Source organism: Sinomicrobium halophytocola (genome assembly GCF_052983395.1).
The window spans coordinates 230687-288357 of record NZ_JBRKIT010000040.1; the positions used below are offsets into that span (position 1 = coordinate 230687).

Below are 57671 nucleotides of genomic sequence, written 5' to 3' on the forward strand. Positions count from 1 at the left end.
GGCAATAGCACATTTTCTTACACTAACATGCTATTGTCGCGATTTTTTTGTGGCATAAAAAAGAAAAAGGGTTTTTTCAGAGACTGTCTAAACATATTTTTGCCGGCAAATGATCCGAAACCAGGTTTTTAGCAGTATATGTTATATGAAGAATAGCTCCCGCTTATATTTTATAGATGCCATGAGGGCCTGGGCTATTTTAATGATGCTGCAGGGACATTTTATAGGCAGCCTGCTGGATTACTCTTACAGAGACCCTTCTGATCTTGCTTTTATGATCTGGCAATATAACCGGAAAATAACCGCCCCCACTTTCTTTACCGTAGCCGGGTTTATTTTTATGTACCTGCTGGTCCGGCAAAAAGAACGGACCGGATGGGACAATCCCAGGGTAAGGAAAGGAATAAAGAGGGGACTGGCACTCATCGGGCTGGGCTATATTCTTCGCCTGAACTTTGAAGGTCTTTTTTTAAAAAGCACGATAAACGAGTCTTTCTACCAGGTATCCGTATTGCATTGTATCGGGGTATCCCTTCTGCTGCTAATCCTTATTTATCTTGTAAGTTACCGGAGGATGAAATACCTGATGCCTCTCATGTTATTGAGCATCACCGCCATATTATTTGCGCTATTTCCCCTGTATTACGGCCTGGATTTTACCGTACTCCCAAAAATGCTGGCTAATTTCTTCACCAGGTCAAACGGCTCCGTATTTACTATTTTTCCCTGGTTCGGTTATGCTTCTTTCGGGGCTTTTATGGCTGTCATGTTTGTTAATTACAAACAAAAAAAGAATTTATATCCTATAGCCATAGGGAGTTGTCTGGGAATAGGATTTCTCTTCATATTTTTGTTCTCCACCCCTTATCTATCCAACAACCTGTTTTCCTGGTTGGGCAATGTGCTTGTTTTATTTGCCATTTTTATGCTGTGCAGGAATATCCTTACTTCCGGAACCGTGATCGGTATAGGACAAAATACCCTTTCTATCTATGTTATACATTATATTGTGCTGTACGGAAGTATTTTCGGATTGAGTTTTCAGTTATTCCGACATTCCCTCTCCCCTTATATTGTGATACCGGGAGCTTTATTGTTTATGATCATGGTCAGTTATTTGTCGTTTCAGTACAATACGGTAAAACAGGCAATAAAGAAAAAAATACACCGATATAACACCAGCACCGGCTGATCTGTCCGTTCAGGACTTCGGGTAAGAAGCACGGAATCAAACAGGTACTAAAAAAGATCCAGGTAATTTGTATTAATTTTGCAAAGAAAAGTCCAAAAGCACTGTTTTAGGAGTATATATTTATTAAAAAGTAATCTATGGAGAAGACTTCCCGTTTATATTTTATAGACGCCATGCGCGCCTGGGCCATTTTAATGATGTTACAAGGCCACTTTATAGACGGTTTGCTCGCACCCGAATTCCGTGACACTTCCAACGTTGTCTTTTCCGTGTGGAAATACAACCGGGGAATTACGGCTCCTGTATTCTTCACCGTAGCCGGATTTATTTTTATGTATCTCCTCATTCGCAATAAAAGTGTCGGGTGGGATAATCCGAGGGTGAAAAAGGGAATAAAAAGAGGGTTGATGCTTATAGGCCTGGGTTATATTCTTCGACTGGATTTTCCCGGTTTTCTTTCGAAAGGAGAGGTTTACGATAACTTTTATAAAATAGATGTACTGCACTGTATAGGGCTCTCCATTCTACTCCTGATAGGTATTTACCTGCTGTCCTATAATCGAAAAAAGTATGTAATGCCCCTTTTACTGGGCGGAAGTATTTTATTTCTTTTCTTTACTTACCCGTGGTATTCTTCGTGGGATTACAGTTTTTTGCCGAAGTTCCTCGCCAATTTTATTACGAAAGCCAACGGTTCGGTATTTACCATTTTCCCGTGGTTCGGTTACGCCTCTTTCGGGGCTTTTATGGCTGCTTTATTCAGTATTTACAAAGAGAAAAAGAATTTATACCCTGTAGCCATCATGTTATCCCTGACCATAGGCACCATTCTTATTGTCCTGTTCCCTTTCTCTTCACTGAATTTTGAACTTTTTTCCAGGCTGGGCAATGTCCTGGTATTCTTCGCCGTTTTTATGCTTATCCGGAACATACTTACTTCGAGTACTGTGATCAGCATCGGACAAAATACGCTTTCCATATATGTTATACATTATACGATATTATATGCCAGTTTTTTCGGCCTCGGGCTCTATCAACCATTTCATCATTCCCTGACTCCATACGTTGCCATACCCGGCGCCATACTGTTTATGATAACGGTTACCTGGCTGTCTTTCCTTTACAACAGGATAAAACCTGCAATCAAAGAAAAAACATCCGTTTTGAAGAAGGAGATTGTTTTGGTGTTTAACCAAAGCTACCGGGAAACTACATCTTTTGTGATAAAAATAAAAGGAAAGATCCTTTCCGCACTCAACATGATCAAAAGTTAAATTTCTCCGGGGGTTTATCAAGTAAGGTTTTTTATGTTTTTTTGATGTCTTCCCTCAGAAATAAACCGGGAACGGGCTAAAAATGTTATCTTGGGCTAAAATAATCCTGATCAAAACCAATATCATTTGAAATGAATGCTACCCAAGAGAAATTAGACCATGTCCTCCAAAAAGGATACAATCTGGATTTTAGTCCGGTATTTGAAAAAGCTTTCGAAAACTATAAAAAAATTGCCTTACAGGCTGGCGTGGTCCTGCTCATTGTAAGTGTTATTCTTGTCATCCTCATCACGGCTGTTGTTTCCAGCCTTTTCGGGATCGGCAGCCTGTCGGAAACCCTGCTCCAGGTTAACCTGAATTCTTCTTTTCTGGCTATCCTGGTCTATACCATATCGATTGCTGCTATCAGCGCCGTTCTATCACCCGTAAGTGCCGGCATTATACGGATGGCGCACCTGGCAGAGACCGGAAAGGATTTTTCCATATCCACCGCCTTCGATTATTACAAAGGTGTATATCTTAAAGAACTGTTCCTGGCATCATTTCTGCTTACAGTGGCCGGGGCTGTTATTTCCTTGATCCCTTTTATCGGGACCATAGTTTCCTACATTATCTCCTTTTTTACATTTCTGGCCATTCCACTTATCATTTTTGCCGATCTGAAAGCCATTGATGCTATTCAAAAAAGTATTCAGTTGGTCTCAAAACAACCGCTTGTTATCCTTGGACTTCTTATTGTTACCGGTCTGGCTATTATGATAGGATTGGTTGCCCTTTGCATAGGTATCTTGTTTACCTTTCCGTTTATGTACTCCATGTATTATACTATTTATGCCCATATCATTCCGTTAGATAACCACGATGAAATTGACGAGATCGGCATCCCGATGGATTGACCTGTATTAAAAGCTCTAAAAAAGTAAGGCCCCAAAAGAATTTGAGGCCTTACTTTTTTTGTTTATCATTTACAAATTATACATGTAATGCCCTGTTATCGGTAGCGGCAAGAGCTGCTTCTTTAACTGCTTCCGCATAGGTGGGGTGCGCATGGCTCATACGGGAAATATCTTCTGCACTCGCCCTGTATTCCATAGCGGTTACCCCTTCGGCTATAAGGTCTGCCGTACGGGCGCCTATCATGTGGATACCCAGTACTTCATCCGTAGCAGCATCCGCGAGTATCTTTACAAATCCGTCCGTATCCATACTGGCCCTGGATCTTCCGAGGGCACGCATAGGGAACTGACCTACTTTATAGTCTACCCCGGCTTCTTTAAGTTGCTCTTCGGTCTTACCCACAGCGGCAACTTCCGGCCAGGTATAAACCACTCCGGGGATCAGGTTATAATCGATGTGGGGCTTTTGCCCTGCCAGGGTTTCCGCTACAAAAACACCTTCTTCTTCTGCTTTATGGGCAAGCATCGCTCCTTTGATCACATCTCCAATGGCATAGATATTGGAAGCGCTGGTTTGCAGGTGATCGTTAACTTCTACCTGTCCCCTTTCATTCAGTTTTACTCCGGCAGCTTCGGCATTCAGGCCATCGGTATAAGGACGGCGTCCTACGGAAACCAGGCAGTAATCCCCTTCCAGAGCTACTTCCTTGCCTTTTTTGTCATCTGCTTTGACCGTTACTTTCTTTCCCTTCCTGGTCACTTCTTTTACTTTGTGACCGGTATAGAATTTAAAGCCTTGTTTTTTCAGGACTTTCGTGAGTTCTTTGGAAAGGGCACCATCCATTCCCGGAATGATCCTGTCCATAAACTCCACTACGGAAACCTCAGCTCCCAGTCTTTTATATACCTGTCCGAGTTCCAGGCCAATGACGCCACCGCCTATAACTACCATGTGCTTGGGCACTTCTTTCAGCTTCAATGCTTCCGTTGAAGTGATCACTCTTTCTTTATCTACCTCTATGAAAGGGAGAGTAGAAGGTTTGGAACCGGTGGCTATAATGGTATTCTTGGCTTCTATCTTTTCTTCGCTGCCATCTGCTTTTTTAATATTTATATGCGTATTGTCTGCAAAACTTCCAACGCCTTCGTAAACATCAATTTTATTTTTGTCCATCAGGAACTTTACTCCGGCACAGGTCTGGTCTACTACGGACTGTTTACGGTTTATCATCTTTTCCAGGTTTACTTTTACTTCTCCCGGAATTTCGATACCGTGCTCTTCAAAATGTTTTACGGCATCATCGTAGTGATGTGTAGAGTCCAGGAGCGCTTTGGAAGGGATACACCCTACGTTAAGACATGTTCCCCCAAGAGTGGAATATTTTTCAATGATCGCGGTTTTCATCCCGAGCTGTGCACAGCGGATAGCTGCAACATACCCGCCCGGACCTGAGCCTATAACGGCTACATCGTATGAACTCATAATATGTTTTTTGAAAATGTATTTTTAAACTTAATAAACACAAAAATACAAATGTTTTGCAAAGCATCGCCCCTGTAATTCGGGTATTCTCGTATTTGTCACAAGATATTCCGGTGAAATGAGATATTACCCCGGATACAGATCATACGGGGACATTATACCGGAAAAATCTCCCCTTATAGAACATTGTCCCCATATGTCATTTACACCTTTACCGTCTTCCAGTTTCCTTTTTTAAACCACAGTAACGCTATTATAGCGATCAGGGTTTCGGCAAGGGTTATGCCTACATATACTCCTACGGGGCCCCAATGAAATACCATGGCTGCCATATAGGCAAAAGGTAACTGGAAAAGCCAGAAGCAGAAGAAATTAATAATTGTGGGGGTTTTGGTATCTCCGGCACCGTTAAATGCCTGGGTAACCACCATGCCATAGGCATAAAAAATATACCCTGCTGCCACCACCTGTAAACTAAGACTGCCATACTTTATTACCTCTGTATCAGCACTGAACCAGCCTATGATATACTTGGCAAATATCAGGTATATCAAAGACACCGTGAGCATAAAAATAGCATTGTATTTTCCGGTTTTCCAGACGGATTGTTCCGCCCGTTCCGGTTGTCCCGCACCCAGGTTCTGACCTACCAGCGTTGCCGCAGCATTGCTCATTCCCCAGGATGGCATCATGGTAAACATCATTACCCGGATAGAAATCGTATACCCGGCCAGTACTTCACTACCGAACTCGGACATGATACGCATGAGTATCACCCAACTGGAAGTCCCTATAAGAAATTGTCCTATACCTCCCAAAGATACTTTTACCAGGTTCCACATTACCTGTCCTCTCAGTACCAGGTCGGATAGCTGTAATTTTATCCTGCTCCATCCGTAGAACAATATCCACAACTGGAACAGAACTGCTACTCCCCTTCCAATGGTAGTGGCTATTGCCGCCCCTTCTACACCGTAAGCAGGCACAGGCCCCCATCCGAATATAAACAACGGGTCGAGGATAATGTTGATCCCGTTGGACAATGCCAGGGCCCACATGGCAATGGAGGCATCTCCGGCGCCACGAAAAATGGCATTGATAAGGAAAAGCAGGAATATGGTTATGTTACCTCCTATCAATATCCGTGTATAACCGAAACCTTCTTCTATAAGGTCGGGTTCTCCTCCCATCATGCTAAGTATCTCTTTGGGATAGGAAACGCCTATAACTCCCACAATAATAGAAATTATCACCCCGATAACAATAGCCTGTACCGCGGTTTCCTTAGCTCCTCTGATGTTCTTTTCTCCTACCCTGCGGGCTATTACCGCCGTAGCGGCCATACTCAGACCTATCGCCACCGCATATAAAAGGGTGATTACCGATTCCGTAAGCCCTACGGTAGCCACAGCATTCACACTTACACGGGAAAGGTATATAATGTCTACCAGTGCAAAAACCGATTCCATCATCATTTCGAGGATCATGGGAATGGCCAGCATAAAAATGGCTTTGCGGATGCTTCCGCTTGTAAAATCTATCTCCTTACCCGTAAGGGCCGTTTTCAGGTCTTTAAAAAACCTCTCGAAAGTATATTTGGAATGTGAACGCATTATCTCCGAAATTATATAGTCTAACAAACAAAAATTAAAGCAAAAAATATGGTAAGCGAAGAAGTATGCTTACCACGACAAAATATCCGCCTGTATCCAGGCCGGTTTTGTCATCTTATTAATATAATTTCGAAGTGCTCATAATGCTGCAATATTAAATACTTTTTTTTAAATAGTTGTAAGTTTTTTTTGTTTTAACAAATTACAAGTTTAAGACAGGGAATATTTTTATGAACTTTGCGGGTGAATTAGTTGGGGAATCTTGGAGTCTTGGAGTTTGAGAGAGAGCACCCCCTGTATCCCCCTCAAGGGGGAAGAGTAGCCCCCATAAAAAACAGGGAGACCTTTGGGGCATACAGAGGGTGGAGTCCTGAATTCCTTAACTAAGAACTAAAAAGCTAACAGCCATGAACGTAAACCTTAAAAGAAGAGTAGCGGTAAGTGCAGTATTTTTTCTCAGTGGTATTTGCTTTGCCAGCTGGGCCAGCCGTATACCGGATATTAAGAACAAACTACATCTTACGGAAGGTGAATTGGGCGGACTCCTGCTCGGGCTTCCTGCGGGATCCCTGGTTGCTCTTCCGTTGGCGGGATGGCTGGTGCATCGCTTTGGCAGTCGTAAGGTAGCCGTTATTTCTGCCATATTATACGGATGTGTATTGCCCTTACTCGGACTTGCGGAAACCACAATTGCCTTGCTTGGCGCCGTTGCACTTTTCGGATTGGTGGGTAACCTTATAAATATTTCGGTGAACACCCAGGCGGTAGGTGTTGAATTCCATTACGGAAAGACAATTATGGCTTCTTTTCACGGTCTATGGAGTCTTGCCGGGTTTGTTGGCGGGGCTATTGGTGCGGGGATGATAGATCTGAAAATAACCCCCTTCTCCCATTTTGCCGCCATATCTTGCGTGAGCCTGCTCATTATCTTCTTTGCTTACCGCAATATGCTTACAGAAGATGTAAACACCGGAGACAGTAAAGGACTGGTATTAAAGAGACCGGACAAACTGTTATTACGCATCGGGGCCATAGCTTTTTGCGGGATGATGTGTGAAGGTTGTATGTTTGACTGGAGTGGTGTTTATTTTGATAAAGTTGTTAATGTTGATTCCGGGCTCGTTACCCTGGGATATATTGCCTTTATGAGTACTATGGCTACGGGGCGTTTTGTAGCGGATCACTTTACCCAACGTTTCGGGGCGGTAATGCTACTCCAATTTAGTGGTATACTGATTTTTTTTGGACTTTTGCTCTCCGTATGCTTTCCTTCAGTGATTTTTGCTACGATCGGATTTTTACTGGTTGGTGCAGGCACTTCTTCCGTTATACCTCTCTCCTTCTCTATGGCTGGTAGGTCTAAAAATTTCCCTCCCGGTATATCCCTGGCCCTGGTTTCGACCATTGCCTATTTTGGTTTTTTATTCGGCCCTCCTGTTATCGGATTTATTGCCGAACACCTCAATCTCCGGGCTTCGTTTTTGCTTATCGCTTTTGTAGGGGCCATGATTGCCGTGCTTTCGTATAGCGGAAGGGGAATACTGCGAAAACCGGAAACGTTAAATTAAGAAACTGTCTAAAGGAGGGGGAGTTTTGGAGGTGGCTTCCCTGCCGCACCACACACATTTTGTACCTTGGTTCTTCCTGATGCGAAACCTCAAAAAATTGCTATATTTTGAAAGATTTTTACCTGTTTTTAAAACATAATGCCAGGGAAGTAAGCTTTGGTTGGGTGCTGACTTTTTTATCCAGTTTCGGGCAAACCTTTCTGATATCGCTTTACGTTCCGGAAATCTTGAAAGCTTTTAGTATTTCCGAAGGTACTTTCCGAGGAATCTATGCGATTTGTACTATAATTCCCTCTGTTCTTATGCTCACTATAGGTCATTCTATAGACTATAAACCCGTAAAAAGGGTTACTGCCATTACGATTGTCGGTGCTGCGGTTTCCTGTTTTTATACTTGGCATTTCGCACTATCATATCGCCTTGTTATTCATGGCTATGATGGGGTTGCAGCTTACGGGACAGGGATGGATGACTCACATCAGTATGACGGTGATGTCCCCTTACTACGACACAGATCGTGGAAAGGCCCTGAGTATTTCCGCCCTGGGTTATTCTATCGGTGAAGCCTTCTTCCCTATCGTGATCTCCACCCTTATCCTTTGGTATGATTATGAAGTAGCGGCTATGGCGTCCGGAGGATTTTTACTGTTGTACCTGGTAAGGCTTTATTTCGTAAAACTATCGCATTTTAATCCTACGGAAAAGGAAAATGTTAAACCTACCTCCATAACCATTGCAAAAGATTACCTAAAAATACTTTCGGAAAAGAAACTATACATTATGATGCCTGCAAGTACTATAGTGGCCTTTACCTCTACTTCCTTCTTTTTTTATCAATATGTATTTGTAGCGGACAAAGGTTGGTCGGTCTCTCTTTATGTTATGCTTCTTTTTTTACAGCCTATGCCATTACGCGCTTTGCCATGACCCTGATGGGCGGACTATGGGTAGACCGGTTTACGGCAAGAAAAATGTTCCGGGTATACTTGCTTCCCATAACTATTGGCCTACTGCCCCTTGCTTTTACGAACAGTATTATTGGTGCTTTGATATTCCTGATCCTTGCGGGATGCTCCGTCGGGGCATCCGGGGCAATCACCACTGCTGTTATCGCAGAACTTTACGGAGTGGAAAGACTAGGGGCTATAAGAAGCCTGTACACCATGTTTGTGGTATTGAGCACGGTACTAGGACCATTTCATTTCTGGTGGGACTGCTCCTGGATACCGATGTAGACTTCAGTTGGATTATTATAGGATTGTTTTTTATGACCGTGGCTTCTCTTCTCAACGCGCAACGTATTAAAAATATCCCGGAACAGTAAGGAAGAATTGTAACCATAGGCACAGTAATATTATTCGAAGGAGCAAGAAGTATCTACATAGGAACAAGAATATTATCCGCAGGAACAAAAAGTATACACACAGGGACAAGAATATCATCCGTAGGAGCAAGAAGTATCTACATAGGAACAAGAATATTATCCGCAGGAGCAAAAAGTATACACACAGGGACAAGAATATCATCCGCAGGAGCAAGAAGTATTCAAACCGATACAGGAATATTAACTTTCCTACAGTAAGCATAACATAAAGTTATAAATATAATTATAACAGTTTTTCCCCTTCCTGTATTTTCTGTTATACGGAAAAGAAAGCCCGAATAATAAAAACCGTACTTTTATAGTATTTAATCCGTAAAAAAGAATTAATTTAAAGCCTGTTTACTTTGTAAGAAAACCCATTTTCATGCTACTGAACAACAAGATCCCCCTGAAGTTTCTCTTCAGGAAAACGCGTTCCGAAATCCTTTTTGTTACCTTTTTATCCGTAATTATCGGTATTGCCGACGAACTTCTCCATGTGGGGGGCATTGCTATTCCCCTGGCCATTCCTACTATCCTGGGTACGGCGATTTCGCTGATCCTGGCTTTCCGTACGGGACAATCATATAACCGCTGGTGGGAGGCACGCATTATCTGGGGCGCCATTGTCAACGATTCGCGTACACTGACCAGGCAACTTCTCGGTTTTGTCCGTATTGAAGGGGAGGATGCCGGGGAGGCTTCTACTTTGGTTCGGAAGATGGTGTACCGGCAAATGGCATGGTGTTATGCCCTTGGAAGATCGCTCCGCAAACAGGAGCCTTTAAAGGATGCCAAGCCATTCTTATCTAAAGAAGAACTGGAGCGGGTGGGCAAACAGGATAATATACCTAATGCCATGCTGCAATTGCATATGGCAGACCTTAAACAAGCCTTCCGGAAAGGATGGATCAATTCCTATCAACAGGTGCAAATTGACGAAACCCTGAAAAGGCTTTGTGATTCTATGGGAAAAGCGGAACGTATCAAGAATACAGTATTCCCCGCTACTTATAGTCTGATCGTTCACCTTATTCTATACCTGTTTATTCTTCTTTTGCCCTTTGCTCTGGTAGATGATCTCGGTTTTATACAAATTCCTTTGGTCATCACAGTGGCCATAGCCTTTTTCCTTATCGAAAAAACAGCCATTTACCTGCAAGACCCTTTTGAAGACCTACCTACGGATACCCCGGTGACTTCCATTGCCCGGACCATAGAAATAAACCTCCGGCAAATGCTGAACGAAACGGATGTCCCGGATACCATTAAACCGGTGAAAAACTTTTATCTGATGTGAGCAGGGTAAAAAACCGGGGCATATATAGGGCGTTCCGGAAAAATACATTGTAAATACGGGATAATAGGTACATAAGTACTCATTTTAAAAACCAGGCATTGGCAAACATTTAAAAATTATGCCCGGCATCTGAAAGATACCGGGCACTTATTTCTTAATTTTAGAGACTGTCTAAATCCGGACAGTTTTAGAGATTAAGACCACCCAGCAGGCTACCAATTCCTAAAGAATTAAGGATAAGCGCAGGTGTCAATGCGATACCGGCCCATGCTCCTGAAATGAGCATTGCAGCACCTAAGCCCAGGTGTGCTCCTCCTTGCTGGAAGTCGTGATAAGCCTGATCGAATGTGATACCCCCATCTGTTTCCTGTAATTCAGCAACGTTCAACTCCTGAACGCCATAGCTTTCTAAAGTTTTCATAATTAAAAGATTTTAGTTAATGAATGATTATAATTCAAAGCAGTTTTAATTATTACAAAACTGTTCAAATCCTGAATACAATGTGGGGCAGTGTGGGGTAAACGGTTGTTTTTAGATGTGATTTGCAGTAGTTCAAATCCAAAATCCAGGGTAGCTAACTGTAAAGTTAATATTATTCCCTGCACAAACCTTGCAGTTTAATGTTTTTTAGTCGTGGAGTTTTTGGTTTAGAGTTGGTTAGCCACGGATGCACGGATGTTTTTAGGGAATTTCTGGCGGAAGCTGTTGTGTTTCGATGAGCTCTCATCCCGGCTTATTCCCGAAAAAATTTGCTTTTTTAATATTGTTATGGGTATTTATTCCACGTTTGAGAATTAAATAACCGAATAATTCTCTTATCAACTCAGAAACTCAGAACTAACCAACCTCAAAACTACAAACTCTTATCGAAGCCCGGGAGATTAGCTGGTTTATGACTGTCCTGATATCTTTTTACCATTACTGTCCTTATAATATTTTCTATACCTCCAATAACTTATTGCCCCCAATAATCCAATAACTACTATGGAATAGTACACGAAATCCGGGGTTATCATTTTGTCCCCGCTGGCATAACTGTGGAGTCCCACGAGATAAAAGTTTACACCGAAATAGGTCATCATAATACTGGCGTATGCGATGATACTGGCATAATTGAATGCAAATCTTCCCCTAAGTCCGGGAACGAGGCGCATGTGTACTACAAAGGCATAGATCATAATACTGATAAGTGCCCAGGTTTCTTTAGGGTCCCAACCCCAGTAACGGCCCCAACTTTCGTTCGCCCATTGCCCCCCGAGGAAGTTACCTATGGTGAGCATAATAAGACCTACGGTAAGCGCCATTTCGTTTATTATAGTGATCTCTTTTATATGGAGATCCATCTTCTTCCTGTTCTTGTCATTGGTAAGCATAATCAGCAGCAGTGTCACCACGCCAAGTATCATTCCCAGGGTAAAAGGTCCGTAACTTCCCACGATAATGGAAACGTGGATCATCAACCAATAACTGTTGAGTACGGGTTGCAGGTTGGCAATGGCCGGGTCAAGCCAGTTCATATGTGCCCCGAAAAGGATAATAGAAGTAACAAAGGCCGTGGAAGCCATCGTAAGATCGGATTTACGACCGAATATCAGTCCGAAAAGCATGGTGGCCCAGGCCACGTATATCATGCTTTCATAAGCATCACTCCAGGGAGCATGCCCGGAAATATACGAACGGGCTATGAGTCCGAGTGTGTGCAATACAAAAAGTATGATGATCCCTACCTTACCTGCGAAGACAAGGGTCTTTAAAAACTTGTTCTCGTAAAATATACACAGCACGATAAAAAAGAACATGACCAGTCCGACCGTCATATACCATATGAGCAACTTCTGGAAAATATTCACTTTATTGTAAAGTACCTCCACCTCTACCTTACGGTCCGAAGGCAATACTTCCGACCCGAAGTTTTCCTGGTTCTTCTCAAAAGCCCCGAGTATTTTTTCGGCTTCGGTATAATCGTCGGTTTTTATGGCCTGCCTGAGAGATATGAGGTAGAGACTTACGGACTTATCTATAAAATTGGCATAGAGGGAATCCTCAACAGGATATTGCCGGGTCCTGAAATCTACTGCAGATATCCACTTGTTGTTCTCTTCGTCCGGAAGCGGAAATATTTTAAGTATCTCTCCTCCCAAAGCCCTGTTCAGCAATGCCAGGCGCTGGTCCGCTTCTTTGAATTCTTTCTGAAACTGGTTAGGGACATTCGTACCATATGCTTCCTGAAGATATGGTGCCAGTTTGTAATTTCCTTTATCATCAAAGAAATCTATGGCCTTTACATACTTTATACCTTCTTCCACACCGATAAGCCTGTGCAGGCTATCGTTGCCCTTTTTCATGTAGATGATCTCCGCATTGTACCAGGCAGCAGGATTTTGCAGCATGGATAGAAAAACCTGGTCGGCATCCAGCCCATTGTATGAATCGCTTTTGCTGATCTTCCGTAATAATTCGGAAGCAAAAGTATTTACGGGTTTCATACGACCACCATCATCCTGGATAACCAGCTTACCGAACTTATCGGCATGCTCCTGGTTTACGGACGTTGCAGCTATTATGGAGTCTATCTGTGTCTTGGCAGGCAGAACATTGGTATGTGTATGATCTTCATCGTTCATATGGGTATCTATAGTCTCTGCCTGTTCCTGTTGTGCAAAAGCGGTGCAACTGAGAAGAAGAACTACTATTGTGGCCAGTTTCGCCTTTTCGGTTTTCACCTTTTTTAACATTTGTCCGAGACTTTTAAATCTTGTCTTACCATAGAACAGGATACCGATAAGCCCTGTGTAGAGCAGGAAGTAGCCTATATAGGTAATCCAGGTACCGTAAAAATCGTGATTGACAGACAATACGGTCCCTTTTTCATCCGGGTCGAACCTGGCCTGGAAAAAGCGATATCCCTCGTGATCCAGAATATGGTTCATATAAATATCATAATCAAAAGACCGCTCATCATTTACGGTAACTTTGCTCATAAAAGAGGCATAGCCGTTTTCGGTACCGGGATATTTTTCCGCAATAAAATCGTTGAGCTTGATACTGAAAGGCAACTCTATTTCTATGGAACCGAAAGAAAGGTGAAAATCCAGCCCTCCTATGCTTGTAGTTAACGGTTCTTTTGTCATTCCCTTACCTCCGAGTATTTTTACGCGTTTGGTCTCACCATTGGTAGCTATATCCAGAATAAGGGCATCCTGCGAAGCATTGGCTTTATCTTTGGCTTCAACAATATCATATTTTCCTTTTACTACCGGCTCGGGAAATACGAACTGCATTCCCGCTACATTATACAAAGACCGCAGTTGTAATTTCTGTACGCTGTCTTTAACCACACTATCCTGAAACTGGTCAGCCATTCGCATAAAAGTCCCTTCAAACGGGGTAGATATGGTATACACACTGTCTTGTGTATTGATATTGATAGCTCCCTGGGTGGGTTTGTTGAGGGCAAAAAGTACGTTGTGAATACTCGCCACTTCGCCGTTTTTTATGTAGTGATCGTGACGCGAGCCTCCTCCGGCTTCTACTACCTGGAGGTATTCCTCCCCGTTTTCGTCCGGAACAAGTCCTTCTTCGGCACCACTGATATACCCGGCATAGGAAACGGTAAAAGGCTGCCCGTTAAAATCAGATCTCCAGGGAAGCCTGGAAAGTATTCCTTCCGGAGACACAAGAAGAGCTTCCTGCATGGACTTCCGCATGGGCTGTCCGTTAATATCCCCGTCTATATAGGCTGTGAAATAGGTTTTATCGGAGAGGAAGGTGTTGGAGGTTTCCCCTTCCCGTATAGGCATTACGCCTTCGTAACTGATATACCGGGTAACAAAGGCCCCGATAATGATAAGCATAAAGGATATATGTAACAAGAGTACGGCCCATTTTTCCCGCTTATACAACCTGTAACGCGCAATATTTCCGGAAAAATTGATCACAAACAATACCATTATGGCTTCGAACCACCAGGCATTATATATCCATATCCGTGCCGTAGTAGTACTGTACCAGCTTTCGATAAACGTACCGAAGGCCAGTGCTGTAGCAAATACTACAAATAAAATTGCCATTAAACGGGTGGAGAAGAGCGTTTTCTTGAGGAAGTCTGTCATTACAACTTATTTACGTGTAGTTTTACACTATGGTATTCCGCTTGCAAAAATAGGTTGTTTTTATGAATTTTTACAGGTATGAAACGGGAAAGAAATATAAGGGAATGTTAATATGTTCTTAAATACTGCCGGACTTTAACCCGACACCTGGCATTGTGTAGGACAAAGCCGGTTGTAAAATAATCAGGGTGAACGCATCTTAAAATATAAATAGTTTTTTAGTTGGGCATGTCCGACTTGATAAGTAATAAGAAGCGGGAGATAATTGGTAAAACCGGCATAGAACTGTTTCCCGAATTTAAAAGAAAATATCTGGAATATTATTACCCAAGATTCATAACCCTTCCATTTCCGGTATCTTCGTAACTTTGTCACATGACCAAAGTAATTATCATCGGCTCCGGGAATGTTGCTACACATTTAATAAAAGCTTTCCATAACAGCAACGAATCAAATGTAATCCAAATATTTAACCGGAATGGTATTTCCATAGACGGTATTCCCGTCACAAACAATTACGATGAAATCTCTTCTGCCGACCTGTATATCATAGCCGTCTCCGACGATTCTATAAGCAAAGTTTCCCATAAACTCCCCTTTAAGGAGCGATTGGTAGTTCATACTTCCGGAAGTGTTGCCCTGGATGAATTGAGCCCGGAAAACCGCAGAGGTGTTTTTTATCCTCTGCAAAGTTTTTCCAAGGACAAGGAGGTCGATTTCTCCGGAATTCCTCTTTGTATCGAAGCGGGAAATGATGAGGATAGGAAATTACTGGAATATGTAGCCCGTAGTATTTCCCAAAAGGTGTACCGGGTAAATTCCGAACAACGACGATCGCTTCACCTGGCTGCTGTTTTTGTGAACAATTTTGTAAACCACCTCTATACTATCGGAGATGACATATGTGAGAAAAACAATCTTTCTTTCAACCTGCTAAAGCCACTCATAGCAGAAACAGCTAAGAAAATAGAAAATATGCCCCCTGACGAAGCCCAGACCGGACCGGCAAAACGGCATGACGAGACCACTATACAAAAGCACCTGAACCAGTTGAACCAACACCCTACATATAAAAAGATATACGAATTACTTACGAAATCCATACAGGAGCAGTAAAAAATGTTTTCAGTTGGTGAGTTGAGCATGCCTTCCCTGAATTGCCTGCTCTGGTAAAGTCGAAGGAAGGGTTCGGTATCAGAAATGAATATACGATTTGCTTCTTTTGATTGTATTTTGTGAATTTTTCCTAGGTAACTCACTATTTTTCAGTTTTCTAAGAAAGCTCCTCATCCCCCAACTTCCAACTCATCAACTCTTATCCAACCTGAACTTTCTATCTACGAGGTGTTTGTCCATCCTCTTGAACAGGCACTCTCTCATTTCAGGAAGAAACTTCGTAACTTTGCCTTTTTTAATCTCAAAAGCAAAACACATTTCCCTGCATGAAGAATTATAAAGAATACCTGGAAGACATCACCACCTTTGTCTTTGATGTAGACGGTGTACTCACAGACGGCACTATTGTAATTACCTCCGACGGACAGATGCTCCGCAATATGAACCTGAAAGACGGCTATGCCATAAAAACGGCCATAGACAAGGGCTATAACATTTGCATTATTTCGGGCGGAACCAACGAAGGTGTCCGGGAACGTATGCGGGGCCTGGGGGTTACGGATATTTACCTGGGCGCACATCACAAGACAGGTGCCCTGAACGAATATTTTAACATCTACGACATAAAGCCCAAAAATGTGCTTTACATGGGCGATGACCTGCCCGACCTGCCCCCTATGCAAATAGTGGGCCTGCCCACCTGTCCGCAGGATGCGGTTCCGGAGATCAAGGAAATAGCCAGATATGTATCTCATAAAAACGGCGGTAAGGGATGTGTACGGGATGTTATTGAACAGGTATTGAAAGTACAGGGAAAGTGGAGCAACAGTTTTGAAGCCAGGTATGATTAATAATCCGTTAAAGTCCTAAAAAATCTTTATTTCGGGGAAAACCGGAAACATTAGATTTCCGGTTCCCTTGAAATCCGGGTTGACAAATACGGAAGCTATCTTTTCTTTTTCTCCATGTTTTATCCATTACAAACTGAAAAACAATATGGTTTAAACCGGATTTAAATTATTAAATTGCCCCTAAAACAAATCGACTGACCATGAAAACCAGAATTTTGTCCGTAGATGTATTACGCGGACTCACCATTTTCTTTATGATCGTGGTAAACACACCCGGATCATGGGATTATGTTTACGCGCCACTGCGCCACGCTTCCTGGAACGGGTGTACTCCCACCGACCTCGTATTTCCCAGCTTTTTATTTGTAGTAGGGCTCTCTATGAGTATCTCCATGAAAAAACTGGATCCTTCGTTAAAAAAAACGGTACTGCTCAAGCTTTTAAAAAGGGCTGCCCTCATTTTCCTTATAGGTGTACTGCTCAACTGGTTTCCTTTTTACAGGACCAATATAGCAGACCTACGTATTTTCGGAGTGCTGCAACGCATTGCCCTGGCTTTTCTCGTAGCGGGAATATGCATTACCCTTCTGCAAAGGACCGGTTATCTGATCTTTTCCATTGCGGTACTTCTGCTCGGGCATTGGGCCATCCTCTATTTTATGGGTGGAGATGCCCCCTATTCCCTGGAAGGAAATTTCGGTAACGTACTAGACACTGCCCTGCTCGGGGAAAGACATTTGTACAAAGGCTACGGCATTCCGTTTGATCCGGAAGGTCTGTTGGGCACACTTTCTTCGGCCGGACAGGTGCTCCTGGGGTATGTAATTGGTAAAAGCGTACTGAAATCCGGTACTCCGGGACTGTCCCAGGTCAAAAAACTGGCCCTGCTCGCTTTGTGTTTTATCCTCGTCGGTCAATTATGGGACTTTATCTACCCGATAAACAAACCACTGTGGACAGGCTCGTATGTATTTTTTACCACTGGGATCATTACAGTGTTATGGGCTTTGTTTATATGGGTTATCGACATCAAGAAAGTCAGCGACTGGACATTGGTGTTCCGGGTTTTCGGGCAAAACCCGTTGGTAAGTTATATGCTATCTGTACTGGTTGTAAAAATATTCATTTATGTGATACAGATCGGGGATACATCGTTAATGGGATGGTCTTATCAAAACATTTTCCGTCCTGTTTTTGACAATTACCTAGGTAGCCTTATGTTTGCATTGACTTTCACTTTCTTTATATGGCTCTTCGCTTACGGGCTGTACCGGAAAGGAAAAATCATAAAAATTTAACCGATTGCCCACGGATTAAAAACTCCGGGGATCTGTGGCAGGCTGAAAAGTCATGCTCAAAAAACATCCGTGTATTCGTGGCGAAAGTTTAAAGAAAGTAACGTAATCACAATTTCATTGCGGGGCCTCACCTTACATTCCATTAAAAAACTGTAATATGCTTCGGAAAATATTAGAAAATCATCATATCATCCTTGCTTCGGGTTCTCCCAGACGGCACCAGTTCTTCCGCGACCTCGGGATTGACTTTGAGATACGGTTGAAAAATGTGGAGGAAATATACCCGGAAAGACTCCGCAGAGGCGAAATCCCGGATTACCTGGCCCAACTTAAAGCATTGCCTTTAAAAGAGGATCTGAAGGAAAAAGACATCCTGATTACTTCCGACACTATCGTATGGCACCGGGAAAAAGCCCTCGGTAAACCGAAAGACAGGGAGGAGGCCCGGGAAATGCTGAAAGCCCTGTCAGATGACAGTCACGACGTTATCACTTCCGTATGCTTTACCACAACCACATTACAAAAAACAGTAAATGCGGTTACCAAAGTATATTTTGATGTGCTTACTGATGAAGAGATCGCATATTATATAGATCATTTTAAGCCTTTTGACAAAGCCGGGGCCTATGGCATACAGGAATGGATAGGCCTTACCGGGATAAAAAAAATAGAAGGTTCTTATTTTAATGTGGTAGGATTGCCCGCACACCTGGTATACAGTACGTTGAAAACCATGGTAGCGGATAACACTTAAAAAAAGGACGGGACAGTTTGAAAAATAATTTCCTGATGTATCTTTACTCTTTCCTGTAAAACAGCTACAAAAGCGATGATTGCATTTTTTGACCCATATAAAAACCAATTGTTATATACAGCCATAACTATTACCTTTCTTTTCCTTCTCAGGTACCTGTTGTCTAAGATCATTCGGAAAGTAGGGGTAATAAGCCACTATAATGATGCCCGTACCTCCCTTATTGTGAGGTATGCCAATATAACCATATTCTTTATTGGTATCGCTTCCATGAGCATTATATGGAATGTGGATTTCGAAGACCTGGGACTGATACTTTCTTCGATATTCGCAGTAATAGGTGTTGCCTTATTTGCCCAATGGTCTATACTGAGTAACATTACAGCGGGGATTATCCTGTTCTTTACATTTCCTTTTAAAATAGGGGATAAAATAGAGATCCTGGACAAGGATTTTCCTGTACGTGCCACTATTGAAGATATAAAGGCTTTTCACCTGATGCTCCGTACGGAAGAGGGTGAACTGGTCACCTACCCCAACAACCTGTTATTGCAAAAAGGGGTCAAGGTATATGGCAGTTCTCCGGAAGATGACGGTAGCCGAAGCCTGTAAATAGTTAAAGAAAGCCTAAACCCCCTGCAATAATTTCTATTATTTCTATATTTGAAAAGCTGTTACCGGGACCGGCAATCACCGGTGTACCATTTATCGCAATACAACTGCGGAAACCTAAAACTAACTGAAATGCGTAAAACTACCCTTCTGTTATCATTTATTTTTGCTTTCTCAGCCACATACGCCCAGCAACCTAAAACCTATTCTTCTTCCGATATATATCATGCCATACAGAAACTGAATTTCCTGGGTTCGGCACTTTACCTGGCCGCTCATCCGGACGATGAAAACACCAGGATGATCTCGTACCTGTCCAATGAAGTACATGCCAGAACGGCTTACCTGTCCCTCACCAGGGGTGACGGAGGACAGAACCTCATCGGTACGGAACTCCGGGAATTGCTGGGAGTGATACGAACCGAAGAATTACTGGCGGCAAGACGAATAGACGGCGGAGAGCAAATGTTTTCCCGGGCCAATGACTTTGGTTTTTCAAAACATCCGGATGAGACATTGAGCATCTGGAACAAAGACAGCGTCCTGGCCGATGTGGTACTGGCCATACGGAAATTCCGTCCTGACGTCATTATCAACCGTTTTGACCACCGTAGCCCTGGTACCACACACGGGCACCATACTACATCAGCAATGCTAAGTGTGGAAGCCTTTGAGCTGACAGGGGACAAAAAGATCTACCCGGAACAACTGGAACAACTGGAAACATGGCAACCCCGACGGCTTTTTTTCAACACCTCATGGTGGTTTTACGGCAGCGAAGAAAAATTCCGCAATGCTAATAAAGGCAATCTCATAGAAATGGACCTCGGGGGATATTATCCCGTTATAGGAAAAAGCAACGGAGAAATAGCCGCCCAAAGCCGAAGCCAGCACAGAAGCCAGGGCTTTGGTAGTACTGCTTCGAGAGGGAGTGAAACGGAATACCTGGAATTGCTCAAAGGAGACAAACCGGAAAATAATAATCTTTTTTCAGGTATTAATACCACATGGTCCAGAATTGACGGTACGGAAGAGATTGCAAAACTGCTTAAATCGGTAGAGCATCATTTCAACTTTAAAAATCCGGCCGAACACGTTCCGCAATTGGTTAAGGCCTATAACCTGATCCAAAAACTGGACGATACCTATTGGAAAGCTGTTAAGACCAAAGAAATAAAAGAAATCATCCAGGCTTGTGCCGGATTGTACCTGGAAGTAACCGCTACAGATCCACAGGCAACCCCGGGAAGCAAAATTAAGCTCAGCATAGAAGCCATTAACCGGGGGAACACGAATGTTGAATTGCAGAGTGTGAAAATTCTTCCTTCCGGTGCCGTAAAAAAGATCGCCACAAAACTCGGAACTAACGAAAAGAACGGTTTTGAACTGGAAACCACGATACCGGATGCAAAAAAATACACGACGCCATACTGGCTGATGTGCAAGGGGACACTGGGCATGTACCATGCGAAACCTGAATTTATAGGCCTGCCCGAAACCCCGGTCATACTCACTGCCGATTTTCACATGGCCATGGACGGAACGGTGATAGACTTTCAGAAAGATATTGTATATAAACATACCGATCCTGCCAAAGGAGAATTATACCACCCTTTTGAAATACTCCCCCCGGTAACGGCGACAATCACCAATAAGGTAAATATTTTTGCCAACGGGCCCAAAGGGATTCCGGTAAAGGTCCGTGCTATCCGTGAAGGAGTTAATGGTACTATTTCCTTGGAAGCCCCGAAAGGCTGGAAGGTGGTACCGGAAAGCCATCCTTTACAAACCACGGCAAAGGGAGAAGAAAAAACTGTCATATTCCAGGTGACCCCTTCAGAAAAAGAAAGTGAAGGGCTTATAAAGCCGGTGGTTAGGATAAACGGGGAAACTTACGACAGGGAACTGGTAGAGATAAATTATGACCATATTCCTACCCAGTCCGTCTTACTGCCTTCGGAAGCCAAAGTAGTCCGGCTCAATATCGAAAGAGCAGGAAAATCGGTAGGATATATAGCCGGTGCCGGTGATAAAATACCCGAAAGTCTGCGACAAATAGGTTATCGTGTAACGCTTCTGGACGTAAACAGCCTCTCTGCTTCTGCCCTTGCCGATTACGATGCCATAGTTATAGGTATTCGTGCCTACAACGTATCGGAAGCCCTGTATACCAGGCAACCCGTTTTATTGAATTATGTAAAAGAAGGTGGTACGCTTATTGTACAGTACAACACTGTAGGGCGCGGCACCCCGTTGAACGTAATGCCTCCATACTCCCTGCATTTATCCAGGGACAGGGTTACGGACGAAAACGCTTCCGTAAAATTTTTGGCCGAAGATCACCCCGTACTGAATTTCCCGAATAAAATAACCGCTGCGGATTTCGAGGGTTGGGTCCAGGAAAGGGGACTTTATTTTCCGAATCAATGGGATACTAAATATACCGCCCTGCTAGCCATGCATGATAAAGGAGAAAATGCAAAAGAAGGCAGTCTTCTTGTAGCTCCTTACGGAAAAGGTTATTATATTTACACGGGACTGAGTTTTTTCAGGGAACTTCCTGCCGGTGTTCCAGGAGCTTTCAAGCTGTTTGCCAATATGCTTTCAGTAGGTAAACTGGACAGCAGCAATTAACAGGATGTGCCGAACAGAAAACTTTCGTGAACAAAGAAAAAATAAACATCACCTTCGTTAATGGAGCAATTGCAAAAAAATAATACTCCCGAAAAATGGCGTTGGAAAACCAGCTACACCCTGGTACTTATAGCCAATGCCATTTACATTATCCTCTTTTATTTTATAATGTTGGAAAACTGTTAGTACATGGAAAGTATAGACTGGATAGTTTTATATACAACCCTACTTTTCATTGTAGTTTACGGTACATGGAAAACGAAGAGAAACACTACTGTCAAAGATTACATCCTGGGAAACAAAGAAGCCAAATGGTGGACCGTAGGCCTTTCGGTCATGGCTACCCAGGCCAGTGCCATTACTTTCCTGTCCACCCCCGGGCAGGCTTTTCACGACGGTATGGGCTTCGTTCAGTTCTATTTTGGTCTTCCCCTGGCCATTATAGTGATCTGCATTGTTTTTATTCCGGTCTATGACAGACTCAAAGTCTATACCGCCTACGAATTCCTTGAACAACGTTTTGACCTGAAAACCCGGAGCCTTACCGCCATACTTTTCCTTGTACAACGGGGGCTCGCTGCAGGGATCACCATCTATGCTCCTTCTATCATCCTTTCGGCCGTATTGGGCTGGGACCTGAAAACCCTTAATATTATCATCGGTTCGCTCGTTATTGTCTATACGGTGATCGGAGGTACAAAGGCCGTAAACGTTACACAGAAACAACAGATGTTTGTTATCATGTCCGGTATGTTCGTGGCTTTTTTCCTTATCCTCCGTTACCTGCCAGACGACCTCACCTTCAGCAAGGCATTGAAAGTAGCGGGTGCTAACGAAAAACTGAATATTCTCAACTTTTCCCTGGATACCCAGAGCAGGTATACCTTCTGGAGCGGAATTACGGGAGGTTTCTTTTTGATGCTGTCTTACTTCGGTACGGACCAGAGCCAGGTTCAACGATACCTCTCAGGAAAAACCGTCAGGGAAAGCCAGATGGGACTTATCTTTAACGGCCTGCTTAAAGTCCCCATGCAATTCTTTATTCTGCTTGTAGGTGTAATGGTATTCGTCTTTTACCAATACCACGCCTCTCCCCTGAATTTTAATCCGGCTGCAACGGAGGCCGTTATGAATTCTTCTTATGCCGATGAATACAGACAACTAGAAAAAGAGCACCTGGACCTGGAAACCGAGAAAAAAATGGCACAGGAGTATTACTCCGGAGTACTGAATGTCAAGGACTACCAGATGACACTGAGTGCCAAACGAAAAATTAAGCATATTAACCAACAGGAAAGAGCTAACAGGAGCAAAGCCAGGGAGCTTATCGAAAAGGCCGACCCGGCTATAGAAACCAATGATAAAGACTACGTATTCATTCATTTTATACTCAACAATCTTCCCACCGGCTTTATAGGACTGCTGCTGGCTGTTATACTTTCTGCCGCCATGTCCTCCACTGCTTCGGAACTAAATGCCCTGGGGACCATTACTACGATAGACCTCTACAAGAGAAGCCATAAAAACGAAAAAGAGGACAGTCATTACCTTTCGGCTACCAAATGGTTTACTTTACTTTGGGGAATCATTGCCATTACGTTTGCCAACTTCGGTTCACTTCTGGACAACCTCATCCAACTGGTAAATATCATAGGATCGGTATTTTACGGCAATGTACTGGGCATATTCCTTCTGGCCTTCTTTTTCAGGTTTGTTCGAGGCAACGCGGTCTTCTGGGCAGCAGTGATCACCCAGATCGTTATTTTCTTTATTTATTACACTTTTGTATACTCGGATGAACGGATAGGCTATTTATGGCTGAACTTTATCGGCTGCTCCCTGGTGATCACCATAGCATTGTTTTTCGAAATGCTGCAACGTTCCCTTAAAATGAGCAACTCCTGATAGGGTTCGTTGCGGATTGGTTTTTAGTTTTGGGGTTGATAGTTGGTGAGCTGAAACTATATTTCTATGGATCAGGAATCCATAGGCTTTCATAGCGGACCTAAAGTCTGTTTTGTCATGAATACAAAATACCATTCCTATTATCCGTGAATCCGTAGCTAAAATGTATAAACTTCAGATGATAACAGGGCCATCCATAACTCGAAAACATCAAACATTAACTTTTTATGCCGAAACGTTTGGCCCGTAAGATAAGGTTCCCGGTTGCGCCATACAATTTTAGTATATTTGTCTTTAGTAGATGACAAAAATTTAATTTCGATAACTGCTCGTCCCAATAGTTATTGGGATTACCCCAGCCCTAAAAGAAGCAAAACGAGGAAAAATCAGGTTCCCTTTAGGGCTGGGGTAAACTGATTTTTCGAGAAACCTGGCTAAAACAATTTTTTTCATCTACTAAAATATTTATCATCAAACCTTTTCAACCTGTGATAAAGACTTACATCTGCATGCTCCGGGGAATCAACGTATCCGGAAAAAACATCATAAAGATGGCCGACCTGAAAGAACTGTTCGAAAACCTCGGGTTCACCGGGAATACGACTTATGTTCAGAGCGGCAATATCATATTTAACGATACTTCCGGTGCGGACGCCGTATCACTGGAAAACCTGATAACAGAAAAAATACAGACTGTTTTCGGGCATGAAAACATTACTTCTTTTATAAAATCGAAGAAAGAACTGATGTTTATACGGGATACCAATCCGTATTACAATCCGGAAACGGATACCAAAGCGCTGTATTTTACCTTTATCCGGGAAAAACCGGAAGCAGACCGGATAGCAGGGCTGAGCGCATATAAAAGTTCCTCAGAAAGCATTCATATAAGTGACAATTGTATTTATCTCTATTGCCCGGAAGGCTACGGAAAAACGAAGCTCTCCAATAATCTTTTCGAAAACAAACTGAAACTCCGGGCGACCACGAGAAACTGGAATACTGTAAATAAACTGATAGAAATAGCTGATAATACGGAAAAATCATGTTAGGACTAAAATTACCTACAGACCCGAGATGGGTGAATATTGTAGAAAAAAACATTAAAGAAATACTTACCGACCATGCCTATTGCGAGCAGAAAGCGGCAAGTACTGCCATTTCCCTCATCGTATCCTTTCCGGAATATACGGAACTGGTACAGGCCATGACCGCCTTGGTAAAGGAAGAAATGAGCCATTTTAAAATGGTACACGACAGGATCATTGCCCGTGGCTGGGTGTTAGGAAGGGAACGTAAAGACCTGTATGCAGTGGAACTGATGAAATTTTTCCCTAAAGGCGGTAGCCGGGAAACGCATCTCGTTCACCGGTTGTTATATGCGGCCCTGATAGAAGCCCGAAGCTGTGAACGTTTTCGTTTGCTATCGGAGAATATTCAGGACAGCGAACTGGCGGAGTTCTATAAGAACCTTATGGCAAGTGAAGCCAACCACTATACCATGTTCCTTTCTTTTGCCCGCCAATATGGTAACCGTAAAGAAGTGGATCGGAAATGGCAGGAATTGCTGGAATACGAAGCGAAAATAATGAAAAATCTGGGCAGGAAGGAAACCATGCATGGTTAACTGTCGGCAGGAAAATTATATACATACTATTCCAATAAAAAAATCCCGCCTGATGACGGGATTTTTTATTGTGATGAGTTTTGTTATTTCATAAATTTTTCCATAACCTCATTGCTAACCCCGGTACTGGAGAAACCTCCGTCGTGATACAGGTTTTGCATGGTTACTTTTTTGGTAAGATCGGAAAAAAGCGATACGGTATAGTCCGCACATTCTCCAGCCGTAGCATTACCCAGGGGAGACATCATATCAGCATAAGCGATAAAGCCATCAAACCCTTTAACTCCCTGTCCCGCTGTTGTTGGGGTTGGTGATTGGGAAATGGTATTCACTCTCACTTTTTTATCCTTTCCGTAGAAATATCCAAAGCTTCTGGCTATGGATTCGAGGTAAGCTTTATTATCGGCCATATCGTTATAATCCGGGAATGTTCGCTGGGCTGCCATATAGGTCAATGCAACTATACTCCCCCATTCGTTCATGGCGTCGTTTTTATGCAGGGTTTGCAGTACTTTATGAAAGGAAACCGCAGATACGTCCCATCCTTTGGCGGTAAAATCATAATTCTGGTCCGTATAGTGTTTTCCTTTACGAACGTTTACGGACATTCCGATGGAATGCAGTACAAAATCGAGTTTACCTCCCAGGATTTCAACAGATTTTTCCACGAGGGCCTGCAGATCTTCCAGATTGGTGGCATCTGCCGGAACAATCTCCGAACCTGTCTTTTCCGCCAGTGCTTTTATCTGCCCCATACGCATTGCTATAGGAGCGTTGGTAAGTACAAAAGTACCTCCTTCTTCATGAACTCTTTCTGCAGTTTTCCAGGCTATGGAGTTTTCGTCCAAAGCCCCGAAAATAATTCCCTTTTTTCCTTTTAATAAATTGTACATTTCTATCTGTTATGTTTGTCGTTTATGGTTTAAAATCGCGGTTACAGACCTGAAATTACAGGTGACTTGAATCCTGTAACATGAAGCCTGCAACTAAATCTCGTCACAATAATAATAATTCCCTGGCATGTGATATGGCCGATTCGGAAATATTTTTACCGCTTAGCATTTCGGCTATCTCCACGATACGTTCATCGGTGGACAATTCTTTCATCTCGGTAGAGGTCATTTCTCCTGAATCCTGTTTATACACCTTAAAATGCCTGGCTCCTTTAGCCGCTATCTGCGGCAGATGGGTAATAGCAAAGACCTGCATGCTCTCCCCCATCTCCTTCATAATATCCCCCATTTTATCGGACACCTCGCCGGAAACCCCGGTATCTATTTCGTCGAACATGATGGTAGGAAGTTTTTCATAGCGTGCCAGTATAGCTTTTATAGACAACATGATCCTGGACAATTCTCCACCGGATGCCACTTTCTTCAATTCTCCATAGCCGGTCCCTTTATTTGCGGAAAACAAAAAGTGTAGTTCGTCTTTACCATTGACAAAAAACGATGTGGTAGGTTTGATCTCAATCAGGAAAGTAGCATTGGGCATACCGAGTTTTGTCAACGAACTTTCCAGGTATTTTTTCAGCTTAGGCGCTTCTTTTCCCCTTTTCTCGTGAATTTTCGAAGCCTTGGTATCCAGTTCTTCTTCCAGTTGGAGTACCTCGAGCTGTTTGTCCTTTATGTCGTTCTCCAGGTTTTCCGTAACGGAAGCTTTTTCTTCGAGTTCTTTTTGAATCCGTATTAGTTCTTCTACTTCCAAAACATTGTGTTTCTTCTGCAGGTCATAAATAAGCTGTAGCCTGGCATTTACCTGTTCCAGTTGCTCCGGATCCGCTTCGACGGTTTCGTCTATATTTTGTATTTCGTTAAATGTATCGTCCAGTTCAATAAAAGCGGAGTTAATCCTGTTCTGCAATTCTTCAAACCGGGTGCCATAGCCGGCAAGTTTTCCCAGGGTATTCCGCATACTGTTCAGGTTTACCAGGATACCGCTCTGATCATCACTGAGCAATTGGGAAGAAAAGGCAAGCTTTTCTTTTATTTCTTCAACATTGCTCAGTTTTTCAAAATTTTCCTCCATTTCTTCCAGCATACCCGGTTGCAGGCGGGCTTCCTGGAGTTCTTTCAGCAAAAAGGCATTATAATCCTGTTCCTTATCTGCTTCCTGTTGGAAGTCTATAAGTTTCTGAAGCTCTTTCTTGGCTTTATGATATTCTGACAGTCTCGCTTTATAGCTTTCTATGTTTCCCTTATTTCCGGCTATGGCATCTATTACCTGAAACTGAAAATCATTATCGGTAAGCTGCAGGGTCTGGTGTTGCGAATGAATATCTATAAGACGTATGCTCAGCGCCGAAAGTACATCGAGAGTAACCGGGGTATCGTTTACAAAAGCCCGTGATTTACCCCCGGGAAGTATCTCTCTTCGAATGATGGTATTGGGTTCGTAGTCAAGATCGAGTTTGGTAAAAAGAGGCTCCAGATAATAATCCTCTACGGAAAACTCAGCTTCCACTATACATTTTTTCTCTTTGTCCTTTAAGCTGTTCAGGTCAGCCCGTTTACCCAATATAAGGGACAACCCGCCCAGCAGGATAGACTTACCGGCACCGGTTTCACCGGTGATAATGGTAAGTCCCCTGTCAAAACGAACCTTAAGGTCGTCTATAAGAGCATAGTTTTTTATAGAAAGAGAAAGTAACAATACACAATGGTTTTATACGTTTCAAATATACTAACATTTTTGAATGCGGTAATACCCCATTTATGCTACCTGTAAAAATTACAGTTTTCTTCTTTTCCGTTCCTTTTTAAGTAAAGACAATTCCCGGCTGGTTTGCCCGGCCACAGAAGTATTTTCTTCTGCCCGGCGTATCAGATAAGGCATAACATCTTTTACAGGCCCGAAAGGCAGGTATTTTGCCACATTATATCCACGTGACCCGAGGTTATAACTTATATGATCACTCATCCCGTATAACTGTCCGAACCAAACTCTGGGATCGTCCTTGGCTATACCCCGTTCTTCCATTAGCTCCATAAGAAGGTACGAACTTTCTTCGTTATGGGTGCCGGAAAAGATAGCCATACGGTCCAGGTGATCTGCCATATAGGCAACGGCTTCGTTATAGTTATTGTCGGTGGCTTCCTTGGAAGGACAGATAGGTGTCGGATATCCTTTTTCTTCCGCCCTTTCGTTCTCTTTCTCCATATAAGCACCACGAACCAGTTTTATCCCGACATAAAATCCTTCTTCCTCGGCTTGTTCATACAGTTTTTTCAGATAATCCATTCGATCCCAACGGTACATTTGCAGGGTATTGTATACAATGGTCTTTTCTTTGTTATACTTGCGCATCATATCGGTGATCAGATTATCTACCGCTTCCTGTATCCAGCTTTCTTCTGCGTCTATCAACAGCCCCACATCCAGTTGGTGTGCTTTTCGGCAGGTAGAATCAAAGCGATTTACCACCCGGTCCCATTCATCCTGTTCCCTTACGGTAAGTTTTTCACCTTCATTGACTTTCTGGAACAGGGAAAACCTTCCATATCCTGAGGGTTTGAAAACGGCAAAGGGGATGGAATCTTTTTCTTTGACAAAGTTCAGTATATCGATAACCCTTCGGTGAGATTCGTCCAACGGGTTTTCTTCATCTTTTCCCTCCACCGAATAATCAAGTACGGAAGAAACCCCCTTTTCATATAGCTTATCAATGACCGGCATACAGTCTTCTTCGTTCACGCCTCCGCAGAACTGATCGAATACGGTAGACCGTATAAGCCCTTCCACGGGAAGATGTGTTTTTATAGCAAAATTGGTAACCGCCGTTCCAATTCGTACCAAAGGCTGATTCGCGATCAGCTTAAATAGAAAATACGCCCTCTCCAGTTCCACATCGGTTTTTAGGGCGAAGGCAGTTTTTGTGTCTTCAAAAATTTTTTCCATTTACTGTTTCTCATTAAAAAAGTCATTTAATACCGGAAAAAGACCTACCGATCTCTTTCCGTACCGCATTGCGTACAGCAGGGTTGCCGTATAAGAAAACGGTATGCTGTTTTCCAGGACGAAAATAAACGTAATTGTTTAAAATCGACCATAAACAGTCGAAAAAAATATTGCATAATTTCCAACAAAGACAGCCCGGTATTAATAATTTTTATATTTCGTCCTCTTTTTCATGCATTTCACCTATTTTATAATGGTTATTTGACAGTATTAACACTAAAAATACTTCACAAAATGCGTATATTTGATATAACTCTAATCAATAAATGTACAAAACTATGAGTGTTAAAGCAAAATATCAGCCGGTACTCGATCTGGGTACAGAATTAAAGATCAAAAACGGCAGTGCAGAAGAAGCCGAGGGCATTCTGAAACTGAAGGGAACGACCAAAACGCAATACGAAAAAAACATTCTTTGGGACAAAATCAAGGAAATAGGCGGCAACCAGCCTACTGATATTAAGGCAGACATACGTGTAGAAGAAACCGACGCCTCCGTATATCACAGACATGTGGTACAACAAGGAGAAACCCTGGGCAAAATCGCCAAAAAATATTACGGGGACGCATCCAAATACAATAGCATTTTTCAGGCCAATACGGATAAACTGAAAAATCCGGACCTTATTCATCCGGACCAGGAACTGGTTATCCCCCGATTGTCTTAGACAGTCCCTTAAAAAACAACCCCGGACTTCACTAAAATCCGGGGTTATATCTTTCTACTCGCTTTGTCTTTGGATAATCCGCATCGCATGATTGTAGATACGTTCAAACTGTTCGTCTTTCCCCATATCCGTATTATCAAGTTCGATAGCATCCGGAGCCCTGAAGAGAGGTGAATCCTTTCGGTGTGAATCTATGTAATCCCTATCGGTAACATTTTTCAGAACTTCCTGAAAGGTTATCTCTTTCCCTTTACCCAACAGTTCTTTATATCTCCTGGTGGCACGGATCTCCGGAGATGCGGTCATAAATAACTTTAATTCGGCATCCGGGAACACAACGGTCCCTATATCCCTGCCGTCCATTACAATCCCTCTGTCTTTTCCCATGGCCCGTTGTTCTTCTACAAGTTTATGCCTTACTTCGGAAATAGCTGCCACACCACTTACCCGGTTGGAAACATCCATACTTCTTATTTTTTCTTCTACATTAACATCGTTGAGATATGTCTCTCCGTATCCGAGAGAATCGTTAAGGACAAAGCGGATTTTGATATCATCCAGCTTTCCGATAAAGCCTTCCCGGTCTATTTTTTCATCCCGGAATAAGTTATTTTCCATAGCGTATAAGGTAACCGCCCTGTACATGGCCCCGGTATCTACGTAGATATAACCTAATTCCTTAGCAAGTCTTTTAGCAATGGTACTCTTACCGGTCGAAGAATAACCATCAATGGCAATAATAATTCTTTTCATTCGAATAATTCTATTAAATAATACGGTTTCAAAAACAGCAATTCTCTTCGCCCTATCGCCGGAATTCCCCATTACAGATCATTGCAGTCTACATATACAAATTAAGAAAATCTCTTCTTATCACCTATTGTTTCCCAAAAGTATTTTGGAAAAAATGATTTTTATCAAATGGACATTTTTTATAAAACGCCAAAAAGAGTATTTTATGACGTTACTTTTCGGGAAGACCGGGAACAAAAAAGGATGCTGCATATTATTTGCAACATCCTTTTTTGTTCCCGGTTTTTTATATCTTTTTTTTCAGGAAACTACTCTCCCATCGCAGCAGCTACGGCAGCAGAAAGCCTTTTATACGTTCCGTTCTCCAAACGATCACGGATTACAGAGAAAGCCTCAAGCGTTTCGTTGACATCTTCGATTGTGTGGGTTGCCGTCGGGATCATACGAAGAAGTATTAATCCTTTAGGAATTACAGGGTATACAACGATAGAACAGAAAATACCATAATTCTCTCTGAGATCTTTTACGAGTGCCATCGCTTCCGGGATACTTCCGTTCAGGTATACAGGTGTAACACAGGTATTGGTTGTACCAATATTAAAGCCGCGATCTTTGAGACCGTTCTGTAAAGCATCAACATTTTCCCATAGTTTACCTTTCAGTTCAGGCATGGTACGCAGCATTTCAAGGCGTTTCAATGCTCCTTTCACGAACACCATAGGCAGAGACTTCGCAAACATCTGCGAACGCAGATTGTATTTCAGGTAATCGATAATCTCTTTGTCCCCTGCAAGGAATGCCCCTATACTTGCCATAGACTTGGCAAACGTGGCAAAATACACATCGATATCTTCCTGAATTCCCTGCTCTTCTCCTGCTCCCGCTCCGGTAGCTCCCAGGGTTCCGAAACCGTGGGCATCATCCACCAGAAGACGAAATTTATACTTTTTCTTAAGTGCCACGATTTCCTTCAGTTTTCCTTGTTCGCCACGCATACCGAACACACCTTCGGAGATAACAAGTATCCCTCCACCAGTCTGTTCTGCCATTTTAGTAGCTCTTTCGAGGTTTTTCTCCAGGCTGTCTATATCGTTGTGCATAAAGGTAAACCGCTTACCCATATGCAGACGTACACCGTCTATGATACAAGCGTGGGAATCCACATCATAAACAATAATATCATCTTTGGTAACCAGCGCATCTATGGCTGAGACCATTCCCTGGTAACCGAAATTCAACAAATATGCTGCTTCCTTCTTAACAAAAGCTGCAAGTTCGTTCTGGAGCTGTTCATGGACATCGGTGTGTCCGCTCATCATCCTCGCTCCCATGGGATATGCACAACCGTGCTCTGCGGCCGCTTCGGCATCTGCCTTCAGCACCTCAGGATGGTTGGCAAGCCCCAGGTAATCGTTAATACTCCAGGTTATAACCTCCTTACCATTGAACTTCATTCTATTGGAAATCGGCCCTTCGAGTTTCGGAAAAACAAAATATCCTTCCGCCTGCGAGGCCCATTTTCCCAATGGTCCTTTATTTTCAATGATCCTGTCAAATAAATCCTTCATGTAGATCTCAAAATTTAAGATAAATTTTCTTTAGCACGAACAAGCTAAATTACGTATTTTAAGAATTCGTTCACAAAAATTATCGGGAAGATATGAACTATTAGTGCCTATTTTGTAAACAAACATCCGCATTTTAGCGGATGTTTTAGAAAATTCTTACTTGATATACTCTATTTTCTGTTCCTCTTCAATGTTTTTACTGTCAAAAAATCCTTGTTCCCGCATCCATTCATCGCTGTATATTTTACTCATATACCTGGAACCATGATCGGGGAATATCATAATGACATTGCTGTTTTCATCGAATTCTCCTTCTGCGGAAAGCTGTTTTACCGCCTGCATTACCGCTCCACTGGTATAACCGACAAAAAGACCTTCTGTTTTGGACACCTCTCTTGCGGTATGTGCGCTTTCTTCATCGGTTACCTTGATAAACTTATCGATCACATCAAAATCCGTTGCGGTGGGGATAAGGTTTTTTCCGAGACCTTCTATCCGGTACGGATATATTTCTTTGGAATCGAACTCTCCGGTCTCGTGGTATTTTTTCAGTACGGAACCATAGGCATCCACACCTATGACCTTAACTTTCGTACCGTGTTTCCCGGCTTGTTCTTTGAGGTATCTGGCAGTTCCGGAGATAGTCCCCCCGGTTCCGCTACAGGCTATAAGGTGAGTAATGGCTCCGCCTGTCTGTTTCCATATTTCGGGGCCCGTAGTGTTATAATGGGCATCGATATTCAGCTCGTTAAAATACTGGTTTATATAAACCGATCCTTTCATTTCCTCGTGCATACGCCTTGCCACCTGATAGTATGACCGCGGGTCATCGGCACTTACATGGGCAGGGCATACGTATACTTTGGCTCCCATGGAGCGCAGCATATCTATCTTATCTTTTGAGGATTTGGAGCTTACGGCAAGTACACAATCATATCCTTTTACGATACTCACCATCGCAATACTGAACCCGGTATTTCCCGAGGTAGTTTCGATGATCGTATCTCCCGGTTTCAGAACCCCGCTCTTTTCTGCTTGTTCAATGATATGAAGAGCTATTCTGTCTTTCGTGGAGTGGCCGGGATTAAAAGCTTCAACTTTTGCATAAAAATTTCCTTGGAGGGAATTGGTTATGCCATTAAGTTTTATAATTGGCGTATTTCCGATTAGTTCTAATACGTTATCGTAAGCCTTAATCTTTTGTTCCATATAACTTGTATTTGGTTTCAAAGTCGGTTCTTTTATAAAAACCAAAAACCGAGCAAATTTAGTTATTTTTTTTTATTACTCTTTAATTCCCTCCAAATCTAACAGGAAAGCGTACTCTTCCGCAACCTCCCGAAGTGCCTCAAAACGCCCCGAGGCACCACTGTGGCCCGCATCCATATTGGTATGAAAAAGGAGTAAATTATTATCTGTTTTTAATTCCCGGAGCTTAGCCACCCATTTTGCAGGTTCCCAGTACTGCACCTGAGAATCGTGATACCCGGTCGTTACCAGCATATTAGGGTATGACTGTGCCTTTACGTTATCATAAGGTGAATAAGATTTTATATAGTTGTAATATTCTTTGGCATTGGGATTTCCCCATTCGTCATATTCACCGGTAGTTAGGGGTATGGATTCGTCCAGCATAGTAGTTACCACATCTACAAACGGTACTGCTGCCACAACCCCGTTATAGAGTTCCGGCGCTATATTTACCACAGCCCCCATAAGCAGCCCTCCTGCCGAACCTCCCATCGCGTAAAGGTGTTTGGGGGATGTATATTTTTCATCGATCAGATATTCGGAGCAATCCACAAAATCGGTAAACGTATTTTTCTTTTTGAGCAGTTTCCCGTCTTCATACCAGGGCCTTCCTAGATATTCTCCTCCCCTGATGTGTGCAATTGCATAAATGAAACCACGGTCCATCAGGCTGAGCCTTACCGTAGAGAAATACGGGTCTATCGTAGAACCGTACGATCCGTAACCGTAAAGCAGTAACGGATTGTTCCCATCTTTTTTGATCCCCTTCCGGTATACCAGGGAAACCGGAATTTTTTTACCGTCCCGTGCCGTAGCCCATATCCTTTCGGACCTATAGTTATCTTTATCGAACTTACCTCCAAGTACTTCCTGTTCTTTTTTTACCTCTTTTTCGCGGGTCACCATATTGAAATCTATAGTGGAAAGCGGGGTGGTAAGTGAGTTATAACCGTACCGAAGAATATCGGTATCAAACTCTATATTGGTACTTGTATAAGCCGTATAGGTCTCATTATCAAAAGGCAGGTAATAGTCCTCATTACCATCCCAACGCATAATGCGTATCTTGTTCAGTCCCTGGTTTCGTTCGCTGACTACCAGAAAATCCTTGAAAATATCTATATCTTCCAGCAAAACGTCTCCCCGGTGTGGCAATACCTCTTTCCAATATTCTTTGCCGGTATTGGTTTCGGCCGTCTTCATCAGCTTAAAATTGGTAGCGCCGTCTGCATTGGTCACAATATAAAAGTGATCGTTATAGTGTGAGATACTGTATTCCAACCCGCGCGTTCTCGGCTGGAAAACCTTAAAATCACCGGTAGGTTCATCGGCCGAAAGTATGCTGTATTCGGTGGTAAGCGTACTGTGTGATCCTGCTACAATGTACTTTTTGGATTTGGTCTTATACACAAAGGCATTGAATGTATCGTCTTTTTCATGATATACGAGTTCATCCTTTTTTTCCTGCCCCAGGATATGCCTGTAAATTTTTTCCGATCTCAGTGTCTTGGGGTCTTTAATTGTATAGAATAACGTTTTGTTATCATTACCCCAAGTACTTCCTCCTGTAGTGTTATTAATTTCCAGAGGATATACCTCTCCGGTCTCCAGGTTTTTCACCCGGATTGTGTATATCCTCCTGCTAAGCGTATCCACACCAAATGCAGCCAGTTTATTGTCCGGACTGATATTAATCCCTCTCAACTGAAAATAAGAATGCTCCTTCGCCATCTCATTACAATCAAAGAGAATCTCTTCCTTGCCTTTCAGCGAATCTTTTTTTCGGGTATATACCGGATAATCTTTTCCGGTCTCATAGCGGGTAACGTACCAGTAACCGTTATAGAAATAAGGGACGGATTCATCGTCTTCCTTTATCCTCGATTTCATTTCTTCGAAGAGATCGTCCTGAAACTGCTTTGTATGTGCAGTCATTTTCTCATTATAATCGTTTTCCCTCTCCAGATAGTCTATAACTTCAGGATTATCCCTTTCGTTCATCCAGAAATAGTCATCTATTCGTATATCACCGTGTTTCTTTAAGGAAGTTGGTTTTTTTTCCGCAATTGGAGGCATAATGTTTTTGGTCACTTTGGAAGTATTTTCATTTTTACAAGATGTTGCAAAAATAGCACTTATAATAAGCAAGACACTTATTTTTTTCATAACGATTTTATAATATTTTCGCTTAAAAAGCAGTACAATTTAATAATTTTGCTTTTACAATTCTTTAAAATAAGGAAATAATGTTTGGAGATTTAACCGGAATCATGGGGAAACTCAAAGAAACCCAGAAAAAGATCGAAGAGACTAAAAAACGCCTTGACAGTGTTTTAATAGATGAAAGTTCAAGTGATGGTTTGCTCAAAATCACCATTACGGCGAATCGGCAGATCAAGGCCGTGGACATAGCTCCCTCTCTGCGGGAAGACCATGAACAGTTGGAAGATTACCTGATCATTACTTTAAACAAGGCTATAGAAAAAGCGACAAAAATAAACGAAGCCGAGCTTGCTTCTGTAGCTAAAGAAGGAATGCCCAACATTCCCGGGATGGATATGTTCAAGCAATCCTAGCTAGGAGGACCTACCGGAACCTAACAACAAAAGCCTGTAAACCGCCATAAGCTCTCAAAAATAACACCCGGGTTTACAGGCCTTTTTGTTTCACTTATTCATGTTATACATCCGGATACATTCAATAATTTAACACCGGGCTTCCTCTTTTTTTTAGTATATTTACTACTTACAACCAAAAACGGTACCTCTATGTTTGAATTAAAAAAGAATACCAAAGGGGGCTTTCACTTTACTTTAAAGGCCAAAAACGGACAGGTAATCCTGAGTAGTGAAGCATACAGCAGTAAAAGTGCCGCTGAAAACGGGATAGCTTCGGTAAAGAAAAATGCCCAGGATGAAACCAAGTTTGAAAGAAAAACAGCCAAAAACGGTAAGTTTTATTTTAACCTGAAGGCAGGGAACGGCCAGATAATCGGCACCAGCCAGATGTATGCCTCTGAAGCCGGTATGGAGAATGGTATCGATTCAGTTAAAAATAATGCCCCGGCAGCAGAAACACAGGAAGAGCCTTGAGTTGCAGTAAAGTTGTAGGTCCTTAATCTTCTTTTTTCATATACTCTTTTAACAGACCTACCTGTTCTTCCATATGATCTTTGATCCCTGCCAGTAACTCGATATCTTTCGGGGTCTTTTCCGTTATATCCGTAGGGTTTTGCGCCTTATTGCGCAGACGGTTCATACCCTTCACTACCAGGAACATGCAAAAAGCAATAACGAGAAAATCGAGAAAAGATTCCGCGAGTTCTCCATAACCTATCGCTACTTTATTCGCTATAACATCTCCGTTTTCGCCCATAACGGCTTCGCGAAGAGTCCACTCTTTATCTTTGAAATTCACATCGGAAACCAACAAGGATACAGGCGGCATCAGTATTTTCCTGACCAGGACATCTGTTACCTTATTAAAAGAGGCTCCTATAATAACCCCGATGGCAATATCCATCATATTCCCTTTAACAGCAAACTCCTTAAACTCCCTATATATCTTAAACATTTCCTGCCATTTTTAAATCTCCATCTTTAATATCTTCCAATAAAGAGTGTATTTATTCAAAATCCAGGCGGATCTGTGATTTTCCGGAAGCTTCTATACTACCGGAGTCTTTTTTTAAGACATCGTCTTCATCTTCCGGATTCACCTCTTCAGACTCAGGTTCTTCAGGCTCTTCAAACGGCAACGGATCGAGCAGGTTCACCTGTTTCACCTTGTCAGCCGTAAGCTGATTGCCCAAGGCCTTAATACCCTTAATAGCAATAAAATCTTCCAGGTCAACAGTAAGGTTTTCCCTGGCCTGTTTTCCTCTTGGCTTTACAAATTCTATTTCAACAACCGGTCTCCACTCGGTAGACACCACTTCCAGTTGGGATTTCTGATGTTCGGTAATAAACAATTCTTCTTTATTTCCATTCTCTACCAGGAAGCGTTTTACAAAATACTTTTCTTTTTCTCCATCATAATAGATTGCCGAAACGGGTTTTTTCGGATTCCATTTTTCGAGCACCACCATATTCTGATTAAAGTGTATAGAAAGGTCAGGTGATATGGTTTTTACCATTCCGGACTGTGTTATTACAAGCAACCTGTCTTCACCTTTAAACGCTCCGAGGAGTTCTCCTCTCCCATCTACATTGAGCCGTTGTACCGTATCGTCAAACCATATTTTCCTGGGTTTGAGTGTCGACACACCTTTTTCTTTCAGCTCTATACGTTTAATCGCATATTTTGTAACAACATTCCCTTTGGATTGTCTCCCTTTGATGAGGATATCAGCAAAATCCACATCCCATTTCAGTTTTTTAATGCTTCCCGCCTGGCGCAGGAATATGGTTATCATTTCTGCTTCTCCGTTCGGGTTTGCGGAAAAATAAAGTATTTCCGAACCTTTTTTACCCTGGGCAAGATCGTATTCCCGGTCCCTTGTTATTCCAGTAACATGGAACCTTTTTATATAACTGGCGCCACCTTTTCCATCTTTATAGATCAGGTTGTAAACGGTACGTTTATCTTTTTTCCGGAATACGGCTACATGGATGATGTTTTTACCTATAAAGGTCTTGGCCTCTACCTTGGTCACCACCATTTTACCCTCCCCTGTGAATATGATAATATCATCTATATCGCTACAATCACATACATATTCGTCTTTCCGAAGGGATGTTCCCACAAAACCTTCTTCCCGGTTTACATAAAGTTTCGTATTCCGAATAACTACTTTAGTGGCCTCAATATCGTCAAATACACGGATCTCCGTCTTTCGTTCCCTGCCTTCACCGTATACCTTTTTGAGCCTTGTAAAATAATCTATGGCATATTCTATAAGATTTTCGAGATGATGTTTAACCTGCTCTATCTCCCCTTCCAGCGCTTCGATCTTCTCCTGAGCCTTATCTATATCGAACTTGGATATACGCTTGATCCGTATTTCCGTTAACCTTACAATATCTTCTTCGGTAACGGCACGCTTCAGGTGCTTTACATGAGGCTGCAATCCTTTGTCGATAGCAGTTATTACTCCTTCCCAGGTCTCTTCTTCTTCTATATCGCGGTATATTCTCTTCTCTATAAAAATACGTTCCAGAGAAGCAAAGTGCCACTGTTCTTCGAGCTCCCGCAATTGTATCTCCAGTTCCTGTTTCAGCAACTGCACGGTAAAGTCCGTAGACCTTCTCAGCATTTCCGATACCCCTATAAATAAAGGCTTATTATCCTCAATAACGCATCCTAAAGGTGATATGGAAGTTTCACAGGAGGTAAATGCATAGAGCGCATCTATGGTTTTATCCGGGGAGATACCGGGAGGAAGATGTACCTGTATTTCCACCTCAGCCGCCGTGTTATCTTCTATTTTCTTGATCTTTATTTTCCCTTTTTCATTGGCTTTCAGTATGGAGTCTATCAGAGAAGACGTATTCGAGCCAAAAGGTATCTGTGTAATTGCGAGTGTATTTTTATCCAGCTGGGATATTTTGGCCCTCACCCTTATCTTACCGCCACGGTTACCATCATTATAATTGGACACATCCATAATGCCCGCAGTAGGGAAATCAGGGTATAAGGTAAAAGACTTCCCTTTAAGGTGTTTTACAGAAGCATCTATCAGTTCCAGAAAATTGTGCGGAAGTATTTTTGTGGAAAGCCCCACGGCAATACCTTCTGCTCCCTGAGCCAGTAGCAAAGGGAACTTAACCGGAAGGTTTACAGGTTCTTTTTTTCTTCCGTCATAACTGAGCTGCCACTCTGTGATCTTAGGACTGTATACTACTTCCAGGGCAAATTTGGAAAGTCTCGCTTCTATATACCTGGAAGCAGCAGCACCATCCCCGGTAAGTATGTTCCCCCAGTTTCCCTGCGTATCGATAAGCAGGTCTTTTTGCCCTACCTGGACCATGGCATCCCCGATACTCGCATCCCCATGAGGGTGATACTGCATGGTGTGCCCCACAATATTGGCCACCTTGTTATAGCGCCCGTCATCCAGTTCTTTCATAGAATGCAGGATACGGCGCTGCACTGGCTTAAAACCATCTTCTATGGCAGGAACGGCGCGTTCCAGGATCACATAAGAGGCATAATCCAAAAACCAGTCTTTATACATCCCGGTAACCCGGGTTATGGAATCTGCGTTTGTTTCTTCGTTATTCAGATCTTGATTCTCGTTATTTTCCTCCATGTATATAAGAGAGATTTATAAACTTTAACGGTGTGATTATTATTTTAATTAGCCTGTCAGTAAATTTGATAAAGAGTTAATTAGCCGCATTATTTTATTTCAGATTTATTGGCTAATAGCACACTGACCAATTGAAACATTTATTTTAAAACGCCAGGGTGTACTTGTAACGATATACGCTATTCTTCCTCGATCAGGTCCAACTCCACTTTCAGGTTATTGATAATGAATTCCTGTCTGTCCGGAGTATTCTTCCCCATATAAAACTCCAGGAGACTGTCTATGGACATCGCTTTGTCCAACATCACCGGGTCGAGCCGTATATCATCCCCTATAAAATGCTTGAACTCATCCGGGGAAATCTCCCCGAGCCCCTTAAACCTTGTTATTTCCGGTTTTCCTTTTAATTTATGTATGGCTTCCTGTTTTTCTTCTGCGCTGTAACAGTAAAAAGTTTCTTTTTTATTCCTCACCCGGAACAACGGGGTTTGCAGGATATACAAATGTCCTTCCTTGATAAGTTCCGGAAAGAACTGCAGGAAAAATGTAATCAGGAGCAGGCGTATATGCATTCCGTCCACATCGGCATCAGTAGCGATAACAATGTTATTATACCGGAGGTCTTCAAAAGATTCTTCGATATTCAGCGCGGACTGCAAAAGATTAAACTCTTCGTTCTCATATACCACCTTTTTACTCATCCCGTAGGAATTAAGCGGCTTACCCCGAAGACTGAATACCGCCTGGGTATTAACGTCCCTCGATTTGGTTATAGAACCGGAAGCGGAGTCCCCTTCGGTGATGAACAACGTGGATTCCAGTCGCCTCTCATTCTTCATATCCATAAGGTGCACACGACAATCCCTAAGTTTCTTATTGTGTAAACTGGCTTTTTTGGCACGTTCCCTGGCAAGTTTTCGTATACCGGAGAGTTCCTTACGCTCCCGTTCGGCCTGTAGTATTTTTCGTTGCAGTTTTTCCGCCGTCTCCGGATTCTTATGAAGGTAATTATCCAGTTGGGTTCCTATAAAATCATTGATATACGTCCTTACCGTTGGCAATCCGCCTCCCATATCGGCAGACCCAAGCTTGGTTTTCGTCTGGCTCTCAAAGACGGGTTCCATAACTTTCAGTGAAACCGCGGAAATAATGGATTTACGTATATCCGATGCATCGTAATTCTTTCCGTAGTAATCACGGATGGTCTTTACCACAGCTTCCCTGAAAGCAGCCAAGTGTGTACCCCCCTGGGTGGTATTCTGCCCGTTTACAAAGGAGTGATACTCTTCACTGTACTGGGTTTTACTATGGGTCATCGCTACCTCTATATCCGTTCCTTTCAGGTGGATAATGGGATACAGCATATCCTCCATATTATTATTATCCTCAAGCAGGTCTTTAAGACCATTTTCGGAATAAAATTTCTCTCCGTTAAAAACTATGGTGAGTCCAGGGTTCAGGTACACATAGTTTTTGAGCATCCGTTCGATGTACTCATTCCGGAACTTGTAATTTTTAAATATCGTTTCATCCGGAACAAAGGACACCTTGGTTCCCCGTCTCCTGGAGGTTTCAGGTAATTCTTCTTCATTCACCAGGTTCCCCGTCTCAAATTCGGCAGATTTTGATTTATTGTCCCTGGTAGATTCTACCCGAAAATAAGAAGAAAGTGCATTCACCGCCTTAGTACCCACCCCGTTAAGACCGACGGACTTTTTAAAGGCACGGGAATCGTATTTTCCCCCCGTATTCATCTTAGACACTACATCCACCACTTTCCCCAGGGGTATTCCTCTACCAAAATCCCTTACGGTGACCTTATTGCCCTGTATACTTATTTCGATGGTCTTTCCCGCTCCCATCACAAATTCGTCTATACAGTTGTCCATCACTTCTTTCAAAAGGATGTAGATACCGTCATCCGCACTGGAACCGTCCCCCAGTTTACCGATATACATCCCGGGGCGCATTCGTATATGCTCTTTCCAATCCAGTGAACGTATATTGTCTTCGGTATACTGAGATGTTTGCGACATTTTATAAGAAGTTTGGTTCTGATGCTAATATAGGAACTCCGCCTAAAATATGAAAGACGTAAAAATTAAATTAATCAACAACAGTAGTGGCAATATTGTTGATTAACAAATCCTGGCAAACATGAATTTGCGAGTAATGAAAGACAGAAGCGGCCCTTAAAAAGGCCACTTCCTAATATTTCGGATTATACGTTAAACCGGAAATGCATCACATCCCCGTCCTGTACCACGTATTCTTTTCCCTCTACACGCATTTTCCCTGCCTCCTTGACCTTTGCTTCGCTGCCCAGGGCTACATAATCGTTATAACCTATAACCTCGGCGCGGATAAATCCTTTTTCAAAATCGGTATGAATAACACCTGCAGCCTGCGGCGCCGTAGCACCGACAGGAACGGTCCACGCCCTGACTTCCTTGACACCTGCCGTAAAGTAGGTCTGCAGATCCAGAAGTTTGTATGCTGTACGGATCAGCCGGGATACGCCCGGTTCTTCCAGCCCTATATCCTGGAGGAACATCTGCCGTTCTTCATAATCTTCCAGCTCCGCAATATCTGCTTCCGTAGCCACAGCCAATACTATGATCTCCGCGTTCTCATCTTTTACGATCTCTTTTACCTTATCCACATAAGCGTTACCGTCTTTGGCCGAAGCTTCATCCACATTACACACGTACAGGATCGGTTTTGCCGTAAGCAACTGAAAGCCTTTTATGATCTCTTTCTCTTCTTCGCTCACCTCTACTGCTCTTGCGGAAATCCCGCTTTCCAGGGCAGATTTGAATTTTTGCAGCACCGCCTGCTCCTTTTGCGCGTTCTTATCACCGGTCTTGGCTGCACGGTTCACTTTTTCCAGGCGTTTGTCTATGGTATCGAGGTCTTTAAGCTGTAACTCAATATCAATGGTCTCTTTATCCCGGACCGGGTTAACACTACCGTCCACATGCACAATATTGCCATTATCAAAACAGCGAAGTACGTGAATGATGGCATGACATTCCCGGATATTTCCCAAAAACTGGTTTCCGAGACCTTCTCCCTTACTGGCTCCTTTCACTAGCCCGGCGATATCTACAATTTCCACCGTTGCAGGCAAAACTCTCTCGGGCTGCACCAGTTCTTCCAGTTTTTCCAGCCTGTAATCGGGTACATTTACCACCCCCAGGTTCGGCTCGATGGTACAGAACGGAAAATTGGCGCTCTGTGCCTTGGCATTAGATAAACAATTGAACAACGTTGACTTTCCTACATTAGGTAATCCTACTATTCCGGCTTTCATCTTGATATACAGTATTGAATTTTTTTGCGCTGCAAATATAAGGGGAATTAACCATTCTTCCCTATACACCCTTACAGACAGTCTTATACCTTTCACAAAAGAAATCAAGAACCTTAAAAAACTTTAATTAAAAACTACACAAACCTACAAAATCAAAAATATTAAACTTAAAACAGTTAAAATGTTAAATATTTTTACATAATTTTAACATAGAAACACACTCGAATTAATACCATATATTATGAAAAAACTACTGATTCTATGTACTTTAATTATTCATTCGCAACTCATTTATTCTCAAAACATTGTTACCGGGACAGTAAACGATGAAAACGGCACTCCCCTGGCCGGGGTAAATGTTGTAGAAAAGGGAACTTCCAACGGAACCTCTACGGATTTTGATGGAAAATATGAAATATCCGTCTCCGAAGGGGCAATTCTTGTTTTCAGCTATATTGGTTTTACCACATCCGAAATAAAAGCAAGCGACCCTACATTGAATGTTACCCTTTCCGAAGGAGTCCTCCTGGACGAAGTACAACTGGTCGGGTCCAGAAGTCCCAAAAGAACTGCCACCGATACTCCCGTAGCCGTAGATGTCATCGACCTGGCAGAGGTTACGGCAAAAAGCGGACAGATAGAGATCAACCAGATCCTGCAATATGCAGCACCTTCCTTCAATGCCGGCAAACAGTCCGGTTCGGACGGAGCAGACCATGTAGACCCCGCTTCGCTCCGGGGATTGGGACCTGACCAGACCCTGGTTCTTATAAACGGCAAGAGGAGACATCAGTCTTCCCTTATCAATCTCTTCGGAACAAGGGGAAGAGGAAATACCGGAACTGACCTGAATGCCATTCCCGCTGCGGCCATTAAGCGTATAGAGATACTGCGGGACGGAGCTTCTGCCCAATACGGGTCGGATGCCATTGCGGGAGTTATCAATATCGTCTTAAAAAACAATACGGATGAACTGACCGGAAGCGTAAGTTATGGTGCCTACAATACCAATGCCAACGGAGATTTCTACCAGTTCGGAGAATACGGACAATGGAATACGGATGGCTACCGGTTATCCACCTCCAAAGACGGGAACCAGCTTGACAAAGACAAGGATCTTGACGGGGGAAGCATCAGGGTTGCCGCCAATTATGGCGTAGGTATCGGGGAAGGCGGTTTCGCCAATATCACCACGGAATATATCCACAAAAACAAGACGCTTCGTCCCACTTTCGACTTTCGCAAAGGGTTCGGGGAAGCCGCAGTAGAAGGGTTCAATGTTATGTTGAATGCAGCAGTTCCGGTAACTGACAAAACCGAAATATACCTTTTCGGAGGGAGGAATTACCGCGATACCGATGCTTTTGCCTTTACCCGTAACAATCCTACCGAAAGAAACGTAACCGAAATTTATCCGGACGGCTTCACCCCGAGGATAACTTCCAACATAACAGACAATTCCATATCTGCCGGTGTGCGCACCGAAACCGAAAGCGGCTGGAAAATAGACATCAACAACACCTGGGGTAAAAACAACTTTCACTATTTCATCAAAGGCACCCTGAACGCTTCCCTCGGCGCTTTATCTCCTACCGATTTCGATGCGGGAGGCCACAGCCTCAGTCAGAATACCACAGGCGTAAACTTCTCCAAATACTATGACAACGTACTTCACGGCATGAACCTGGCATTCGGTATGGAATACCGTACCGAAAACTTCAGTATTTTTGCGGGAGAAGAAGGTTCCTGGGCAACATATGATGAAAACGGAGTAGTCGTTACAGACCCCTCCAACCAAACCATCCCTACCGTTGTTATTGACGGTGAAGAGGTCCCTCGTCCCGGCGGCTCACAAGGGTTTCCGGGGTACGGACCTGCAAACGAAGTAGACCGAAACCGCTCTAACATCTCACTCTACGCCGATGGGGAATTTGACCTGTCCGATCGTTTTTTAATTGCGGCAGCAGCCCGGTTTGAAAATTACAGTGACTTCGGCAGCACCCTGAACGGAAAACTGGCCGCAAGATTTAAGGTTTCGGACAATATCAACCTGCGGGCTTCCGCAAGTACCGGCTTCCGCGCCCCATCTCTTGCACAGATATACTACAACCTTCGTTTTACCGATTTCCAGGGAGGAGTAGCAGTGGAAACTTTATTGTCTCCGAACAACAGTCCGGTAACCAAATCGTTCGGTATTGACAACCTAAACGAAGAAAAAGCCCTGAATGCTGCGATAGGAATTACTGCCGGTTTCGGGGAATTTACCGCTACCATAGACGGATACTGGATCAAAGTGAACGACCGAATTGTACTTACGGGGAACTTCCCTGCACCACAAATAGAAAACGTGGAACAGGCGCAGTTCTTTGTAAATGGTGCAGACACAGAGACCAAAGGTGTGGATATCATCCTTTCCTGGAAAAGATATTTTGGCGAAAGCCGGTTTTCAGCCATCCTTACGGGAAATATCAACGATATGAAGATCAAAAAAGTACACAACAATGACCTGGACGAACAGATATTTTTCGGGGAAAGAGACAAGGCCTTCCTGTTGGCTTCCGCACCCGAAAACAAATTCAACCTCAACCTCAACTATGGCATCCGGTGGTTTGACATCAACCTGGCCCTGACCCGTTTCAGTAAAATAGAACTTCTGGACTGGCAAATGTTTGAAGATGTAGCCGACTATAACGATAATTTTGACAACCAGATCACAGCCGCCACCGACACTTACGATCCGAAAATAGTCACCGATCTCAACCTGGGCTTTCAACTCAACCAGAATCTGAAACTGAATATAGGAAGCAACAACCTCTTTAACATCTATCCCACCCAGCAGGATGATTGGTCGGAAAGTGGTGGATATTGGGACTCCGTACAAATGGGATTCAGTGGAGCTTTCTATTATGCAAGGCTAAATCTTAATTTCTGAAAAACAATAGTTAGAATACCAAAAAACTGTCATCCAAAAGGAAATTACACTACAAAATAGTCAAGAACAAACCTCATCCGCTTTACCCCGGATGCTGCAAAACAAAGAGGAGATCCTCCCCGGGACTCCTCTTTTTATTTTCCCGGATAATTCCATATCAGACCTACTCTCCATAAGCGGAAAATTCGTAATTTCGTCACTTTGTCCAAAAAGCTGTTTTTTAAGCATTTCTTTATGACGAATTTCGAAGAGAACATTGAAGTCCTCGGTGCCAGAGTTCACAACCTGAAAGATATCGATGTCACCATTCCCAGGGAAAAACTTGTGGTCATTACCGGTTTGTCCGGAAGCGGGAAATCATCCCTTGCTTTCGATACCATATATGCCGAAGGGCAACGCAGATACATTGAAACCTTTTCCGCTTATGCCCGGCAATTCCTGGGTGGACTTGAACGTCCGGACGTAGATAAAATAGATGGACTGTCCCCCGTAATCGCCATAGAACAAAAGACCACTTCAAGATCACCAAGGTCTACGGTAGGGACCATTACCGAAATTTATGACTTCCTCAGGTTACTCTACGCCAGGGCATCGGATGCATACAGTTACAATACCAACGAAAAGATGGTGAGTTACAGTGATGAACAGATCAAAGAACTCATTATTCAGGATTTTGCCGGCAAACGCGTCTACATTCTCGCTCCCGTAATCAAATCGAGAAAAGGCCACTACCGCGAACTTTTCGAACAGATCGCCAAACAGGGATTTGTCAAAGTACGTGTAGACGGGGAAATAAAAGACCTGGAAAAAGGGATGAAGGTAGACCGGTACAAAACCCATGACATAGAAATTGTCATTGACCGTCTCCAGGTAAACGAAGACGAAGACTTCCAGAAACGCCTGATGGAGAGCATCAACACGGCCATGTACCACGGGGACGATGTTCTCATGGTTATGGAACACGGAGGAGATAACACGCGTTACTTCAGCCGTACCCTCATGTGCCCCACCACAGGTATTTCCTATCCCAATCCGGAACCCAACACCTTCTCGTTCAACTCCCCGAAAGGAATGTGCCCGCATTGCAGCGGACTGGGAACAGTACGTGAGATCAATATTAAAAAAATAATTCCCAACCGCAATGCCACCATAAAATCAGGAGGTATAGCACCATTGGGAGAATATAAAAAATCGTGGATATTCAAACAGGTGGAAATTATTGCGGAACGGTTTAACTTTAAGCTTACCGACCCGATAAAAGATATCCCCGAAGAAGCTATAAACATGATCCTTTACGGAGGAAACGAAAAATTCTCTATCGCTTCCAAAACCCTGGGGATTACACGCGATTACAGAATAGACTTTGAAGGTATTTTAAACTTCATTCAAAACCAGTACAAGGAAAATCCTTCGGCCTCGGTAAAACGATGGGCCAAGGAATACATGGACAAAGTCGTTTGCCCGGAATGCGAAGGTTCCCGCCTGCGCAAAGAATCCCTCTATTTTAAAATAAACGAAAAAAACATAGCGGAACTGGCCTCTATGGACATTTCCGACCTGGCAATATGGTTTAAAAATCTCCCCGGGCACCTGTCCGAAAAACAGTTTAAAATAGCCGAGGAGATCTTAAAGGAAATCCGTTCCAGGTTGCAATTCCTTCTGGATGTGGGGCTTAATTACCTCGCACTGGATCGCGGGTCCAAATCACTTTCCGGGGGAGAAGCACAACGTATCCGTCTGGCTACACAAATAGGTTCACAACTGGTAGGTGTACTCTACATACTTGATGAGCCCAGTATAGGACTGCACCAACGGGACAATGAACGGCTTATCAACTCCCTGGAGGCCCTACGGGATATTGGTAACTCTGTTATCGTAGTAGAACACGACAAAGACATGATAGAAAGGGCCGACCATGTTATTGACATAGGTCCCAGAGCGGGAAGGCATGGCGGTGAGATTATTTCACAGGGGCATCCGGACGAAGTGAAGAAGCACCACACCCTCACAGCCGACTATCTCAATGGCTCCCGAAGAATAGAAATCCCGGAAAAACGGAGAAAAGGTAACGGCAATACTATCGTTTTGAAAGGCTGCACCGGAAACAACCTCAAGAATGTGGATGTGGAATTCCCCCTGGGTAAAATGATCGGGGTGACCGGGGTATCGGGAAGCGGAAAATCTACCCTCATCAATGAAACCCTGTACCCTATCCTTAATGCACATTTTTTCAATGCCGTTAAAAAGCCCATGCCATACAAAAGCATTCAAGGGCTGGAGCATACGGACAAAGTCATAGACATTAACCAATCACCCATAGGAAGGACTCCCAGGTCCAATCCGGCGACCTACACCGGTGTTTTCAGTGAAATACGCAACCTGTTTGCCAAAACGCCGGAGGCAATGATAAGAGGTTACAAACCGGGCCGTTTCAGCTTTAACGTAACCGGGGGAAGATGTGAAACCTGCCAGGGAGCCGGGGTAAAAGTTATTGAAATGAACTTCTTACCCGATGTATATGTGGAATGCGAGACCTGCCAGGGTAAACGGTTCAACCGGGAAACTCTGGAAATAAGATACAAAGGGAAATCTATTTCGGATGTTCTGAATATGACTATAAACGAATCCGTAGAATTTTTTGAGAACATCCCCAAAATATACCGAAAATTAAAGACTATCCAGGATGTTGGACTTGGTTACATTACCCTTGGACAACAGTCCACCACCCTTTCGGGAGGAGAAGCACAACGTATAAAACTAGCCACCGAACTTTCCAAAAGGGATACCGGAAACACCTTTTACATCCTGGACGAACCCACAACAGGTTTGCATTTCGAAGATATCAGGGTATTGATGGAAGTACTGAATCGATTGGTAAATAAAGGAAATACGGTTCTGATCATAGAACACAACCTGGATGTTATAAAAATGGCAGACCACCTCATCGATATCGGTTATGAAGGAGGAAAAGGAGGAGGACAGATAATAACCACCGGCACGCCCGAAGAGGTGAGTAAACATCCTAAAAGCTATACGGCAAAATTTTTAAAAAAAGAACTGGAATAAACATTCTGCAAAAAGATAAGATCCGTTTTTGCAGGATGTTCGCCTTATCATTGTAAAAAAATCCCAAACCTCCGGGGACAGACATAGATAAAAACAGGAAACCGGCAAACTACCCTTACGCATCGCAACACTGTTTTCGAATACTAAATTTTAATTCTATTATAATATAGATAAAAGTAAAATTATCTATGTTTACAATCTGAAAAATAAATCAGGAAGTGACGGCCCCGAAAACAAATACCGGAAAGGACCGGGATTGGCATAAAAAACAGAATACTATATATGAGTCAAAAACATCACCACAAAAGCTGGAATGAAATAAAAGCAAACGATTCCTGGGCCATTTTTAAAATTATGGGGGAATTCGTAGGTGGATTTGAAAAAATGAGCAAGATCGGTCCGTGTGTATCCATATTCGGATCGGCAAGGACTAAGCCCGGAGAAAAATATTATGACCTTGCCCAAAAGATCGCATTCAAAATAGTTAATCACGGTTATGGCGTAATTACGGGAGGAGGTCCCGGTATCATGGAAGCCGGGAATAAGGGAGCCCACCTCGCCGGCGGCACTTCGGTTGGCCTGAATATCGACCTTCCGTTCGAGCAGCATGACAATCCCTATATAGACAACGACAAAAACCTTCATTTCGATTATTTTTTCGTTCGAAAGGTCATGTTTGTTAAATATGCCCAGGGATTTGTAGTTATGCCCGGTGGTTTCGGTACGATGGATGAGCTTTTTGAGGCCATCACCCTGATACAAACAAAAAAAATCGGTAAATTTCCCATCATACTTGTTGGCTCCGAGTTTTGGGGAGGGCTCTTCGAATGGGTACGTACTTCCCTCCTGGAACACCAGCGCAATATCAGCCCCCAGGATATGGATCTTGTAAAAATTGTGGATACCGAAGATGATGTGCTGGAAATCCTGGATTCTTTTTACAAAGAATCTAACCTCAGCCCAAATTTTTAAGACCAATATGCCGCAACCATATAAAAACATCAAATACCCGGAAAAAAGGTGCATCCTTTACGCACCCCTGCGATATTTTGCCCGGAATTGCGGCTTTTTCATTCTCCTGCTCCTGTTAACAACACTGCAAAGCCTTTCGGCCCAAAACCGCCAGACTATTGTAGCGAGATTCCTTCCGGCTAGCAAAACAATTAACATACAGCAGGAAATCATTTTCCACAACCGTTCCCGTGATACTCTCAATACTATTTATTTAACAGACTGGAACAATGCTTATTCCGGGAAGAACACTGCCCTGGCCAAAAGGTTCGGTGAGGAATTCGACAAAAGCCTTCACCTGGCTAAAAATAGGGTGCGCGGAAGCACCAAAGTTATCTCTATCGTAGACAAAAATTTTAACCCGATCGAATGGGAACGGATGGACTCTAAAGACATCATCAAAGTCCAGCTTAATTTCCCGGTCTATCCCGGTGATGACCTATTACTGAAGCTTTCCTATTCCGTTAGACTCCCTTCAGCAGAATTCACACGTTACGGTTTTGAAGATAACGGAAATTTCACCTTGAGATACTGGTACATTACCCCGGCTGTTTATGATGATGACAGTGATGACTGGGTCATATATAGTAATAAAAACCTGGATGACCTCTATACGGATAAAACCGATTACAAGGTAGTTTTTAACTACCCGGAGAGCTACGCCCTGAACACCAATCTGAATATAGCTGAAACTAAAAAGATAGGGGATTTACAACAGGTCGTACTCACCGGTAACGAAAGAAATGATGTGAAACTCTACCTGGAAAGGGACAATTCTTTCCAGACCTATACCAACCACCATCTCTCTCTCACGACGAACATCGCCTTTAAAGATATGGGGCCAGAGGCAAGGAAAATGGCCGTAGACCGGGTCATAAATTATATCTATGACCATCTGGGTACATACCCTTATTCCAAACTCCTGGCAACCGAAACCGAATACAAAAAAAATCCACTTTACGGACTCAACCAGCTTCCCTCCTTTCTCCGGCCGTTTCCTGAGGAATTCCAGTACGAATTGAAACTGCTCAAAACCACCCTCAACGATTACCTCGAAAATAACCTGTTCCTGAATACCCGGAAAGATCGCTGGATCACTGATGCCATACAAACTTATCTCATGATAAAATATGTTGAGGAATTTTATCCGGACATGAAACTGATGGGTAAGTTATCCGATTTATGGCTGGTAAGAAGCTTTCACATCGCACAAAAAGGCTTTAACGATCAATATCCGTTACTGTTTATGCTTATGGCCAGCAGAAATCTGGACCAGTCTCTGGCCGCCCCAAAAGACGAGCTTATCAAATTCAATGAAAAAATAGCAGGTAAATATAAAGCCGGGCTGGGGCTCGTTTATCTCGAAAACTATCTAGGAGACGGCAGCATCCCCGAAAAAATAAAAGAATTCTATCGGGAACATTCACTCGGATACGTCAGCGCCATCGATTTTGAAGAGACTCTTAAAGAGGGCACATCCAAGAATATAGATTGGTTTTTTGATGAATATGTGAGTACGAGGCACAAGATAGACTTTACCATAAAAAAGGTAAAAAAGACCGAAGATTCCGTTTACGTCACCATAAAGAACAAGCGGCGGACCAATGTCCCTATTTCCCTCTTTGGGGTTCGTAACGACAGCGTCCTTTCCAAATACTGGTTTGAAAATATTATCGGAGAAAAGACCTTTCGTATTCCGTATAACCAGGAAAAAAGACTGGTATTAAATTACGACAAGATAATCCCTGAATTCAATCAGCGTGATAACTGGAAGTCCCTGAATGGTTTTTTCTCACAGAACCGGCGAATAAAACTGCAATTCTTTAAAGACGCAGAAAATCCGTACTACAACCAGGTTTTCTTCGTCCCCACGGCTTCGTACAACTATTATGACGGCGTAGTACTTGGAATGCGATTGCACAACAAAACTCTGACAACACAACCGTTTTTATACGATATGGTACCTGCTCTGGCCACCAAAGGAAAATCCCTTGTCGGTTCCGGTCTCATCGCCTACCGGAATTATATGGACCAGGACAACCTGTATTTGAGTACTTTTTCCGTCAGCGGTTCCAGCTATCACTACGCTCCAAACCTCCGGTACAGCACTATTACCCCGGCTATAAGTCTTGGCTTCCGGACCGATGATTTCCGGTCCAATATAAAAGAATCCCTCACCTTTCGTTTTGTAAACGTTATCCGGCAGAAGGACGATCTCGTAAACCCGGATAACACAGACCCCGATTACAGTGTTTTCAATACCAGGTATTCGTATTCCAATAATGGCATCATCAACTATTTCTCCTGGTTCACCGATTTTCAACTGGCCGGTAATTTCTCCAAGTTATCTTTTGACCTGGAATACCGGAAATTATATCAGAATAACAGGCAGCTTAACCTCCGTCTGTTCGCGGGAAAATTTATTTACAACGATACCAGTTCCGATTATTTCAGTTTTGCCCTGGACCGCCCCACTGATTACCTGTTTGATTTTGGCTACCTGGGAAGATCCGAAACCTCAGGGATACTGAGCCAGCAGATCATCATTGCCGAAGGAGGATTCAAATCCAAGTTCCTGGACCCCTACGCCAATAACTGGATGGTAACTGCCAATGGCAGCTTCAATGTCTGGAGATGGGTAGAACTTTATGGCGATATCGGCTGGATTAAAAGTAAGCAGGAACCGGAACGCTTCGTTTATGATTCCGGTATACGGTTAAACCTCGTTACCGATTACTTCGAATTGTATTTTCCACTCTACTCCAATAACGGATGGGAAATCGCACAGCCTCAGTACAATGAAAAAATACGTTTTATTGTCACGCTGTCTCCTAAAACCCTGGTTAAATTGTTTACCAGAAAATGGTTTTGAGATCATGGTCCCGCCCGTGTTCTTTCAACATAGCATTACAAAGAAGATAACCTGGTTTATTAAAAGAGAGTAATACTCCATCAGGAAAAACTTTCCGTACCCACCGAATTTTAATTCCCCTATATTTGCCCTGTAAAATCATTCTGATGAATATAGAAGAACAACTACACGAGAGAAGTGGCTCCACTTGTGAGTTAAGCGGTGCTACAGATAATTTGAAAGTTTACCAGATACCCGGTTCTCCCGTAGAAGGAGCAGATGCTAGCATCCTGATCAGCGATACCTGTCTGCAACAGATAGAAAATCCGGAAACCATCGATACCAACCACTGGCGATGTCTGAACGATAGCATGTGGAGTACTGTTCCTGCGGTTCAGGTTATGGCATGGCGTATGTTAAACAAGCTGAAATCGGAAGGCTGGCCACAAAATCTGCTGGACATGATGTACCTGGATGATGAAACCCTGGCATGGGCAAAGGCCGCCGATGATGCCAGTGACAAAAGTACTGTAAATCATACGGACAGTAACGGTGCTGTCCTCGAAGCCGGGGACACCGTAGTACTTATCAAAGACCTGAACGTAAAAGGTTCGTCCCTGACCGCAAAAAGAGGTACAGCCGTACGGAGAATTTCCCTCGTCCACGACAATCCTGAACAAATAGAAGGCAAAGTGGAAGGGCAACAAATCGTTATATTAACTAAATTTGTAAAGAAGACATGATTTCTCTTTACGGGAAGTCCCGATGTCTTTCCTTTAAACAAAACGCAATAAAAACTCAAATATAAAGATTAATTTGATTTTTTATTAAAAAAATGCACTTTAAATTATCAATACAACACCTAAAGACACCTTGCAGGTCTTGCAAAAGCGGAATGTTTTCCTTAATTTTGTACACCCTTTAAAACAATAACATGCATACCGAAACAGATTCCCAGAAAGACATCACCTTCAACGATTTTAAAAACCAGGTTCTGGACGACTATAGGATAGCCGTAATGAGCCGGGAATGCAGTTTCCTCGGCCGAAGGGAAGTCTTGACGGGAAAAGCTAAGTTCGGTATATTTGGTGACGGTAAAGAAACACCCCAGCTCGCTATGGCCAGGGCCTTCAAAAACGGTGACTTCCGTAGTGGTTATTACCGCGATCAGACCTTTATGATGGCCATAGGAAGCCTGACTGCAAAGCATTTTTTTGCAGGATTGTATGCGCACACTGATATAGAAAAAGAACCCATGAGCGCGGGGAGGCAGATGGGTGGTCACTTCCTGAGCCACAACCTGAATGAAGACGGAAGCTGGAAAAACCTTACCAAACAGAAAAACAGCAGTGGTGACATCTCCCCTACCGCGGCACAAATGCCAAGGTTACTGGGGCTTGCACAGGCATCCAGTATCTACCGGAAGTCCGGGGACATGGACAGCGCTAACTTCTCCGATAACGGAAATGAAGTGGCCTGGGGTACTATCGGAAACGCCAGCACCAGTGAAGGCCTTTTTTTCGAGACCATTAATGCCGCAGGAGTACTACAGGTCCCTATGGTAATAAGTATCTGGGACGACATGTATGGAATATCCGTACACGCAAAACACCAGACTACTAAAGAAAACATATCCGAAGTCCTGAAAGGTTTTCAACGCGACGACAAACCCGGCTTCGAAATCACAGTGGTAAAGGGATGGGATTATCCTGCTCTTGTAGAAGCCTATGAAAATGCGGGAAGACTGGCCCGGGAAGAACATGTTCCCGTCCTTATCCATGTAACGGAACTCACCCAGCCACAAGGGCATTCGACTTCCGGGTCACACGAAAGATATAAGAACAAGGAAAGACTTGATTGGGAAAGGGCGCATGACTGCAACCTCAAAATGAGGGAATGGCTTCTGGACAACGGTTTTGCAACCGAAGAAGAACTGGCCATTCTTGAAAAGGAAGTAAAAAGAGAGGTCCGCGAGGCGAAAAAAGAAGCCTGGGCTGAATTTATATCCCCTGTAAAAAGCAAAAAGAAAGAAGCTATTGCCCTACTGGACAGCCTGGCGGGTAAAAGTGCTAATAAATCTTTTATCAACAAACTGAAAAACGATCTTATAGCCATAGACGAACCAGCCAAAAAGGATATACTTTCCTTAAGCAGGCGTGCATTCCGCTATGTAATACATGAAACCCTGGAGGAAAAAGACAAACTGTCGGCCTGGATAGAAAATTACCTCAGAGAAGAACAACCGAAATACAGTTCTCACCTGTATAGCGAGCTTCCCGACAAGGCTATCGGTGTAACAGAAATAGTACCACAATACGGTGAAGACCCAGAATTGGTAGACGGACGTATTGTGATCCGGGATAATTTTGACAAGCTTTTCTCCAAATATTCCAACGCTCTTGTCTTTGGCGAGGACAGTGGTAATATCGGAGACGTAAACCAGGGGCTCGAAGGACTTCAGAAGAAATATGGCGATATCCGGGTAGCCGATACCGGAATACGCGAAGCCACCATTCTGGGACAAGGTATAGGACTCGCTCTAAGAGGGCTACGCCCCATTGCGGAAATACAATATCTCGACTATATACTGTATGCGCTTCAGACCATGAGTGACGATCTGGCATCGTTACATTACCGCACCATGGGAAAACAAAAGGCCCCCGTGATCGTAAGAACTAGGGGACATCGCCTGGAAGGTATATGGCACGCAGGATCGCAGATGGGAGGGCTCATTCACCTGCTCAGGGGTATGTATATCCTCACCCCGAGAAACATGACCAAAGCGGCCGGGTTTTATAATACCCTTATGGAAAGTGATGAACCCGCCCTTATTATAGAGAGCCTTAACGGCTATCGCCTCAAAGAATACCTGCCGGAAAACCTGGGGGAATTTCGTACTCCAATCGGAAAGATCGATGTTGTAAAAGAAGGTGAAGACATTACGCTGCTGTCTTACGGTTCTACCTTCCGCATTGTGGAACAGGTAGCCAAAGACCTTCTTGAAGCAGGCATCGACGCTGAAGTGATCGATGCACAGACACTTTTACCGTTCGACATCCGCCATGAAACCGTAGAAAGTGTAAAGAAAACAAACCGACTGCTCATTATTGATGAAGATGTTCCCGGTGGAGCTTCGGCTTACCTGATGCAGGAAGTGGTGGAAAAGCAGGAAGCATACAAGTACCTGGACAGCGCTCCACAAACCCTTACCGCACAACCACACAGACCGGCCTACGGGACCGATGGAGATTACTTTTCCAAACCGAATGCAGAAGACATTTTCGAAAGAATTTACGCCATTATGCACGAAGCTGATCCTGTGAAATATCCGAAACTAAGGTAATTGTGTCCACTTTCATTATTCTTATAAACCGTAACAGGTGAAAATTACCGTATAAACCCTTTGATACAACAAAAAAATCGTATCCCGCATAGGATTTTTTGGCCATAATCCTTTTCTTTATTAAAAATTAAGGAAAGTACCTGTTATGCGAATAGAAAACGATATAAAACTAGGGTTTAAAGATGTAATGATACGCCCGAAGCGGTCTACTCTGAATTCCAGGGCAGCCGTTAGTCTCGAAAGGGAATTCAGATTCATGCATACGGGTAAAATCTGGAACGGAGTCCCGATTATTGCGGCAAACATGGATACCGTAGGAACTTTTGAAATGGCTTTTGCCCTTGCTACCCACCAACTCATAACCGCCATTCATAAGCATTACAGTTTCCAACAATGGGAAGAGTTTATGGCTAACGGTGGAAAAGAGATTGCAGACCATATTGCGATAAGTACCGGAACCGGGGATAAAGACGCAGGAAAACTGCATAGACTTCTCGGTAAATTCCCTCAGATCTCATTCATATGCATCGATGTAGCGAATGGTTATTCCGAACACTTTGTCTCTTTTGTAAAGGCGACCAGGAAACAGTTCCCCGAAAAAGTGATTATTGCCGGGAATGTGGTTACCGGGGAAATGGTAGAAGAACTTCTGCTGGCCGGGGCCGATATTATCAAAGTTGGCATAGGCCCCGGAAGCGTTTGTACCACAAGAGTAAAAACGGGAGTTGGCTATCCTCAGTTATCTGCTATTATAGAATGTGCTGATGCTGCCCACGGTCTGGGTGGCCAGATCATTTCGGACGGCGGGTGTAAAATACCGGGCGACATAGCCAAAGCATTCGGCGGTGGAGCCGACTTTGTGATGCTGGGAGGCATGCTGGCCGGACATTCCGAGAGTGGCGGGGAAACCATAGAAAGAGACGGACAAAAGTACAAACTCTTTTATGGTATGAGCTCTGAAACCGCAATGACAAAACACATCGGAGGAGTGGCCGAATATCGTGCCAGCGAAGGTAAAACTGTAAAAATCCCGTACAAAGGAGATGTAACAAATACAGTAAAGGATATTCTCGGAAGCCTTAGGTCTACCTGCTCATATGTAGGCGCCC

42 protein-coding genes (1 of these 42 cut by a window edge) are annotated in these 57671 nt (G+C 43.2%); 27 read left to right on the forward strand and 15 right to left on the reverse strand.

All coding sequences use genetic code 11. The annotated features are described in order from the left end of the window. The first annotated feature begins 145 nt into the window (after window positions 1-145). The 3 genes from ACVBDY_RS17745 (at window position 146) to ACVBDY_RS17755 (ending at window position 3362) form a co-directional block, all read left to right on the forward strand. The gene (locus ACVBDY_RS17745) at window positions 146-1192 is read left to right on the forward strand and encodes a heparan-alpha-glucosaminide N-acetyltransferase domain-containing protein (RefSeq protein ID WP_447176797.1); all 1047 of its coding nucleotides are present in this window, start codon (window positions 146-148) and stop codon (window positions 1190-1192) included. Window positions 1193-1329: 137 nt separating this feature from the next. Continuing rightward, window positions 1330-2466 carry a heparan-alpha-glucosaminide N-acetyltransferase domain-containing protein gene (locus ACVBDY_RS17750; protein ID WP_447176798.1) on the forward strand — a complete coding sequence of 379 codons (1137 nt, stop codon included), beginning with the start codon at window positions 1330-1332 and terminating at the stop codon, window positions 2464-2466. Between the two features lie 131 nt (window positions 2467-2597). Next, on the forward strand, window positions 2598-3362 hold the full coding sequence (locus ACVBDY_RS17755) for a DUF2189 domain-containing protein (protein ID WP_447176799.1): 765 nt from the start codon (window positions 2598-2600) through the stop codon (window positions 3360-3362). Window positions 3363-3438: 76 nt separating this feature from the next. Here ACVBDY_RS17755 and lpdA read toward each other — a convergent pair whose 3' ends face one another. Further along, window positions 3439-4845, reverse strand: a complete 1407-nt coding sequence (lpdA, locus tag ACVBDY_RS17760) for a dihydrolipoyl dehydrogenase (protein ID WP_447176800.1) — start codon at window positions 4843-4845, stop codon at window positions 3439-3441. Between the two features lie 203 nt (window positions 4846-5048). Then, a complete protein-coding gene (locus tag ACVBDY_RS17765) occupies window positions 5049-6458 on the reverse strand; it encodes an MATE family efflux transporter (RefSeq protein WP_447176801.1) in 1410 nt (469 codons plus the stop codon). A 407-nt stretch (window positions 6459-6865) separates the two neighbouring features. Here ACVBDY_RS17765 and ACVBDY_RS17770 point away from each other — a divergent pair, with 407 nt between their 5' ends. The 4 genes from ACVBDY_RS17770 to ACVBDY_RS17785 all read left to right on the forward strand — a co-directional run bounded on the left by ACVBDY_RS17770 (window position 6866) and on the right by ACVBDY_RS17785 (window position 10689). After that, entirely contained in the window at window positions 6866-8026 is a 1161-nt protein-coding gene (locus ACVBDY_RS17770; RefSeq protein ID WP_447176802.1) for an MFS transporter, read from the forward strand. A gap of 435 nt (window positions 8027-8461) precedes the next feature. Beyond that, window positions 8462-8953 (forward strand): MFS transporter, encoded by a 492-nt coding sequence (locus ACVBDY_RS17775; RefSeq protein WP_447176803.1) that lies wholly within the window; start codon window positions 8462-8464, stop codon window positions 8951-8953. Next, the gene (locus ACVBDY_RS17780; RefSeq protein WP_447176804.1) at window positions 8950-9261 is read left to right on the forward strand and encodes an MFS transporter; all 312 of its coding nucleotides are present in this window, start codon (window positions 8950-8952) and stop codon (window positions 9259-9261) included. Before ACVBDY_RS17775 ends, ACVBDY_RS17780 begins: the two co-directional genes overlap by 4 nt. A gap of 513 nt (window positions 9262-9774) precedes the next feature. After that, window positions 9775-10689 carry a bestrophin family protein gene (locus ACVBDY_RS17785; RefSeq protein WP_447176805.1) on the forward strand — a complete coding sequence of 305 codons (915 nt, stop codon included), beginning with the start codon at window positions 9775-9777 and terminating at the stop codon, window positions 10687-10689. Window positions 10690-10876: 187 nt separating this feature from the next. Here ACVBDY_RS17785 and ACVBDY_RS17790 read toward each other — a convergent pair whose 3' ends face one another. After that, a complete protein-coding gene (locus ACVBDY_RS17790; protein WP_447176806.1) occupies window positions 10877-11110 on the reverse strand; it encodes a hypothetical protein in 234 nt (77 codons plus the stop codon). A 470-nt stretch (window positions 11111-11580) separates the two neighbouring features. Then, entirely contained in the window at window positions 11581-14802 is a 3222-nt protein-coding gene (locus ACVBDY_RS17795; RefSeq protein WP_447176807.1) for a cytochrome c biogenesis protein, read from the reverse strand. A 375-nt stretch (window positions 14803-15177) separates the two neighbouring features. On the opposite strand from ACVBDY_RS17795, the gene ACVBDY_RS17800 reads away from it, so the two are divergent. From ACVBDY_RS17800 to ACVBDY_RS17845, 10 genes are all read left to right on the forward strand, one after another. Next, the gene (locus ACVBDY_RS17800; protein WP_447176808.1) at window positions 15178-15918 is read left to right on the forward strand and encodes a Rossmann-like and DUF2520 domain-containing protein; all 741 of its coding nucleotides are present in this window, start codon (window positions 15178-15180) and stop codon (window positions 15916-15918) included. A 326-nt stretch (window positions 15919-16244) separates the two neighbouring features. Then, complete coding sequence (locus ACVBDY_RS17805) at window positions 16245-16769, forward strand: KdsC family phosphatase (RefSeq protein WP_447176809.1); 525 nt, start codon at window positions 16245-16247, stop codon at window positions 16767-16769. 200 nt (window positions 16770-16969) lie between these two features. Further along, entirely contained in the window at window positions 16970-18067 is a 1098-nt protein-coding gene (locus ACVBDY_RS17810; protein WP_447176810.1) for an acyltransferase family protein, read from the forward strand. A 157-nt stretch (window positions 18068-18224) separates the two neighbouring features. After that, window positions 18225-18821: a Maf-like protein gene (locus tag ACVBDY_RS17815; RefSeq protein ID WP_447176811.1), complete on the forward strand. Its 597-nt coding sequence runs from the start codon at window positions 18225-18227 to the stop codon at window positions 18819-18821. A 75-nt stretch (window positions 18822-18896) separates the two neighbouring features. Further along, window positions 18897-19433: a mechanosensitive ion channel domain-containing protein gene (locus ACVBDY_RS17820; protein ID WP_447176812.1), complete on the forward strand. Its 537-nt coding sequence runs from the start codon at window positions 18897-18899 to the stop codon at window positions 19431-19433. Window positions 19434-19565: 132 nt separating this feature from the next. Continuing rightward, window positions 19566-22067, forward strand: coding sequence for a PIG-L family deacetylase (locus tag ACVBDY_RS17825; protein ID WP_447176813.1), 2502 nt, complete (start codon window positions 19566-19568; stop codon window positions 22065-22067). 60 nt (window positions 22068-22127) lie between these two features. Beyond that, complete coding sequence (locus ACVBDY_RS17830) at window positions 22128-22253, forward strand: hypothetical protein (RefSeq protein WP_447176814.1); 126 nt, start codon at window positions 22128-22130, stop codon at window positions 22251-22253. A 3-nt stretch (window positions 22254-22256) separates the two neighbouring features. After that, entirely contained in the window at window positions 22257-23972 is a 1716-nt protein-coding gene (locus ACVBDY_RS17835) for a sodium:solute symporter family protein (RefSeq protein ID WP_447176815.1), read from the forward strand. 488 nt (window positions 23973-24460) lie between these two features. After that, a complete protein-coding gene (locus tag ACVBDY_RS17840; RefSeq protein WP_447176816.1) occupies window positions 24461-25024 on the forward strand; it encodes a DUF1697 domain-containing protein in 564 nt (187 codons plus the stop codon). Continuing rightward, the gene (locus tag ACVBDY_RS17845; RefSeq protein WP_447176817.1) at window positions 25018-25599 is read left to right on the forward strand and encodes a MiaE family protein; all 582 of its coding nucleotides are present in this window, start codon (window positions 25018-25020) and stop codon (window positions 25597-25599) included. The genes ACVBDY_RS17840 and ACVBDY_RS17845 overlap by 7 nt, the downstream gene beginning before the upstream one ends. Window positions 25600-25682: 83 nt before the next feature. Here the strand turns inward: ACVBDY_RS17845 and ACVBDY_RS17850 are convergent, their stop codons facing one another. The 3 genes from ACVBDY_RS17850 to ACVBDY_RS17860 form a co-directional block, all read right to left on the reverse strand. Further along, window positions 25683-26492 carry an enoyl-ACP reductase FabI gene (locus ACVBDY_RS17850; protein ID WP_447176818.1) on the reverse strand — a complete coding sequence of 270 codons (810 nt, stop codon included), beginning with the start codon at window positions 26490-26492 and terminating at the stop codon, window positions 25683-25685. Window positions 26493-26595: 103 nt separating this feature from the next. Then, on the reverse strand, window positions 26596-28251 hold the full coding sequence (recN, locus tag ACVBDY_RS17855) for a DNA repair protein RecN (protein ID WP_447176819.1): 1656 nt from the start codon (window positions 28249-28251) through the stop codon (window positions 26596-26598). A 78-nt stretch (window positions 28252-28329) separates the two neighbouring features. Further along, window positions 28330-29496, reverse strand: coding sequence for a proline dehydrogenase family protein (locus ACVBDY_RS17860; RefSeq protein WP_447176820.1), 1167 nt, complete (start codon window positions 29494-29496; stop codon window positions 28330-28332). 338 nt (window positions 29497-29834) lie between these two features. On the opposite strand from ACVBDY_RS17860, the gene ACVBDY_RS17865 reads away from it, so the two are divergent. Further along, entirely contained in the window at window positions 29835-30224 is a 390-nt protein-coding gene (locus tag ACVBDY_RS17865) for a LysM peptidoglycan-binding domain-containing protein (RefSeq protein WP_447176821.1), read from the forward strand. Between the two features lie 54 nt (window positions 30225-30278). Here the strand turns inward: ACVBDY_RS17865 and cmk are convergent, their stop codons facing one another. The 4 genes from cmk to ACVBDY_RS17885 all read right to left on the reverse strand — a co-directional run bounded on the left by cmk (window position 30279) and on the right by ACVBDY_RS17885 (window position 35962). Further along, complete coding sequence (cmk, locus tag ACVBDY_RS17870; protein WP_447176822.1) at window positions 30279-30977, reverse strand: (d)CMP kinase; 699 nt, start codon at window positions 30975-30977, stop codon at window positions 30279-30281. A gap of 308 nt (window positions 30978-31285) precedes the next feature. Then, complete coding sequence (gene capB, locus ACVBDY_RS17875) at window positions 31286-32545, reverse strand: cysteate-C-fatty acyltransferase (protein ID WP_447176823.1); 1260 nt, start codon at window positions 32543-32545, stop codon at window positions 31286-31288. 156 nt (window positions 32546-32701) lie between these two features. Further along, window positions 32702-33754 carry a cysteate synthase gene (capA, locus tag ACVBDY_RS17880; protein WP_447176824.1) on the reverse strand — a complete coding sequence of 351 codons (1053 nt, stop codon included), beginning with the start codon at window positions 33752-33754 and terminating at the stop codon, window positions 32702-32704. 75 nt (window positions 33755-33829) lie between these two features. After that, window positions 33830-35962 carry a S9 family peptidase gene (locus ACVBDY_RS17885; RefSeq protein WP_447176825.1) on the reverse strand — a complete coding sequence of 711 codons (2133 nt, stop codon included), beginning with the start codon at window positions 35960-35962 and terminating at the stop codon, window positions 33830-33832. Between the two features lie 80 nt (window positions 35963-36042). On the opposite strand from ACVBDY_RS17885, the gene ACVBDY_RS17890 reads away from it, so the two are divergent. Continuing rightward, window positions 36043-36372, forward strand: coding sequence for a YbaB/EbfC family nucleoid-associated protein (locus ACVBDY_RS17890; protein WP_447176826.1), 330 nt, complete (start codon window positions 36043-36045; stop codon window positions 36370-36372). Window positions 36373-36564: 192 nt separating this feature from the next. Continuing rightward, window positions 36565-36888 carry a YegP family protein gene (locus tag ACVBDY_RS17895; protein ID WP_447176827.1) on the forward strand — a complete coding sequence of 108 codons (324 nt, stop codon included), beginning with the start codon at window positions 36565-36567 and terminating at the stop codon, window positions 36886-36888. 22 nt (window positions 36889-36910) lie between these two features. Here ACVBDY_RS17895 and mscL read toward each other — a convergent pair whose 3' ends face one another. From mscL to ychF, 4 genes are all read right to left on the reverse strand, one after another. After that, complete coding sequence (gene mscL / locus ACVBDY_RS17900; protein ID WP_447176828.1) at window positions 36911-37369, reverse strand: large conductance mechanosensitive channel protein MscL; 459 nt, start codon at window positions 37367-37369, stop codon at window positions 36911-36913. Window positions 37370-37421: 52 nt separating this feature from the next. Continuing rightward, entirely contained in the window at window positions 37422-40046 is a 2625-nt protein-coding gene (locus tag ACVBDY_RS17905) for a DNA gyrase/topoisomerase IV subunit A (RefSeq protein WP_447176829.1), read from the reverse strand. Window positions 40047-40225: 179 nt separating this feature from the next. Then, window positions 40226-42082 (reverse strand): DNA topoisomerase IV subunit B, encoded by a 1857-nt coding sequence (locus ACVBDY_RS17910; protein WP_447176830.1) that lies wholly within the window; start codon window positions 42080-42082, stop codon window positions 40226-40228. Window positions 42083-42267: 185 nt separating this feature from the next. Continuing rightward, window positions 42268-43359 carry a redox-regulated ATPase YchF gene (ychF, locus tag ACVBDY_RS17915; protein WP_447176831.1) on the reverse strand — a complete coding sequence of 364 codons (1092 nt, stop codon included), beginning with the start codon at window positions 43357-43359 and terminating at the stop codon, window positions 42268-42270. A gap of 241 nt (window positions 43360-43600) precedes the next feature. Between ychF and ACVBDY_RS17920 the strand changes: the two genes are divergently transcribed. From ACVBDY_RS17920 to ACVBDY_RS17950, 7 genes are all read left to right on the forward strand, one after another. Continuing rightward, window positions 43601-46291 (forward strand): TonB-dependent receptor, encoded by a 2691-nt coding sequence (locus tag ACVBDY_RS17920; protein WP_447176832.1) that lies wholly within the window; start codon window positions 43601-43603, stop codon window positions 46289-46291. Window positions 46292-46525: 234 nt separating this feature from the next. Continuing rightward, on the forward strand, window positions 46526-49357 hold the full coding sequence (uvrA, locus tag ACVBDY_RS17925; protein WP_447176833.1) for an excinuclease ABC subunit UvrA: 2832 nt from the start codon (window positions 46526-46528) through the stop codon (window positions 49355-49357). Window positions 49358-49639: 282 nt separating this feature from the next. Next, window positions 49640-50329 (forward strand): LOG family protein, encoded by a 690-nt coding sequence (locus ACVBDY_RS17930; RefSeq protein ID WP_447176834.1) that lies wholly within the window; start codon window positions 49640-49642, stop codon window positions 50327-50329. Between the two features lie 7 nt (window positions 50330-50336). Continuing rightward, on the forward strand, window positions 50337-53240 hold the full coding sequence (locus ACVBDY_RS17935; protein WP_447176835.1) for a gluzincin family metallopeptidase: 2904 nt from the start codon (window positions 50337-50339) through the stop codon (window positions 53238-53240). Window positions 53241-53386: 146 nt separating this feature from the next. Then, window positions 53387-53962, forward strand: coding sequence for a PhnA domain-containing protein (locus ACVBDY_RS17940; protein ID WP_447176836.1), 576 nt, complete (start codon window positions 53387-53389; stop codon window positions 53960-53962). A 191-nt stretch (window positions 53963-54153) separates the two neighbouring features. Beyond that, the gene (locus ACVBDY_RS17945; protein WP_447176837.1) at window positions 54154-56562 is read left to right on the forward strand and encodes an alpha-ketoacid dehydrogenase subunit alpha/beta; all 2409 of its coding nucleotides are present in this window, start codon (window positions 54154-54156) and stop codon (window positions 56560-56562) included. A gap of 145 nt (window positions 56563-56707) precedes the next feature. Further along, window positions 56708-57671: the 5' portion of a GMP reductase gene (locus ACVBDY_RS17950; protein ID WP_447176838.1), read on the forward strand. It continues 74 nt past the right edge of the window; only the first 964 of its 1038 coding nucleotides appear in the window; the start codon lies at window positions 56708-56710; its stop codon lies off the right edge, out of view.

What these genes read in the sequence shown, in the direction of transcription:
- ACVBDY_RS17745 (WP_447176797.1), top strand. Translation starts at nt 146, where the DNA reads ATGAAGAATAGCTCCCGCTTATATTTTATAGATGCCATGAGGGCCTGG.
- ACVBDY_RS17750 (WP_447176798.1), top strand. Translation starts at nt 1,330, where the DNA reads ATGGAGAAGACTTCCCGTTTATATTTTATAGACGCCATGCGCGCCTGG.
- ACVBDY_RS17755 (WP_447176799.1), top strand. Translation starts at nt 2,598, where the DNA reads ATGAATGCTACCCAAGAGAAATTAGACCATGTCCTCCAAAAAGGATAC.
- lpdA (WP_447176800.1), bottom strand. Translation starts at nt 4,845, where the DNA reads ATGAGTTCATACGATGTAGCCGTTATAGGCTCAGGTCCGGGCGGGTAT.
- ACVBDY_RS17765 (WP_447176801.1), bottom strand. Translation starts at nt 6,458, where the DNA reads ATGCGTTCACATTCCAAATATACTTTCGAGAGGTTTTTTAAAGACCTG.
- ACVBDY_RS17770 (WP_447176802.1), top strand. Translation starts at nt 6,866, where the DNA reads ATGAACGTAAACCTTAAAAGAAGAGTAGCGGTAAGTGCAGTATTTTTT.
- ACVBDY_RS17775 (WP_447176803.1), top strand. Translation starts at nt 8,462, where the DNA reads ATGATGGGGTTGCAGCTTACGGGACAGGGATGGATGACTCACATCAGT.
- ACVBDY_RS17780 (WP_447176804.1), top strand. Translation starts at nt 8,950, where the DNA reads ATGACCCTGATGGGCGGACTATGGGTAGACCGGTTTACGGCAAGAAAA.
- ACVBDY_RS17785 (WP_447176805.1), top strand. Translation starts at nt 9,775, where the DNA reads ATGCTACTGAACAACAAGATCCCCCTGAAGTTTCTCTTCAGGAAAACG.
- ACVBDY_RS17790 (WP_447176806.1), bottom strand. Translation starts at nt 11,110, where the DNA reads ATGAAAACTTTAGAAAGCTATGGCGTTCAGGAGTTGAACGTTGCTGAA.
- ACVBDY_RS17795 (WP_447176807.1), bottom strand. Translation starts at nt 14,802, where the DNA reads ATGACAGACTTCCTCAAGAAAACGCTCTTCTCCACCCGTTTAATGGCA.
- ACVBDY_RS17800 (WP_447176808.1), top strand. Translation starts at nt 15,178, where the DNA reads ATGACCAAAGTAATTATCATCGGCTCCGGGAATGTTGCTACACATTTA.
- ACVBDY_RS17805 (WP_447176809.1), top strand. Translation starts at nt 16,245, where the DNA reads ATGAAGAATTATAAAGAATACCTGGAAGACATCACCACCTTTGTCTTT.
- ACVBDY_RS17810 (WP_447176810.1), top strand. Translation starts at nt 16,970, where the DNA reads ATGAAAACCAGAATTTTGTCCGTAGATGTATTACGCGGACTCACCATT.
- ACVBDY_RS17815 (WP_447176811.1), top strand. Translation starts at nt 18,225, where the DNA reads ATGCTTCGGAAAATATTAGAAAATCATCATATCATCCTTGCTTCGGGT.
- ACVBDY_RS17820 (WP_447176812.1), top strand. Translation starts at nt 18,897, where the DNA reads ATGATTGCATTTTTTGACCCATATAAAAACCAATTGTTATATACAGCC.
- ACVBDY_RS17825 (WP_447176813.1), top strand. Translation starts at nt 19,566, where the DNA reads ATGCGTAAAACTACCCTTCTGTTATCATTTATTTTTGCTTTCTCAGCC.
- ACVBDY_RS17830 (WP_447176814.1), top strand. Translation starts at nt 22,128, where the DNA reads ATGGAGCAATTGCAAAAAAATAATACTCCCGAAAAATGGCGTTGGAAA.
- ACVBDY_RS17835 (WP_447176815.1), top strand. Translation starts at nt 22,257, where the DNA reads ATGGAAAGTATAGACTGGATAGTTTTATATACAACCCTACTTTTCATT.
- ACVBDY_RS17845 (WP_447176817.1), top strand. Translation starts at nt 25,018, where the DNA reads ATGTTAGGACTAAAATTACCTACAGACCCGAGATGGGTGAATATTGTA.
- ACVBDY_RS17850 (WP_447176818.1), bottom strand. Translation starts at nt 26,492, where the DNA reads ATGTACAATTTATTAAAAGGAAAAAAGGGAATTATTTTCGGGGCTTTG.
- ACVBDY_RS17860 (WP_447176820.1), bottom strand. Translation starts at nt 29,496, where the DNA reads ATGGAAAAAATTTTTGAAGACACAAAAACTGCCTTCGCCCTAAAAACC.
- ACVBDY_RS17865 (WP_447176821.1), top strand. Translation starts at nt 29,835, where the DNA reads ATGAGTGTTAAAGCAAAATATCAGCCGGTACTCGATCTGGGTACAGAA.
- cmk (WP_447176822.1), bottom strand. Translation starts at nt 30,977, where the DNA reads ATGAAAAGAATTATTATTGCCATTGATGGTTATTCTTCGACCGGTAAG.
- capB (WP_447176823.1), bottom strand. Translation starts at nt 32,545, where the DNA reads ATGAAGGATTTATTTGACAGGATCATTGAAAATAAAGGACCATTGGGA.
- capA (WP_447176824.1), bottom strand. Translation starts at nt 33,754, where the DNA reads ATGGAACAAAAGATTAAGGCTTACGATAACGTATTAGAACTAATCGGA.
- ACVBDY_RS17885 (WP_447176825.1), bottom strand. Translation starts at nt 35,962, where the DNA reads ATGAAAAAAATAAGTGTCTTGCTTATTATAAGTGCTATTTTTGCAACA.
- ACVBDY_RS17890 (WP_447176826.1), top strand. Translation starts at nt 36,043, where the DNA reads ATGTTTGGAGATTTAACCGGAATCATGGGGAAACTCAAAGAAACCCAG.
- ACVBDY_RS17895 (WP_447176827.1), top strand. Translation starts at nt 36,565, where the DNA reads ATGTTTGAATTAAAAAAGAATACCAAAGGGGGCTTTCACTTTACTTTA.
- mscL (WP_447176828.1), bottom strand. Translation starts at nt 37,369, where the DNA reads ATGTTTAAGATATATAGGGAGTTTAAGGAGTTTGCTGTTAAAGGGAAT.
- ACVBDY_RS17905 (WP_447176829.1), bottom strand. Translation starts at nt 40,046, where the DNA reads ATGGAGGAAAATAACGAGAATCAAGATCTGAATAACGAAGAAACAAAC.
- ACVBDY_RS17910 (WP_447176830.1), bottom strand. Translation starts at nt 42,082, where the DNA reads ATGTCGCAAACATCTCAGTATACCGAAGACAATATACGTTCACTGGAT.
- ychF (WP_447176831.1), bottom strand. Translation starts at nt 43,359, where the DNA reads ATGAAAGCCGGAATAGTAGGATTACCTAATGTAGGAAAGTCAACGTTG.
- ACVBDY_RS17920 (WP_447176832.1), top strand. Translation starts at nt 43,601, where the DNA reads ATGAAAAAACTACTGATTCTATGTACTTTAATTATTCATTCGCAACTC.
- uvrA (WP_447176833.1), top strand. Translation starts at nt 46,526, where the DNA reads ATGACGAATTTCGAAGAGAACATTGAAGTCCTCGGTGCCAGAGTTCAC.
- ACVBDY_RS17930 (WP_447176834.1), top strand. Translation starts at nt 49,640, where the DNA reads ATGAGTCAAAAACATCACCACAAAAGCTGGAATGAAATAAAAGCAAAC.
- ACVBDY_RS17935 (WP_447176835.1), top strand. Translation starts at nt 50,337, where the DNA reads ATGCCGCAACCATATAAAAACATCAAATACCCGGAAAAAAGGTGCATC.
- ACVBDY_RS17940 (WP_447176836.1), top strand. Translation starts at nt 53,387, where the DNA reads ATGAATATAGAAGAACAACTACACGAGAGAAGTGGCTCCACTTGTGAG.
- ACVBDY_RS17945 (WP_447176837.1), top strand. Translation starts at nt 54,154, where the DNA reads ATGCATACCGAAACAGATTCCCAGAAAGACATCACCTTCAACGATTTT.